Consider the following 55,916-nt stretch of genomic DNA (forward strand, 5'->3'; position numbering starts at 1 on the left):
ACCGAGAGGTCGAACTCGCCGCCGATCATCAGCAGCGCGGCTGCGCAGGCGATCAGGATCAGCTGGGCGCTGACCGTGGTCCAGTTGAGGATGCCGTCGGCGCCGAACATGCCGGTGCCGCCGGCGGTGAAGCCGAAGAAGATGAAGACCAGCACCACGCCGGCCAGGGCGCCGAACTCCGGATGCTGCAGGAACTTGCGCCAGCGCGCCTGGCTCTTCAGCCGCTCGTCGCGCGCCTTCTGCAGGATGCGCTCGGCCTGCGCCGCGTGGTCGGAGGTCGTCATCTCGGTCTCCTGAACTGGAGCGGGCGCCTGTTGCAGGCGCCCGCCCCTTCTCAGCCGTTGTTGTCAGAGGTTCAGCGGTATTCGCCGGCGTATTTCTCGACCAGGGCGATGTTGGACTTGGTCACGAAGCCCGGGCCGGTGTTGACGTTGTTGGCCGGGATGATGCCGAGCCGCACATACTTCACCAGGAAGGCGACGCTGAGATAGCCCTGCAGGTAGGGCTGCTGGTCGATCGCGGATTCGACCACGCCGTCCTTGATCGCCTTCGAGATGTCGCTGTCGAGGTCGAAGGTGATGAAGCTCTTGTACTTCGACGCCGACTTGGTGTCGTTGAGGAGCTTGATCACCGGATCGGCCGAGTTGGGCCCCAGGGTCAGGATGCCGTCGGTGTCCGGATGCGCGGTGAGATAGGCCTTCACCCGGTTATAGACGTCGGTCGGGTCCATGCCGGAATCGATCATCTGGTCGCCGAGCTTCACGCCGAGACCGTCGGCATAGCCCTGGCAGCGCTCCACCGAGGCGTTGTTGGTGATGTAGTGGTTGACGCAGAGGAACTTGGTGACGCCCGCCTTTTTTGCGCGCTCGCCCGCACCCTTGCCGGCGTCGTATTCCGGCTGGCCGATATGCATCAGCGCGCCGATCTCCTTCGATTCCGCCGCGGTGCCGGAATTGACGGTGATGACCGGAATGCCCTTGGCCATCGCCGCCTGCAGCGGGCCCTTGAGCACGCCGATATCGGCGATGGTGGCGATGATGCCGGCCGGCTTGGTCGCCGTCGCCTGCTCGATGATCCGCGCCATGTCGGCGAGGTCGCCGGTCGGCGGGTTGCGATACTCGACCTTCACGCCGAAATCCTTCTCGGCGTCTTTCAGCGCGTTCTTGATCACGTTCCACCAGGAATCGGAATCCGGCGCGTGGCTGACGAAGACGAAGCGCTCGCCGTCGGCCTGCGCGACCGCCGCGCCGCCGAGCATCGGGATCGCCAAGGCGGCGCCCAAAAACAGTCTGCGTACAATTCCAGTGTTCATTCTGTCCTCCCTCGTTGCCGCCGGCCTTTAGCCCCTTGAAACGGGTTCTCAGGGCCGGCGTTTGGCCGTCCTGGCCGATCTCTGCGCCGCCCCGGCCCCTGCCGGAGATGGCTCCCCGATCAAGGCCTTGGCGGCAAGGCCCTGCCCTGTCCGGCATGGCCTCATTTTACCTCAACAGAATACGAGTTTCAGAATAGGGCTGCAATCGGAATATTTATTCCATTCCCGCCCAAGGGGGTTGCGGGCGCGGGTTTCCGGGCGAAAGCCAGGACTCAGAAAGCTTGCGGCGGGACGGCAGGGCGGAAAAGAAAACGCCGCTGACCCGCGTATCAACGTGGGTCAGCGGCGTATTCCGGACGCCGGGTTGACGACGATCAGGCGTGGGCCGGGCAGCGCGCGAGGCGCAGTTCGGCCGCACGCAGGCTCTCGAGATCATCGGCCAGCAGGCTGGACGAGAGCCACATGATCGCGAACACCGCGGCGAGAAAAATCGGCTCCATGATTCGTCTCCAGTCGAAGCGGCCGACTTTGGGTCGGCTGATGCCGTCACTTTCCTTCATATGGGTTGCTGAAGATTTAAAATCAGCATGCGGCTCTGCGACCGATCGCCGCTTAACTTCACCTTAACCGTCATCGCCGGGCTCAGTCCGCGAATGCGGACATTCGTCCGCGGGGCCGGCGATCTTGCGCCGACGACGAGAGATGCGCGGATCAAGTCCGCGCATGACGTCTCAAATACAACGGAAAAGCCCCGGCCGAAGCGCTCGGCCGGGGCTGAAGGCAACGCCGCCGCTTACTTCGCGGCGTCGATCACGTCGTGAGTCCAGGCCCCTTCCGGCGCCTTGGTGATGACCGGATCGGAGCCGCCGGACATCAGGGTGTTCACCGTGCGCTCGTAAGCGGCTTCGTCGAGATAGCCGGTGCCCTTCGGGTTCTCGCCGACCAGCTTGGCGATTTCCTGCATCATGGTCTTCTGATGGCCTTCGGTCTGCGCGCCGGTCTCGTCGTTGTCGAGCACGATCTTCACCGCCTCGTCCTGGTGCGCGACCGCGTATTCCCAGCCCTTCATCGAGGCCTTCAGGAACTTCGCCAGCGCCGCGACCTTGGCCTTGTCCTTCAAGGTGGCGTCGAGGGTGTAGAGACCGTCCTCGAGGGTCGCCACGCCTTCGTCCTCATACTTGAAGGTGACCAGGTCGTCGGCCTTCAGCTGGCCGCTTTCGATGATCTGCCAATACTCGTTGTAGGTCATGGTCGAGATGCAGTCCGCCTGCTTCTGCAGGATCGGATCGACGTTGAAGCCCTGCTTCAGCACCTTGACCCCGCCGGCGCTGCCGTCGGTCTTGAGACCCAGCTTGTTCATCCAGTTCAGGAACGGATACTCGTTGCCGCCGAACCAGACGCCCAAGGTCTTATCCTTGAAATCGGCGGGCGACTTGATGCCGCTGTCTTTGCGGCAGGTCAGCATCAGGCCCGACTTCTGGAACACCTGGGCGATGTTGACCAGCGGCACGCCCTTTTCGCGCGTCGCCAGGGCCGAGGGCATCCAGTCCACCACCACGTCGGCGCCGCCGCCGGCGATCACCTGGCTGGGATTTACGTCCGGGCCGCCGGCCTTGATCGTGACGTTGAGGCCCTCGTCCTTGTAGAAGCCCTTTTCCTGGGCGACGTAGTAGCCGGCGAACTGCGCCTGGGTGACCCACTTTAACTGCAGGGTCAGGTCCTCGGCGTTCGCCGCGGTGGCGGCCATGCAGAGCGCGATCGCGGTGGCTGCTGCACCGAATGTCATGCTGAATTTCATTATGCCTCTCCTGTTTCTCAGTTTTGTGCCCGATAGGAAGGATGCCAGAAGGTGAACGCGCGCTCCAGGAGCGCGAGGATGCCGTAGAACGCCGATCCGGCTACCGCGGCGACGGCAATGGTGGCCCAGACGACATCGAGACCCATCCGGGCGTTCTCGATGTTGATGCGAAACCCCATGCCCGCGGTCGGCGAGCCGAAGAACTCGGCCACGATGGCGCCGATTAACGCCAGCGTCGAGTTGATCTTCAGGGCATTGAAGATGAAAGGCAGCGCCATCGGCAGGCGCAGCTTCAGCAAGGTCTCGCCGTAGCTGGCACCGTAGGAGCGCATCAGGTCGAGTGACATCCGGTCGGCGGATTGGAGCCCGGCCAGCGCGTTCACCAGCATCGGGAAGAAGATCATCAGCACGACCACCGCCGACTTCGACTCCCAGCCAAAGCCGAACCACATGACCATGATCGGCGCGATGCCGATGATCGGCACCGCGCTGGCGAAGTTGCCGAGCGGCAGCAGCCCGCGCTGCAGGAAGGGATAGCGGTCCGCGAGCAGTGCCGTGAGGAACCCGACCGCGTTGCCGATGACGAAGCCAGCGAGCACGGATTTCAGGAAGGTCTGCGCGAAATCGTCCCACAGCATCGCGGTGCCCTCGGCAATGGCCGTGGCGATCGCGGTCGGCGCCGGCAGCAGCACCTTCGGCACGGCGAAGCCGATCACCACCGCCTGCCACACGTAGACCAGCAGGAGGCCGAAGATCAGCGGGATCGCGATGTCGCGCCAGCGGTTGCGCTTCATCGCGGCGAGCTCGGCCATGACCGTCCACGCGAAAAGCAGAAGGCCGATCAGCGCCAGCCAGAAGCCGCTGGCGGAGAGCCCCATCTGGAACTCGGCGGTCGGCAGCATGATCAGCGCCGCGGCCCCGACGACCAGCGCGACTAGGCGCAAGCTGACCCAGGGCGCCACCGCCAGGCCACCCAGCCCGATCAGCATGGTGGTCAGGGATTGCGGAAAGGAGCTCCAGAAGATCACGTCGTCGTCATAGGTGCCGAGCGGCATCCAGAAGCTGAAGATGATGCAGAGCGACGCGATGAAGCGGAGCGGCAGATAGGTGGCGAAGCGGCTCTTCATGCCGGGATTCATCGCTGGGCCCCCATCCGCTTCAGGGTCAGACGCTCGATGCCGCCCATGGCATAGACCATGATGCTGCCGAGAATCGCCGCCATCAGCAAAGCCGACCAGATCTGCACGGTCTGGCCATAATAGGAGCCCGAGAGCAGCCGCGCGCCGAGGCCGCCCGAGGCACCGGTCGGCAGCTCGCCGACGATGGTGCCGACGAGGCTGATCGCAATCGCCACCTTCATGCTGGCGAACAGGAAGGGGATCGAGGCCGGCAGCCGCAGCTTCCAGAACACCTGCCACGGGCTGGCGCTGTAGGTTCGCATGAGATCCAGCTGCAGCGGGTCCGGCGAGCGCAACCCCTTCACCATGCCGATGGTGACCGGGAAGAAGCAGAGATACATGGCGATGATCGCCTTCGGCACCAGGCCGACCATACCGATCGAGCCCAGGATCACGATGATCATCGGCGCGATCGCCAGGATCGGCACGGTCTGCGAGGCGATGATCCAGGGCATCAGGCTGCGGTCGAGCGTCTTCACATGCACGATCCCGGCCGCGAGGAGCATGCCGAGGATTGCGCCGAAAGCGAAGCCGAGCATGGTCGCCGAAGCAGTGATCCAGGCGTGATAGACCAGCGATCGCTTGGAGGTCGGCGCGGTCTCGAAGGTGGTCTTCCAAAACTCGGCGATCACCTGGTGCGGCGAAGGCAGGACCGGCCGTTCCATCGACCAGGTTGCGCCGACGATCTCGCTGGTCGTGCCGGTCTGGTTGTTGTTGGCCATCATGGCCGTGACCTGCGGCCAGTTGAGCAGCACGGCCAGCAGGTACCAGACCACGATCAGCGCGGCGACGATGGTCACAACCGGCATGACGCGCCCGCGCGGGGAAACCAGCCCACCGAGGCCGCCGGGCATCGCGACGTCAGTCATGACACAGAGCCTTCACGCGGCCCCCTCACCCCAACCCCTCTCCCACGAGGGGAGAGGGGCTTTGAACCGAGCGATTGCCACAGCGTCCCCTCTCCCCTTGTGGGAGAGGGACAGGGTGAGGGGTGGCCCCGCAAAGACTCTCTCCCGCCTAATCATACGAATGCCCGGCCTTCAGGCCTTCGCGAACGCGGTGCGCCAGCGCAATGGCTTCCGGGGATTCGCGGGTCTCGATGCTGCGCTCGGGCGGCAGGGTGCTGTCGATTACGTCGATGATGCGGCCGGGCCTTGCGCTCATCACAACGATGCGGGTCGAGAGCAGGACCGCCTCGTCGATCGAATGGGTCACGAAAATCACGGTCTTCTGGGTCTTGCGCCAGATCGAGAGCAATTCCTCGTTCATCCGGTCCCGGGTGATCTCGTCCAGCGCGCCGAACGGCTCGTCCATCAGCAGGATGGCGGGATCGAAGCTCAAGGCCCGCGCGATCGAGACCCGCTGCTGCATGCCGCCGGAAAGCTGCCAGGGGAACTTCTTCTCAAAGCCCGCGAGCCCCACCAGGTCGAGATAGCGCCTGGCCTTCTCCTCGCGTTCTTCCTTCGACAGGCCGAAGATCTCATGCGGCAGGGTCACGTTGCCCAGTACGCTGCGCCAGGGATAGAGCGCCGGCGCCTGGAACACATAGCCATAGGCGCGCTTCCGCCGGGCTTCCTGCGGGGTCATGCCGTTGACCAGGGCGACGCCGCCGGTCGGCTGCTCGAGATCGGCGACGATCCGCATCAGGGTTGTCTTGCCGCAGCCGGAGGGGCCGATCAGCGACACGAACTCGCCGGAACGGACCTGCAGGTCGATGTCGCTCAGCGCCTGGACCGGCGCGTCCGCGGTCTGAAACGTCAGGCTGAGATTGCGGATGTCGATGACGACGTCGCCGGCCACGGAATTCCCCACTGGATCGCCGGCACTTGCAGCCAGCCGTGCGTCGCCGTCAGACGGCATTCGCGCGTTCCACTATGGCACGAAGCAGCACGTCGCAACCAGCGGCACAGTCGCCCTTGGTGGCGTTCTCGATCTCGTTATGGCTGATCCCGTCCTCGCAGGGGATGAAGACCATGGCGGTCGGCGCCACCCTGCTCAAATAACAGGCATCGTGCCCCGCCCCGCTGATGATCGGCATGGCATCGAAGCCGAGCTCCTCGGCCCCCTTCTTCACCGCGGCCACGCAGTTCGCATCGAACTTCACCGGCGGCGAATACCAGATCTCCTTGAAGTCCATGGTGAGGCCATGCTGCTGGCAGGCCTCCTCCGCGGCAGCCTTCACCTCGGCCGCCATCTTGGAGAGCACCGAGTCTTCCGGATGACGCAGATCAACCGTGAAGAAGACGCTGCCCGGGATGGTGTTCCGCGAGTTCGGGCTGTTGGTGATCATGCCCACGGTGGCGCAGGCGAAGGGCTGGTTCGCGTGGCCGATCTTGTTGACGGCGGTGATCACATGCGCGGCGCCAACGAGCGCGTCCTTGCGCACCTTCATCGGCGTTGGGCCGGCATGGGCCTCCTGGCCGGTCATGACGACTTCGAACCAGCGCTGACCCTGCGCGCCTTGCACGATACCGATGGTCTTCTTCTCGTTCTCCAAGATCGGGCCCTGCTCGATATGCGCCTCGAAGAAGGCATGGACCGGACGCTTGCCGACCTCCTCCGGGCCGGCATAGCCGATCCGCTGCAGCTCCTCGCCCATGGTCTTGCCGCTGGGATCGGCACGGCTGAGCCCGTATTCCAGGTCGAACACGCCGGCGAAGACGCCGGAGGCGACCATGGCCGGTGCGAAGCGCGAGCCTTCCTCGTTGGTCCAGACCGCGACCTCGACCGGGCGGTTGGTCTCATATTTGAGATCGTTCAGGGAGCGAATGACTTCCAGGCCCGAGAGCACGCCGTAGATGCCGTCGAACTTGCCGCCGGTGGGCTGGGAGTCGATATGGCTGCCGGTGATGACCGGGGCGAGGCTGTCGTCCTTGCCGGCCCGTCTTGCGAAGATGTTGCCCATCTTGTCGATCTTGATCGTGCAGCCGGCGTCCCGACACCATTGGATGAAGAGGTCGCGCGCCTGGCGGTCGAGGTCGGTCAGCGCCAGGCGACAGACCCCGCCCTTGGCCGTCGCGCCGATCTTGGCCATCTCCATCAGGCTGTCCCACAGCCGGTCGCCGTTCACCTTGAGATTGGTCGCCACCTGTCGCTCCTGCTTTGATTCTTCTTATTCCGCCGCTTTCTTAGCATGCGGATTGCGCGGGTCCTGAGTCCAATTGAGGTAAGGCTTCCCGGTATCGACCGAGACCATGCTGATCGTGTCCGGCACCGGGCAGACATGCTGGCAGAGATTGCAGCCCACGCATTCCTCGGTGATGACCTCGTAGCGGCGCTGGCCATCCACCCGGAGGGCCGCGATCGACTGGTGCGAGGTGTCCTCGCAGGCGATGTGGCAGAGGCCGCATTTGATGCAGCTGTCCTGGTTGATGACCGCGACCGACTTGTAGTTGATGTTGAGATACTGCCAGTCGGTCACGTTCGGCACGGCCTTGCCGCGGAAGTCGTCGATCGTCCGGTAGCCTTTGGAATCCATCCAGTTGGAGAGGCCGGTGATCATGTCATCGACGATGCGGAAGCCGTGATGCATGGCGGCGGTGCAGACCTGCACCGTGCCGGCGGAGAGCGCGATGAACTCCGCCGCGTCGCGCCAGTTGCCGATGCCGCCGATCGCCGAGATCGGGATGCCGAAGGTATCCGGATCGCGGGCGATATCGGCCGTCATATGCATGGCGATCGGTTTCACCGCCGGGCCGCAATAGCCGCCATGCGTCCCCTTCCCGTCCACCATCGGCATCGGCGCGAAATGGTCGAGATCGATGCCGCAGATCGAGTTGATGGTGTTGATCAGCGAGACCGCATCCGCCCCGCCCTTCTTCGCCGCCCGCGCAGGCTTGCGCACGTCGGTAACGTTGGGGGTCAGCTTGACGATGACCGGCATCCGCGTGTGCTGCTTGCACCAGCGGGCGACCATCTCGACGTATTCCGGCACCTGGCCGACCGCCGAGCCCATGCCGCGCTCCGACATCCCGTGCGGGCAGCCGAAATTGAGCTCGATCCCATCCGCCTCGGTTTCCTCGACGCGGGCGAGGATGTTCTTCCAGCTCATCTCCTCGCAGGGCACCATCAGCGAGACGATGAGGGCGCGGTCCGGCCAGTCCTTCTTCACCTGCTTGATCTCGCGCAGGTTCACGTCGAGCGGCCGGTCGGTGATCAGCTCGATGTTGTTGAAGCCGACGATCCGGTCGTCGTTGATGTGCAAGGCGCCGTAGCGCGAAGACACGTTCACCACCGGCGGATCTTCGCCCAGCGTCTTCCAGACGACACCGCCCCAGCCCGCCTTGAAGGCGCGGACCACGTTGTATTCCTTGTCCGTCGGCGGCGCCGAGGCCAGCCAGAACGGGTTCGGCGACTTGATGCCGACGAAGTTGGTGCTGAGATCAGCCATGTGGAGTCCTCCTTTGAGAGACCCGTCGCCCCCTCACCCCGCCCTCTCCCGCAAGGGGAGAGGGGGTTTCTTTTCGCTGCTGACCGAGACGGTCTCGATCCATTGCGCGCGGAGCGCGGAGAAGGTTCCCCTCTCCCCCTGCGGGAGAGGGCTGGGGTGAGGGGTCGAAGATTCTAACCACGCGCCGCTCCATTCCCCCGCAGCGCCCGATCAATGGCATGCGCCGCGAGCTTGCCGTCCTGCACGCTTTGCACCGTCAGGTCCGTGCCGCTGGCGACGCAATCGCCGCCGGCCCAGACTTTCGGCATGCTGGTCTTGAAATCCTGATCGACCACGATCTTGCCCTTGGCCGTCGTGAGACCCAGCGGCGGCGTGAGGGTCTGGCCGATCGCCTTGAACAGCTGGTCGCAGTCCAGGCGGAACTTCTCGCCGGTGCCGGACAGCTTCCCGTCCGAGCCCATCCGCGTGTATTCGAACTCGACGCCGGCGATGGCGCCATCCTTGCCGATCAGCAGGACCGGCCGGACCCAATGCTTGATCTTGACGCCGGAGACCTGGGCGAATTCCTGCTCGTGCTCGGTCGCGCTCATATTCTCCGCGCCCCGGCGATAGGCGATGGTGACGTCCTCGGCGCCGAGCTTCTTGGTCTGGATCGCGATGTCGATCGCGGTGTTGCCGCCGCCGATCACCACCACCTTGCGGCCCACGGGCAGCACCGCTTTGTCCTTGGCCTGGCGCAGCTCGGCGATATAGCCGACCGCGTCGAGCACGCCTTTCAAATCGCCCTCGCCCGGCAGGTCCAGCGCGTTGACACCGCCGAGGCCGATGCCGAGGAAGACCGCGTCATAGTCGCGGGCGAGATCGGCGAGTTGCACGTCCTGGCCCAGGCGCCGCCCCGCCTTCACGTCGATGCCGCCGATCGAGAGGATGAAATCGATCTCGCGCTGGGCGAAGTTGTCGACCGTCTTATAGGCGGCGATGCCGTATTCATTGAGCCCGCCGAGATGCGGCCGCGCTTCATAGACCGTCACGGCATGGCCCAACACGGCAAGCCGATGCGCGCAGGACATGCCGGCCGGCCCGCCGCCGACCACGGCGATCTTCTTGCCGGTGGATTCCGCGCGGGTGAACGGCTGGTGCCCCGCCTCGATCAGTTGATCGACCGCATAGCGCTGCAGCGCGCCGATATCGACCGGCCGGTCCTCCGAGGTGTTGCGCACGCAGGCGCGCTCGCACAAGATTTCCGTCGGGCAGACCCGCGCGCACATGCCACCGAAGATGTTCTCGGCCAGGATCTTCTCGGCCGCACCCTTGGTATTGCCGGTCGAGATCATGCGGATGAAGTTCGGGATGTCGATGCCGGTGGGGCAGGCCTCGACACAGGGCGCGTCGTGGCAGAAGAAACAGCGCGCGGAATCCACGATCGCGCGCTTCTTGTCCAGCATCGGCTTGATGTCGGCGAAATTGTCCTCGATCTCGGCGCGCGACAAAGGCACGGCCGAGCCACCCAATGGTGCAGGCGCCATTGGCAGTCTCCCTTCAAGCTCTTAGGCGCGACCGGTCGGTTCGGTGTTTGGCAGGTGAACCGTTACGGGCACGCAACTCCCTATTGCAGGGAAGCCTGCCAAAGTTTGACCGATCGATCAAGTTTTATTCGCGGGGGTGCGCGGAATGCGCTAGAATGGCGGCCAACAGCCAAGGCCGCGCGGCCTGCCAAGCGCCGGCCAGCATGGGAGGATGGATGGACTCGGCCCCTAAGCCCGCCGGCGACGGCGAAACCGCGGGAGCAGGCCCGCGCGAACAGGCCCGCGCGAGGATCGAGGCGAAGATCCTGGCCGCCGCCGAGGCGGTCTTCGCCGAGCGCGGCTTCAGCGGTGCCGCCATGTCGGAGATCGCGCGCCGCGCCGGCATCCCGAAGCCGAACCTGCACTATTACTGCAAGACCAAGGAGGAGCTCTATCGCCGGGTGATGGAGCGGATCCTCGACCTCTGGCTCGGCACCGCCGACGAGATCATGCCGGAATCCGATCCGGCGGAAGCCTTCGCCCATTACATCGCCGCGAAGATCGACCTCGCCCGGCGCCGGCCTTTGGCCTCGCGCGTCTTCGCCAACGAACTGATCCACGGCGCGCCGCAGCTCGGTGAATTCCTCGAAACCGAATTGAAGGACTGGGTCGCGCGCAAGGCCAAAGTGATCGACGGCTGGGTCAAGGCCGGCAAGATGCAGCCGGTCGATGCGCGGCATCTCTTCTTCATGCTCTGGGCCGCAACCCAGACCTATGCCGACTTCGCGGTGCAGATCGCCGCGGTGCTGGGCCGCAAGTCGCTGAAGCCCGCCGACTACGACGCGGCGGCGAAGCAGACGACGGAGATCGTGCTCAGGGGCTTGGGGCTGCGATAAGGCGGCGGCTCAGACCTCGTACACATGAAACGCCGTCAGCTTCCGCAGGCGCGCCCGCCGAATCTGAAGCATAAGCTGGTCTGAGAAAAACAGGTCGGTCGGGAAAGTCGGGCGCCAGAGATGGCGTCCTTCGACCGCGGACCGCTCCGCCATCTCATAGCTGGAATCTCCCCTTGCAATGAGCTCCTCACGGCTGGGAGCCATCCCTGCGGCCCGGAGTTCTGCGATTCTCGCGCTCTTCAGAAGTACATCCATGATCGTCAGGGCATTCACGATGAAGTATGGCTTGCCGACCGGTATCTCACCACGATCGTAGAGCGTGACCGGAATGAATTGATGAAGACCGGGCTCCAGTTCCTCGACGACTTGCCTAAACCCCTCGGAAGCGACGTGTTTCGAAGCGATCGTGAGAAAATCGGGAATCGCGCCTCGAACGTAGTCATCGTCATCGCGCCGTCGTGCAACCATCACAGGCACGGGATCGACCCGCGCGCCGTTGCGAATTGACGCCGAAATCGCTCGGTGTGCGTCCTGATCGGGAAAATAGAAGGCCGGGGAGTATCTCTCGTCCTGGCAGAATACGTTCTTGATCATCCATGCCATGTCGATTGCCGCGGGCTAAGAAAGTTGGAACGGAAGCTCAAGATTCTCGCCGTCATAGAAAGCCGAGACATGTTCCGTGCCCCATTCGATGCGCGTGGGCGATCGCTGCATCTGATAGAGCGCGACGTAGCCGGTCTCGCGGCCCGGCAAGATTTCATGGCTCTCCAGCAGGGTCTTGGGATCACGGGCAATCGCTTGCAGCTCGTCTTGACCTTCGCGGATGAAGTCCGGGATGTAGATGCCCCAGAGCCGGATTTCCAGGCTTTGCGGGATGTATCGGTTCCCGCGCCTGATCCAGGTGAAGTACTGGCCGGCCAATTCGCGGTCCGGCGCCTCGCCGAAGCCATTCATGCCGGGATAGCGGACCATGCCCAGTGCTACGCCGCCTTGCCAGATGGTGAGATCCAGCAACTCGATGAAGAAGACATCTTCCCGAAGAACACAATGCCGCTTCAGGCTAGTAGCGTTTTCACCCAAGGCGCGTTCAAAGCGGACCAGCTTCTCGCGTTCCTTTGGACCACCACCGTGATATTGGGTGCCCGGCGTTCCATGGTTCCGACACGATTGGAACGCGATCCCCATTACCGGCGTCGTGCCTTCGTGCTCGACATGCGGATGTTCCCGGGACAGAGACTCTCCCAGTCGAATATGTGTCACCTCGGGGATCGAGAAGACGTCGTCGATCGCCTCAATGTTATCGGTCAGCCATTTCGCGATTCCTGAGAGCGTAGCGTCAGGGCCAAAGCGGCGCCAAGGTTGTGCGCCGATGTCCTCGGTAATCCGGTCGGCTTCGGCAAGCCCACCCAACTGCAGCACAGGCAGGTTCGGGACGTTTTGGCTCATGCCATGCCGGATCGGCATTTCGATTTCGTCCGTCAGCCGCACGGTGTCCTCGGCATATCTCAACGAACCGATGCCGGCGCTGAACACAGAAAGGCAGAGTTTCGAAATGGCTTCTTCCAGGACCAGCGCGTCATGCGCGCAAGGCAAGACTTCGAGCTCCCAGCCGATGAAGGGTTCGAGGCCGCGCACAGTCACGCCGGTGAGTGGCTGCCCACCCGGATCGGAGTCCCCATGAAACCAGGAGAGCCTGAACCAAAGTGCAAGAGGAAGATCTTCGTCGGCCAACTCCTCGATCATACGCATCGAGAGCATCGCGCCGGATGGAGCGAAGTGCAGGCCGATGGCCGGCAGAAGCCGCGCCACCACGACGCTGATGATGCTGACGTATTTCGCGACCTTGCGGACCGCGGTGACGCCTTCGAAATCGGCGGAATGGGAGATCACCGCCACGGCTTTGTGATCGACGATCTCGCTAGCGGCACCGGGCCAAGCCGCGACCGAAGCGGCGGCGGCTCCGAACTCCTCCAGCGGCTTAGGCCCGGTGCTGAAGGAGACCGTCACCGTGACATCCAGCACCTGGATGCCGTAGGTCCGGATGTTTTCATAGAGGCCGAGGTTGAGGATCTTGCCCTTGAACTCGGGGACCAACTCCTCAATCTGCGCGACCAGTGGAGCTTTTAGGTCGATCTCCACCTTCTCCCGCAGGAACAGCGTCGCGCGGAAGCGCTTGCCTTTGGTGTTCGCAATCATGCTACTGACGGTTACGTTATCGACAGGCTACTAACGAGCCGCATCGCGGCTTAGGGTCGGGCGGATCCACTCGGCGACGAGGCCACCCGCCAGCAGAATCAGGCCGGCCCCACCGGCCATCAACAACCTTTTGTATTCGCCGTCCATGAGCAACCCGACCACCAGCATGAGCAAGGTGAACAGGGAAGCGTGCTTTGCCGGCTTGATGATTGAAGCCTTACCCAATCGCATTTTACACCGCAATTCGAGAACGAACCGCGGCAATCTTACTCCGATAGCCGCTCGATTTCCAGTTGTCCTGAGTAACGCACCAGTCGTCCCAGGAGCGGCAGACCGACTGACACTTCGAACGCATACTTGCCGTCCCGCTCGCTCTCCCACGCCGTCATCGACGGCGCCAGGAAGCGCGGCAGCGCGATCGGGCCGATCTGCGTCGAGATCAGGCGATAAACCAGCCTTCCACCCTCGCACATCGGTTGGAGATAGAGCGAGAACGGCCCCATCTGCTCGACCAGGAAATCCTCGTCGCGCTTGAACGTGCTTTCGAAGGCTCGGCCGTCGAAGCTCCGGGACCAGACGATCTGGTCGGGGAAGTGCCAGGCGGTGACGACAAGGTCGGCCTTGGGATTGGATTTCGGCAGACCCAGGATGGCGGCGATCAAGCCGCCCAGGCCCTTGCCCCGCTCCACCTTCGCGCTGCCGGACATCCTAATGGTGCCGTGATGGGCCTGCTGCACCAGCGCCGGCAGCTTCGCGAAGGCGCCGTCCATGCATTCGATCAGCGCATTCTCCGGAACACGTTCCGGGGCTGCGCCCGAAGCAAAGGCGACGCGCCGACGTTCTCCCCCGAACAAGACGGCCGCTCCCCCGAGCCGGCGCCGCCTCTACTGCGCGGCCTTTCGCGGCACCGCGCGCGGTTGGCGGGCGTCGTTGCGCTTCTTCACCGCGTCGAACACCGCCGGATAGCACGGCCGGTCCACATACTTGCCGGCGCCCTTCTCCACCTTGAGCTCGCCCTTCTCCCAGACCACCTTGCCGGCGGCGATGGTGACGGTGTTGATGCCGGTGACCGTCATGCCTTCGAAGATGTTGAAGTCGACCTTCTGGTGATGGGTCTTGGCCGAGATGGTGCGGCTGGCTTTCGGGTCCCAGACCACGAGATCGGCATCGGCGCCGACGCTGACCGAGCCCTTGCGCGGGTAGATGTTGAAGATCTGCGCCGCGTTGGCCGAGGTCACGCGCACGAACTCCATCGGCGTCAGGCGGCCGGTGCCGACGCCGTGATGCCAGAGCACCGACATCCGGTCCTCGACGCCGCCGGTGCCGTTCGGGATCTTGGTGAAGTTGTCGCGGCCCATCGCCTTTTGATCGGCGCAGAAGCAGCAGTGGTCGGTGGCCGTGGTCTGCAGGTTGCCGGACTGCAGCGCGCGCCACAGGATCTCCTGGTTCTCCTTCGGCCGGAACGGCGGGCTCATCACATGCGCCGCGGCGAAGTTCCAGTCCGGGTTGCGATAGACGGAATCGTCGATCAGCAGATGCCCGGCCAGCACCTCGCCATAGACCCGCTGGCCCTCGTTGCGGGCGCGGGTGATCGCCTCGACCGCCTCCTTGCAGGAATTGTGCACGATGTAGAGCGGGTTGCCGATCACCTGGGCGACGCGGATCGCGCGGTTGGCGGCCTCGCCCTCGACTTCGGGCGGGCGCGACATCGGATGGCCCTCGGGCCCGGTGATGCCCTTCTTCACCAGCTCGTTCTGCAGATGGAACACCAGCTCGCCGTTCTCGGCATGCACCGTCGGGATGGCGCCCAGCTCAAGGCAGCGCGAGAAGCTCTTCACCAGATTTTCGTCCGGCACCATGATGGCGTTCTTATAAGCCATGAAATGCTTGAACGAGTTGACGCCGTGTTCCTTGGCGAGCGTGCCCATGTCCTCATAGACCTGGTCGCTCCACCAGGTGACGGCGACATGGAAGGAATAGTCGGCGCAGGACTTCTCGGCCCAGCTCCGCCATTCCTTATAGGCCGACATCAGCGAGGTGTTCGGCGAGGGGATCACGAAATCGATGATCATGGTCGTGCCGCCGGCAAGGCCCGCCGCGGTTCCGGTGAAGAAATCCTCGCTGGCGACGGTGCCCATGAAGGGCAGCTGCATATGGGTATGGGGATCGATTCCGCCCGGCATCACGTATTGGCCGCCGGCATCGACCACCTGGGCTCCACTCGGCGCGGCGAGATTCTCGCCCACGGCCTTGATCTTGCCGTTCTCGCAGAGGACGTCGGCCCGGAACATCTGTTCGGCGGTGACGACGGTTCCACCTTTGATCAGCACGGACATGGCAGGCACTCCCTATTATTGGCAGCCGCGCGGCTGACTGAGGCGAAGCGCGGCGGTTTGAGGAAATCTTACCCCCTTTGCAGGCGGTTGTAAGTGGTCTCATGAATGGTTCGCCCCCGCCCTTCGCCGATCCCGCCCCCTCTCCTTTTTATGCAGAGGTGGCAAGGCCTTGTTCACTGGGCGGTTTCGTTGTTCACTACCCGCCGACACGGGGCGGCGAATAATGAATATGTCCAAGGTTTTCGGGAATCTCAGCCAGGAAGTCATCGTCTTCCTGCTGGCGGCGGCGCTGTTCGTCGTCGCCGGCCTCACGCTGAACGGCTTCCTGCAGCCCGGCAACCTGATCGCCATGGTGCGCAGCGTCTCGGTGCTCGGCATCCTTGCGGTCGGCATGGGCATCGTGATCATCGGCCGCGGCATCGACCTCTCCGCGGTCGCGGTGATGGCGATGTCGGTCGCCTGGTATCTGCAGATGCTGCAGAGCGGCGTCGCGCCCGGCATTGCGCTCGCCTGGGCGCTGGGCGGCGTGCTGGCGATCGGGCTCATCAACGGCTTCCTGGTCGCCTATGCCGACGTGCCGGCGATCTTCGTGACCCTGGCCAGCGGCTACTTCGTCTACGGCTTCGCCCGCTCGCAGCTGATCATGCAGGACGCGACCGCGGTTCCGGCCGAGAACTGGATCCTCGGCCTGCAGCAGATCCATCTCGCCGAGATTCCGGTCGAGGTCTTCTCCTTCGCCGCCGCGGTCTTCGTCGCCTTCCTGTTCCTGCGCTTCTCGAAATGGGGCCGCTACGTCTATCTCGAGGGCGACAACCCGATGGCGGCGCGCAACATGGGCGTGCCGGTGCGGCCGATGACGGTGCTGCGCTACGTGATCTCCGCCTTCACCGCCTTTGCCGCCGGCGTGCTCACCGCCTCGAGCCTGCAGAGCATCAATGTGCGGGTGGTCAACTCCAACCTGCTCTACGACGTGATCCTGGTGGTGGTGATCGGCGGCATCGGGCTGTCCGGCGGCCGCGGCGCCATGCGCAACGTCGTGGTCGGCGCGCTGCTGATCGGCATCATGCAGAACGCCATGACCATCCTCGACATCTCCAACATCTACCAGAACCTGATCAAGTCCCTGGTGCTGCTGGTCGCCATCGTGGTCGACGGGCTGCTGAACCCGCGCGACGAGCAGACCGCGCAGCAGGGCGATATCTGAGTGCATCAAGAACGCGAAACCACCACGACAGAGAGGAAGGACCTGACCATGAAGATGAAAGCCATGCTGGCCGCCGCGGCCATGACGGTGCTGGGCGCCGTCGGCGTCGCCCAAGCGCAGGAAGCGACCGACCCGGGCCCGGCCGCCTATGAGGCAGCGATGAAGGGCAAGCGCGTCGTGCTGATCCCGATGGCGATGGGCTTCGACCTCGCGCAGGGCTGGGCCGCGTATCTCAAGAAGGAGGTCGAGGGCTGGGGCGGCGTGTTCGAGACCCGCGACCCGAACTGGAGCACCGAGGCGGCGACTCAGGCGATCACCGAGGTGATCTCCTCGGATCCGAAACCCGACGTGCTGGTGATCCACTCGCCCGACCTCAACACCTTCTCGCGCCTCCTGAAGAAGGCGCAGAGCGAAGGCATCTACGTCATCCTGATCGACAACCCGATGAACTTCCCGGCCGACGCCTTCATCGGCAGCGACTGGGATCGCCTCGGCCAGCTCGAGGCCGAAGCGGCGGTCAAGGCCTGCGGCGACAACTCGTCGAAGAAGATCGGCCTGGTGCAGGGCGATGCCGCCAATGCCTCGTCGATCTTCCAGGCCAACGGCATCAAGAAGGTGCTGGCCAAGCATCCCGACTTCAAGATCGTGGCCGAGCCGTTCTCGAACTGGGACCCGACCACCTCGCGCACGGTGACCGCCACCATGCTGCAGCAGAACCCGGACATCTGCGCCATCATCGACTTCTGGGATGGCGACGCGACCGGGGCCTCGGCCGCGATCAAGGACGCCAAGCTCGACGGCAAGGTGCACCTGATCACCACCGGCGGCGGCGAAAGCCTCGCCTGCAAGTCGATCGAGGACGGCACCTTCACGGCGATCGTCATGACCGACCTCGCCGGCCAGTCGCGCGACATGAACGCGATCATCAAGTACCTGATCCAGAGCAAGCAGCCGGCGGGCACCTCGGCGACCTACATCTACACGCTGGAAAAGGCCTGGTTTAAAGAGGACCTGAAGCCCGGCACCTGCTGGGACGTGAAGTCCCTGCAGGCCGGCCAGTTCTGACCGGAGTGTCGCATTAGAGAGTCATTGTGACGCACCCCCACCCAACCCTGCCCCGAAGTCGGGGGAGGGCTGGGGTGGGGGTGCCACAAACTGAGAATCCCCAGGACCACCGAGCCTTCCGATGACCTTGCGTGAGCGGGCGCTGCGCCTGCGCTACAACTACATCCCCGATCATCTGATCGGCGAGATCCTCACCAAGCGCTGGACGGATAATGCGATTCCGTTCACCGCGCTGGTCATCACGGTCGCGGTCTTCGGCTCCGCCATCTCCGGCTTCTTTAAGCCCGCGTCACTCACCGATTCCACCCGCCAGCTCGGCGAATTCTCGATCGTCGTCACTGGCCTCGTCATCGTCATCCTCGGCGGCGGCATCGACCTCTCGGTCGGCTCGATCTTCGCGCTCTCGATGTTCGCCGCGGTCGGCAGCTTCTACATCCTGGAACAGCCGGTCTGGGTCGCCTTCGCCGCGGCGATGGGCGTCGGCTTGGCTTTCGGCTGCATCAACGGCTACCTGGTCGGCTATATGCGGCTCAGGGCCTTCCTCACCACGCTGGTGACCCTGATCATCGGCCGCGCGATCTTCGACATCCTGGTGATCGACTACGGCACCCAGATCCAGATGTCGATGGCGATGTCCGATCTCTGGGACTTCATCGGCGACGGCACCATCTTCGGCATGAAGGCCAACGGCCCCTCGATCGCCGTCGCCACCGCCGTCGTCATCGCCATCGTCGCGCATATCGTGATGACGCGCTCGCGGATCGGCTGGCACATGCTGGCGGTCGGAGGCTCGCGGCGCTCGGCCTACAATGCCGGGATACGCGTGAAGCGCACGGTCTTCATCACCTATGTCGTCTCCGGGCTCTGCTGCGGCCTCGCCGGCTTCCTGAGCGCGGCGCGGCTGCAGGGTGCCGGCCCCGGCAGCGGCTTCGGCCTGGAGATCATGGCCCTGACCGCCGCGGTGGTCGGCGGCAACAGCCTGGGCGGCGGGCGCGGCTCGATCGTCAAGGGCGTGATGGGGGCCATCATCGTGCTGGTGATGTCGAACGGTCTCATTCGTCTGGGCTTCGGCACCGGGACCAACCAGATGGTGCTGGGCCTGATGCTGGCGGCGGCGGTGGTGCTCGACATCCGCTGGCTGAAGAACCGGCACAAGGTGCTGGACGAGGTCTACGTCACGCCGATCCATTTCCGCATGGACGACGCGCACTCCGCCCTGCCCGGCTCGGACAGCCCCTATGCCCTCAACAACGAGATCTCGAAGACCGAGTATATCGGCCTCGGCGAGCTCGAGGGCCCGGAGGACGTGATCCTCGACCGCGACGACCATCTCTATTGCGGCACCAGGCACGGCGAGATCATCCGCTTCTTCGCCCCCGACTATAAGCGCTCCGAGGTCTTCGCCCATACCGGCGGCTTCCCCTTGGGCTTGGCGTTCGACCCCGCCGGCAATCTGCTCTCCTGCGTCGGCGCCATGGGCCTCTATTCGATCTCGCCCGACCGCCAGGTGACCCGGCTCTCGGCCGAGACCAGGCGCAGCTGGACTTCGGTCGTGGACGACGCGCGGCTGCGCGATCCCAACGACTGCGACGTGGCGCCGGACGGGCGGATCTTCTTCACCGATTCCACCACCCGCTACGACGCCCATGAATGGGCGCTGGATTCGATCGAGGCGCGGCCCACCGGCCGCCTGCTCTGCTACGACCCGCGCACGCAGAAGACCACGACGGTGCTGGAGAAGCTGCGCTACGCCAACGGCGTCTGCATGGCGCATGACGGCAAGTCGCTGTTCCTGGCAGAGAGCTGGGCCTGCTCGGTGCACCGCTACTGGTTCGACGGGCCGAAGGCCGGCACGCTCGAATGCGTGATCAAGGACATGCCGGGCTATCCCGACAACATCAACCGCGCCTCCGACGGCACCTATTGGATGGCGTGGCTCGGCATGCGCACGCCGACCTTCGACCTCGCCCTGCGCCATCCCGGCATGCGCAAGCGAATGACCCGCAACCTGCCGATGGACGACTGGCTCTTCCCCAACATCAACACCGGCGGCGTTGTGAAATTCGACGAGACCGGCAAGATCGTCGCGACCCTCGGGGACCTCACCGGCGTCTCGCACCCGATGGTCACCTCGATGCGGGAGCATAAGGGCTGGCTCTATATCGGCGGCATCCTCAACAATCGCGTGGGCCGCTACCAGATTCCCGGCGCCGATCCGAACTGGACCGCGCCCGTCGCCTATTGGGGGGAGAAGAAATGATCTTCGACCCCATCCTCGACATCTTCCGCGGCAAGGCCGTCACCATCCCGCCGATGGACGGCGCGCTGAAGCCCAACACCGCGCTGGACGATGCAGCCATCGCGCTCGAAATCGACGCGCCGGACAATCTCTGCAGCGATGGGGAGCGGTTGATCTTCTCGTCGCATGACCGGGTCTTCGCGCTCGAAGACGGCAAAGTCGAGGAGCTGCACGGCTTCGATGCCGCCGTCACCGCCCTTGCGGTCTCGCCGGCGGGCGATATCGCGATCGGTCTCGACAACGGCGAGCTCGGCCTGATGCCGCGCGAGGGGAACCCGCGCGACCTCCCCGCCACCGCCAACCTCGCCTGCCCCACGGCGCTCGCCTTCGACCAGTCCGGCGCGCTCTATGTCGCGCAGGGCTCGGCGCGGCACCGGCCGTCGGACTGGGCGGTCGATCTCATGAGCAAGAACGCCTTCGGCTCGGTCTGGCGCCTGGATCTCGATGGGGGCGGCAGCGCCAAGATGCCCACGGGGTGCGGCAGCGCCAAGATGATTGTGCAGGGCCTCGCCTTCCCCAACGGCCTGCTGGCCGACCGCGACAGCGTGATCGTCGCCGAGGCCTGGCAGCACCGCGTGGTCCGTCTCGCCCCCAGCGGCGCGCAGAAGCCGATCCTGGAAAAGCTGCCGGGCTATCCGGCGAAGCTGGCACCGGCAAGCGACGGGGGGGTCTGGCTGGCCCTGTTCGCGCCGCGCAACCGGCTGATCGAGTTCACCCTGATGGAAGACGCCTATCGCGAACAGATGATGCGCGAGGTGCCGCGGGAATACTGGATCGCCCCGGCGCTCGCCTCCGGCGGCAACTTCCTGGAGCCGCTGCAATGCGGCGGCGTCAAGACCATGGGCATCCACAAGCCCTGGTCGCCCTCGCGCTCCTACGGATTGGTGGTGAAACTCGACGCGCAGCTCCGCCCGGTCGCGAGCTTCCACAGCCGCGCCAACGGCCGGCGCCACGGCATCACCTCGGTGGCCGAGGTCAAGGGCCGGGTCTTCGCCGCGTCGAAGGGCGGCCACGCCATCCTGGAGATTTTGTGATGCGCGAAACCACCCCCGATACCGCGGCGGCCGACGCGCCCCTCGTCGAGATGAAGAAGATCAGCAAGCTCTATCGCGGCGTGCCGGCGGTGAAGGAGGTCGACTTCGACCTCAAGAAGGGCGAGATCCACGCGCTCCTGGGCGAGAACGGCGCCGGCAAGTCGACTCTCACCAAGGTGATGGCCGGCGTGGTCACCGCTTCAAGCGGAACCATGACCTGGCACGGCAGGGAGGTCTCCTTCCAGACCCCGTTCGAGGCGCTGGAGGCCGGCATCGCCATGGTGTTCCAGGAAACCAGCCTGGTGCCCTCGATGACCGTCGCGCAGAACCTCTATCTCGGCAGCGAGAAGCTGCTGAACCGGCTGCGGGGCATCTACATCTCGGCCCAGCAATTCCTGCAGTCGCTGAACTTCCCGGTCGATCCGACCGCCATCGTCTCGACGCTCGGCGCCGCCAAGAAGCAGATGGTGGAGATCGCCCGCGCCGTCCACCACAATGCCGAGGTCATCATCTTCGACGAGCCGACCGCCTCGCTGACACCGGAAGAGAAGCGGCATTTCTTCTCCCTGATGCACCGCTTGAAGCGGCGCGGCGTCTCCATCGTCTTCATCAGCCATGCGCTGGAAGAAGCGCTGGCCCATGCCGATCGCATCACGATTCTGCGCGATGGCGAGCTGGTGGTGACCGACGCGGCCAAGGCCTTCGACCGCGAGAAGATCGTGCGCGCCATGGTCGGCCGCACCTTGTCCGGCGAGATCTACAACAAAAAACGGACCGCCGAGGAGATCCGCAAGCCCGGCAACCGCGTGCTCTCGGTGCAGGACATCTCGATGGGCGCGCAGGTCCGCAACAACTCCTTCTCGATCTACGAGGGCCAGATCACCGGCGTCTTCGGCCTGATCGGCTCCGGCCGCACCGAGACTTTCAAGGTGGTCTCCGGCATCTACAAACGCGACTTCTTCGCCGGCGGCACCATCGAGCTCGACGGCCGGCCCGTGCGCTACTACGTGCCGCGCGAGGCGGTCAAGGACGGCATCGTCTACGTGACCGAGGACCGCAAGGCCGAGGGCTTCTTCGAGACCATGTCGATCGCCGAGAACCTCTATTCCGGCCTGCTGGCCGCGAATCTCGAGCAGCGGAAATACATCAGTTTGCGCGAGATGCACGCGCTCTCGAAGGAATGGAGCGGCCGGCTCAACGTCAAGGCGATCAACGACAACGCGCGGGTGGTCGAGCTCTCCGGCGGCAACCAGCAGAAGGTGGTGATCGGCAAGGGTCTGATCCAGAAGCCCAGGATCGTGATCTTCGACGAGCCCACCCGCGGCGTCGATGTCGGCGCCATCGCCGAGATCCACCAATTGATCAACCGCCTGGCCGACGAGGGCCTGGCGGTGATCGTGATCTCATCCTACCTGCCGGAGATCATGAATCTCTCCGACCGCATCCTGGTCTGCCGCCAGGGCCGCATCGTCGAGGAATTCGCCCCCGACGATGCGACCGAGGAAAAGATCATGTACGCCGCGGTGCATTGAAGCGCTGGACCTCCATAGTCTTGCCCGGGCTTGACCCGGGCATCTGGTTCCATTCGGCGCGAGATTGCCGGACCAAGCCCGGCAACGACGATGAAACTGCACTCGCACTCCTCCGGCATTGCTCCGGAGTACATTGAATACTCCCAACAATTCCCAGCCTTCACCAGGATTTTACAGATTTCATATTCGTCTTATAGTGGTAGAGTTCTAGTAAGCATCGAGAAGGACAGGGGAAGCAAATGCCCGTCAAACCATCATGCACAATTTTTTGGGATGAGAACTTCGACGGCCACATCGCGGGCTTCATCGATAGCATTCCGGATTTGCGGGGAGTGCCAGGAAAATGGCCTGGTTCCAACTTCAACGACGAAGCTTCGTCGATTATTGTCAGTGCTGGAACGTGGCGTTTCTATGAGCACGTACAATATCAGGGCCTCGTTACCGAGCTGGGGCCAGGTCGTTATGCAAACATGATCATAGCAAAATTCATGGACAACGCCGTCTCCTCGATCCTTAAGGTCTCTGATGAACCGCAACCTGATCCGGCTCTCGCCCAAGAAATCGCGAGTATCCTTGGCCGACGCGGACTGTGACGAGGGCGGCCACGCAGGCGCAGCAAGACTCTAACGCCCGGGTGTCCGACGCCGGGCACGGCTAACCCCGCCGGAGCAGATGTCCTCGGCGAGCGCCAACAGGGCGTCCGCGTCGGATTCCGGGTTATGCACGAAGCCGAGGACTTTCGGCCTGCCCGCGGGAACCTTCGCCACGCGGCGGATCTGCACGCGGTTCTCTTCGATCGTGCTGCGGATCTCGCCGCCGGGGAGACCGCCGCGCACCAAGTCCGCGATGGCCGCCGCCGTCTTCGCCCGGCGCCTTATCGGCGCCGTGACGGTGAAGAGGATCGCCTGGCCGTCGGGTATGACCGCACCGAGGTCCGCCTTCACACCCTCGAGCAGCCGCTGGACGGATTTATCAAATCTCAGGCGAATTTTCGCCGCAGCGGCGCGCTCATGGATCTCGTGTTCGACCGCCGAAGGGTCCAGCGCTGGCACGCGAGCACTCATCATCCTCTTCCTCCGACAGAGAATCCCGCAGAGCACCAATGGTGGGTAACGTGAATTCTATCGACGCGACGCAGAAGACAGGAACGGCCTCCATGAATGCACCCCATCGCCCGGCTTGCTGCTTGTCTTGGAACGAATAATGAACTATAGTTCTTCGCGCAGTGGCTGTGAACAGCGGCTGCACTTCTGCCCCGCGACGCAACGGTATTTTCCGGCATTGCGGGGCCCGCGTTTTCCTTCGGCCAATCGAAAGCGAGCGGTACCCCGCCGGCGTGGTTGCGCGCCGACGCAGTGCGAACTCGCGAAGGATGAGGTCTGGGCCATTCCAACGCAGACCGGACACAGACAGAGTGAACGCCGCCCGCGCCAATCCGGACAGGACCCGGACGGAATCGTCACTCCCGGCGCCAGCGCAGACGGGACACAGACAGAGTGAACGCCGCCCGCGCCAACCCGGACAGGACCCGGACGGAATCGCCACTCCTGGCGCCAACCCAGACGGGACGCAGACAGAGTCACAACCGCCCGCGCCAACCCGGACAGGACCCGGACGGAACTGAGCAGGAGTCGAGCCCGGAATGAGACAATCGCCTTCGCCATCAAGGCCTTGGCCCTCTTGTCACCCTCGAGGGCGTCCGTGTCCGCTAGGCGCGTTCGAGGATCCGGGTCACGCAGTTGAGGGAGCCCAGCTGGTCGGCGAGCGGCAGGAAATCGCCGCCGCGGATCACCTCGAAGCCGAGGCCCTCCCAGATCGCGGCATTGGCATCATCGCAGGCCTTCAGCGCCGCCCAGGCGCCAAAGCCGTATTCCGGGAGGAACACGCGGCAGCCGACATGATCCTCGATACACTCGACCCAGCAATTGTTGGCCGAGGCGTAGAACCATTCGCGCAGCCTCGCGTCGGGATCGTCGAAATAGATGAAGGGCAGCGGATTGCGCAGTACCTCGTAGCCGCGCAGCCGCAGGCCGTAGTCGATCTGGTCGAAGGCCTTGATCGGGAACCCCTCCGGCAGCGGCAGGCCGATCAGCGTGCTGGCCCAGACCGGATCACCGAGCAGGATGCGCGGCATGCCCTCCGGCGTCGTGCCGGCCAGGGTCATGAACATGTCGAGATGAAAGACCGGCTGGCGCGATCCGTCGGAAGCGATGCTGCGGTCGATATCCTCGCGCCAGCTCAGGTCGCCGGGGGTCATCTCGAACCGCGTGGGCCCGCGACGCTGCAGCGGCTGGCAGGCGATGACCTCGATGGCGCGCCGGGTATCGATCCGATTCTCGCCGAAATCGGCGCCGACGAAGCAGGTCTTGCCGTCGACCAGGACGTTGCCGCCGGGCTGCGGCAGGTCCAGGCCGGCGCGGCCGGCGCCGCCCAGGGCCTGCGCGGCGGCGGCCCCGGTGTAGTCGTCGCCATCGGCGCATTCCATCACCTGCACGCCGGCGTCGTTGTGGAACACCGCCACGCGATCCTGCGCCCAGGGCCAGAGCGCCGCGCCAGCCGGCGCCTCGATGATCTCGGTCTTGGCGCCGAGGCCGAGACTCTCCGCCAGCGCGCGGAAGCCCTCGGCCTCGCCGTCATGCACCGCGAGCGAGATGCGGTCGAAGCCTCCGGAAAGATTGAGCAGCCGCTGCAGCATGCCTTCGTCGAAGCCCGGCATGCGCCGCGTCGCCACCAGGAAGACATGCCGGATGCGTCCATGCGACGTCGACAGCAGCGCGCGTTCGCCGTCACCGGAACAGGGTGTCGGCGCGGGCTTTGCCGATGGCAGGCGCCGCGCGGAGCCGGTCGCTTCGGGACGTCGCGTGAAATGGCGCAGCTTCAGGGTCATCGTCACTCGCTCTTCACCGCGTGGAGCAAATGCATCCACTGCGTCGTCTCCTGGAAATCCCAGGCATGAGCCGGGCTCGGCTCGCGATCGGGCTGGGCCTGCAGCCAGTCCAGCACCTCCAGCGCGTCGATCCGCTTCTGGTCGATCGCGTTGCTCTGCAGCCATTCGCCGGCGGTCTGCGCCTCCTCGGGATCGAGGTCGGCGCTGCGGCGGACCATCTCGGCATAGGTCCGTTCCGAATAGTGGATCTGCCGGGCCGCCGCGGCGAGGCTCTGCACCGCCGCCGGACTCACCGCGCGCTGGCGGTCGAGCAGCGACAAGGTCGGCTCGACATTGACCATGGGTTCGGTGAGCGGGAGATAGTTGAGCTCTTCCGGGGCATGCAGTTGCGCCACCTCGGCGTCGTCGACGATCTCGCCGGCCGCGTAGCGCCGGTAGATCGTTCCAATGCCGGTCATGCCGAAGGCCGCGCATTCGGCGGCGCGCAGCGCGCCCATGCTGGCGCCGCCCGCCACCGGCAGCCCGAGCGAGAGCGCGTAGAGCACTTCCTTGTGCCAGGGCGCCGCACTCTGGTCGAACAGCCCGTCCACCAGGGCGATCGCTGTTACCCCGCTCCGCGCGGCGCGCGCGATATCGCCACAGCGGGCGGGTCCCGCCCAGATGATGTCGTCCTGGCGCCTGCGAAGGAATGCAAGATCCCGATGCAGGCTGGGGCCCACAAAGATGATCTTCAATGCAGCCTGCCGATCAAGGTGGCCAGCGCCCGCACGCCGAGCTTGGAGCGCGGCCCGCTGAGCTCGGTCTGCAGGCCGGGCACGATCATCCGCACCACCGTGATGCCGAAATCGTTCTTCAGCGGCACGGCGATCACCTGCTCGATGCCGCGCTTCTGCAACAGCGCCACCAGCGCGCGGATGCCGCCGGAGAGATCCGGCGCCGGCCGCGCCGGCATCGGCGTCACGGCCGGATCGATGAAGGCGAGCAACTCGACGATCGCCTTGCGCTCGGCGCCCTCCGCCTCCTGGTACATCTCCGGGAAGAGATCGTCGCGCGAGCCGGTGATGCGGGTGATGCGCGACTGCGCCGCCTCGGCGATGGCCTTTACGATCGCCTGGCCCCGGCTGGCATGACAGGCGGCGCCCGCGGAATGCGCATAGCGCGGCACCTGCGGCGCATGGGCCATAGCGCTGTCGGTCACGATCGCGGTGATCGCCGTCAGGCCGATGTCGCTGGTCATGTCGAGCAGGGTGAGATCGAAGCCGGCCGCGCGGATCCGCTGCTCGAACTGCAGCGCGTCCAATCCGTCATTGGCGCCGATGCGGGTCACGCGCCTGCTGAGCTCCGCGGTCGACATCAGCTCCAGCAGCGCCGAGGCATCGCGCTCGATCAGCTCGCAAAGTCCGTGGAAGATCGCGGACCGATAGTCGAAGCCGGAGGCGAGGCCGTCGGTCGAGACCTGGAAGGCGCCGTGGAAGCCCGGCGGGTCCGGCCGATAATCGGCGCCGACCAGCGACCAGGGCACGTTCACCACGCAATCGGCGGTCAGGTCGTAGCCCTGCACCCAGGCCAAAGCCTGGTTGCGGTTGAGCCGGTCGAGCCGGCAGCGGGTCGAGATGTCGAGCGCCATGACCGGCGCTTTCGCCTGCGTCATCTCGGCGAGGCTCGCCCATTTGAGCGAGTCCGGCAGCCGTTCCGCGGTCGCGAGTTCCAGCGCCTCCATCACGGCGGAGATGAAGGCTTCGTCCTTCTGCACGCCCTTGCCTTGGGCGACCGAGAGCGAGCGCGAGTTCGGCCGCACCGCCAGCGCCACCGGAATGCCGATGCGGTCGAGACCGGTTACCTCGGCGACGCGGGTGATCCCGGCAGCCGCGAAATGCGGGCGGACGCGCTGGATCAGCTCCTTGAGATCGGCAAAGCGGTCGCCACCGGTGGGACGATGGGCGTCCCACCGGTGGGCGTCGCAGGCGCTCTCGATCAACCGACCGAGAGGCGCTCTGGTCTCTCCTCGCGAAGGTGTTCGTTCAGTCGTCAATACTTCCCTCTATCCACGAAGTCCTGAATGAGCGGCGCCAGCGGATCCTTGTTCAAGAACAGCTGCTCGACCGGATGCGAGCGCTTGATCATGACCAGCTTGCCGAGCTGGCTGGTCGAGAACGACAGGAAGACGTTGCGCGAGACTGCGGTGTCCTTCTTCGCGTTGTCGATGGCGCTTTGCGCCAGCGCGTCTCTGCTCTTCTCGTCGGTCGACGCGGTGCCGATCGCGTCGCCCTGGAACATGCTGATGATGCTCAGCCAGGCGCTCTTTGGCACCGGAACCGCGGTCCCCTGGGCCTTGCTGATGAACCAGAGGTCGTTGTCGTCGTCGAGATTCCCCACCAGGAAGTAGTCGGACATCCTCGTATCCCCTTTCGCTTGAGTGGCACGCGTCTTCCCCGAATCGGGAAGAACGGTAGCGAAAGGGGCGTGACTGGTGCGTGACCGGTTGTAAAGGCGGAATTATCGAGTTTTTTCAGCCCAGTCCGGCGCGCTTCAACCCGTCGATGAAATGCTCGGTGTCTTCGGAATTGCGGTTCGGCACGATCGACCGAACCCGCTCCGCCTGGAAGTCGGGATAGACGCTTTTGACCACCTTGCTGTAGTGCCGGGCGAGTTCGAGCTCGCCCAGTTGCGCGGTGCAGGCCGCGAGCAGGCGCGCGGTGGCCGGGCTGTCCTCCACCGGCCGCAAGGCCTGGAGCGCCGCACGGTAGTCGCCGAGCTGGTAGTAGATACTGCCCAGGGTCCAGGCGTATTCGTCGGGCGGAATCGGGTTGAGCTCGATCGCCCGGTTGAACAGGTTCAACCCCTGCTTGGGATCGCCGGAATGGGCGAGCGAATCCGCATAGCCTTCCAGGATGTCGGCGTCATGGGGATTGAGCGCGACCGCCTGGGAGAAATCCTGCAGCGATTCATCATGTCGCCGGAGATAGAGATTGGCGTAGCCGCGCTCGCGCAACGCCCGGCCGTCATGCGGATCGAGCGCCGCCGCCTTCGAGGCGAGATCGACCGATTCCTTCAAGAGGTCGTTCTCGACCATGCCGCGCACCACCCATTCATAGGTCATGGTGCGCGCGAGTCCGACCACCGCCGCCGGATAGTTCGGCACCTGGGTCAACGCTTCCTTGAACAAGCGCCGGGCACGGCGGATCGATTGCAGGTCGCTGCCGTGCAGCAGGCGGCGGCCTTCCAGCAGGTTGCGATAGGCGGTGTATTCGCCGGCCGGGATCGGGGTCCTGACCTCGGCCTCGTCGATCGCGTTGACCATCGAGCGCAGGATCAGGCCGGTCACGCGCTCGAAGGTGCCGCCCAAGGTCGCGAAGGTGAAGTCGGTCTCGGTCGCCCAGAGCACTTCCGAATTGCTAACATCGGTCAGCCGCACGCCGAACCGGTGACCATGGGTCGCCGGCATCAGCGAGGTGGCGACGGCGTAGTCGACATCGAGCACCGCCAGCGCGTCCGAGAGGCCGCGGGTCCCGAACGCGACCGAGGCGCCGGAATGCGCGGCGATCACCGCGAAGCGGCGGAAGCGGCTCAAGCCGATCGTCAGGTCTTCGACGAAGCCCAGCGACATGGTTCGCGTCATGTCATCGGAGACCACGCTGATCGGTGGCAGGATCAGCACGACCGGAATCTGCCGGTCGGATTTCTTGGCCGCGAAGGGCGCCTCGCGCTCGCGCAGCGCCGGCTGGATCACCACTTCCTCCAGCGCATCGGCATCGCGATGGCGAAGGGCGGCCGCGAGCTCCATCGTCTGGGCGCTGGGCAGGACGCCGAGCTCGGTCGCCATCGTGCGCTTGCAGCGCCCGAAGATCCTCAGCGCGAAGCCCCTGTCCCCCTTCGCGGCGCAGATCCGCATCATCGCGCGATAGGCGGCCTCTTCCGTGCGGTCGACGTCCAGCACCTTGAGGGCGAGGCGCCAGGCCGCGTCGGCGCTTTCGGGATCGGTCGCTTCGTCGAGCGCGGCGCGTGCCGCATCGACGAAGCGGTCGCGCATTTCCTCGCGGTTGGCCTCCATCCAGTCATCGACCGCGGCTTCGTCGAAGCCGAAGCCGTCGAGCAGCCGCCCGGTCCAGAGCGCCAGCAGGGCCTCGCAGCGCTGCGCGGCGGGCAGCTTGTCGATGCCGCCGCGCTGCAGCGCCATGAAGGCGCCGTAGTCGACGGTGACGGCCGCTTCGTTGATGCTGACCATGTCGCCGCGGATGTCGAGCAGAGTCAGGTCGAACTTCTGGCCGAACTTCAAGATGCGGGCGATCAGCTGCCGGAGATTGGCGTTGGCCTTCTCGCGGTCGAAATCACCCCACAGGATCGAGCGGATCTGGCTGCGGCTCGCGGACTTGTTCTCGGAGACTGCCAGGATCGCCAGCAGGACGAAGGCCTTGTCCGGCAGCGACTGCACCTCGCCACCCACCACGAAGCGCGGCGGCCCGAACAGCCGCACCTCTACCTTGGTCGATTCGATCTTCGAATCCGCGGATCCGGGCGGAATTTCAGTCCCCATCACTCTCGAATGATCGGGGGGCGATGCCTTGTCAATACCGAGGGGATCCCGCGCCGCAACGGTATACAGCGCCGGGCGTTGCGGCCGGTCGGCCGCAGCCGCCGTCTCCGAAGCCACCGCTGCCTTCATACAGCTTTGCTTCTTAGACTTGTTTCCTAGTTGCCTATAATCCGTTGATTCCAGTCAATAACGTGTTAATCGCCAGCCATTTCACGCCCCAGTCACGGGCGCCTTGCTCTGCTGGTCAGGCGGGAGAAAACGACGCGGGGTCGTTGCCCGCACCGGGCGAGCGAGGAGGGGCGGACGTTATGCAGATGTTCAGGACGGTGACGGGCGAGACGACCGAGAAGGCCGAATCACGGTTGAGCCCGATTGGGATTTCGGTGCGCCACGTGGCGGAGACGCAGGGGTTCCGGCGCGCGCTGCAGGCGCTGAGCGCCGCCTATGCCAGGGCCGGCAACGCACTGAGCGATCGGCTGCAGCACGCCAATTCCGATCTCGGCGAGGTCGCGACCCTGGGTGCCAGCTATGGCTGGATCGCCGACCGTCGGCGCCTGGTGCAGACCTATCTCGAGGCCGAGCCGGCGGTGATGGCCTATGCCTGCGCCGATTTCGGCGAGCCGGATCAGATCCGCTCCCTTGCCGAGGCGGCGGCGGATCTGGCGGGCGAGAGCCAGTCGCTGTTCTCGGCTCTGGGCCTGTTGACCTATATCGACCATGAGCTCGGCTGGGCCGCCGTCGGCGGCGCCCCGGCGGGCAACGCCTGACGAAACTGCACGACGGTTCGCGCGAAGAACCGCATATCTCGAGACCACTCGCCCGGCGCCGCCCCCACCCGCGGTCGCCGGGCATTGTTCTTTTGCGAAGGGAGTGAAAGGCAATGCAGCGCGCTCTTGGCACCGCCCAGCCCCCGACCGAGCCCGCCGACAAAGACGAAGTGCGCTGGATCGAGCGCCTGCAACAGCGCCCCCTGCCGGCGCCGATCGCCCCGGATAGCCCGGACGGCGAATTGTGGATCAGGCGCCTTCAGCAGCGGGCCGGCAATCGCACGCTCTAAAGGCGCCTCTGGTCACCTTGGCCCTTTGTCGCCCGCCGGCTTCTTTCCCGGCTGTTCCCGGCCGCCAACCAAGCTTGCGTCTCGCGCAGGATCTCATCCGAAAGTTTGAGGTCGTCGCTCGAACGCGCCAGCACCATCGCCCCCACCATGGCCGCCCATTGGCCGATTGCATGGCGGCGACGCTCGGCAGCGGTCTCGCCCGCGGCCTGACGGCTCATGCGCTCGATCGTCTCGCTCAAACCGGCGGTCATCGCGCGCCGCACCGCGGGGGCCTGCCGGATCGTCTCGGCGGCCAGGCCGGCGGTCGAGCAGCCGCCGGCAAGATCGTCGCGATGCCGCGGCGATAGATAGCGCTTGGTGAAGCCGGCGAGATCGGTCGTGCTCTCCCCCGGTGGCTTCAAGGCCTGGGTAAGGGTGGCGGCGATGAGGTCGTCCTTGGATTTGAAATGTCCGTAGAAGCCGCCATGGGTCAGGCCGGCGGCCTGCATCACCTCGGCCACGGTGACCGCCTCGAACCCCTTGGCCCGGAACAGTTTTCCAGCTGATTCCAGGATCTTCCGGCGGTGCTCCGCCATCTGCTCGCGTGTGACCCGCATCGCATTCTCCACTGCAGCCCAGGTTGCTCGCTTGACAGTTTACATGATCACGATCATCTTCCACCATATATGATAACTATCATGAATACCCAACCCGCCACGCAGGAGAGCTCGATGTCCAGACCCTCAGCCGATAAGCCCACCGTTCTCATCACCGGCGCTTCGACCGGGATCGGCGCCGCCTATGCCGATCGTTTCGCCAAGCGCGGTCATGACCTCGTCCTGGTGGCGCGCGACCGCGGCAAGCTGGAGGCCTTGGCCGAGCGATTGCGCAAGGCGACGGGCGTTGCGGTCGATATCCTGCAGGCCGATCTCACCGACACGGCGCAGCTCGGCAAAGTCGAGGATCTGCTCCGCGCCGACAGCCGGATCGGCATCCTGGTGAACAATGCGGGCGCCAGCCTCGCCGGCACCTTCATCGAGCAAAGCACCGCTGCGACCGCCCAGTTGATCGGCCTCAATACGATCGCCGTCACGCGCCTCGCCGGCGCCGCGGCACCGCGTTTCGTCGCGGAAGGCAAAGGTGCCATCATCAACATCGGCTCGGTGGTCGGCCTCGCCCCGGAGCTCGGCTCCTCGGTCTACGGCGCGACCAAGGCCTTCGTGATCTTCCTGAGCCAAGGCCTGCAGCTGGAGCTCGGGCCGAAGGGTGTCTATGTGCAGGCGGTGCTGCCGGCGGCAACCCGCACCGACATCTGGGCCAAGTCCGGCAAGGACGTGGACGCGATTCCCGGCATGATGGAGGTTGATGAGATGGTGGACGCGGCCCTGGTCGGCTTCGACCGCAAGGAGCCCGTCACCATCCCGCCCCTGCCGGACGCCGCGCAGTGGCAGGCCTTCGACGATGCGCGCAAGGCGATGCTGCCGGGTTTCCGCCAGGAGCACGCGGCGAAACGGTATCAGACAGCGGCTTGAACGGCGGCGCCGGGTGCGACGGGTCCACCGTCGCACCCTCCTCGCTCACTGCAGCACCACCGCTTTGCGGCGCTCGACCAGCTCGGCGTACTGCTGTTCGAGCGCGGTGTAGCGGGTCTCCATTTCGGTGATCTCGCGCTCCAGCACGCCGGCACGCGCGTCATCCAGCGCCATCTGCACGCCCTGCGCCATGCTCTCGGTCGAGGCGGCATATTGCCGGAACTGGGTCGCGCCCTCCTTCAGGCCGGCAATCCGGCGTTTGAGGTCCGCGGCGGCGTCGTCGATGTCGTTCAGCTCCTTCTGCGCTTGAACCCGGTTCATGCGCTTGTTGGCGTAATCCGCCTCGAGCTGATCGAGCTGCCCAGTGAGACTCGCGACCGAGCTCTTCAGCCGGTCGCCGGTGCCGCGCAGGCTGGCATTCTCGATCTCGGCGGCCTGGGTCTGGCATTCATAGCGTGCAAGCTGTACCGCATAATTCTGCTTCTGCTCCGCGGTCGCCGCACCGTCGGCCGAGCCGAGGCCGAGACCCACCGCCGCACCCGCCGCCGCGCCATAGGCGGCACCATCGGCCCGCCCGCCGGAGAGTACCGCGCCCGCCGCGGCACCGAGCACCGCCAGCAGCACGGTGCCGACCGCGGCGCCCAACGCGACCGTCTCCCAGTAATTGGTCGGCACGTCGTTTTCCGAGATCGCCATGCAGGCGGAGACGCCCGACTTGCTGATCAACGGCTTGAAGTTGCCCGAGACCACGGCCGCGGTCGTGTCCGAGACATTGTCGTTGGCGCTGCTGCTCGCGCGCGGCGTGCTGCTGGACCCCGCAGGTGCCATGCCGATCACCCCGCCATCGCTGGTGCATCCGGCCTCGAAGGCGCTGAGGCACGCAACCGCCAACATCAGGCTGCGTGCCGAAAACTTCGCGCGCATTGTTCCCCCTTGCCTGCCCTTCAACGGATCCCTGCAAATCCGCCGGCAGAACCACTCTTCCGCGAGTTATTGAAGTATGCCCCGCTCCGCCGAGTCAAGCCGGGGTCGGCCTAACTTAACCATACCGCACAGCAATCATGCCGATTGCTGCGCAAACCATCCCAGACCCCGTACCACCAGCTGCGAGCCGTCGCGGATGGCGAACAGCGCATCAATCCCGCGCGCTCGCGCGAACTCGGGACCCGCCTGCTCGCCCATGACCATCAGCGCGGTCGCCCAGGCGTCCGCTTCCATGCAATTGCGCGCGAGCACGGTCACCGACGCGACGCGATTGCGCAACGGCGCGCCGGTCCGGGGATCGATCGTGTGCGAGAGCTTTGCGCCGGCGACCTCGACCCAGTGGCGGTAGTCGCCGGAGGTTGCGATCGCCTGGTCCGCGAGTTCCAGCACACCCATGATGTCGCGTGTCGCGTAGTCGGGACGCTCGATCGCCACGTTCCATGCCGACCCATCCGGCTTGCGGCCGCGCGCGCGCAACTCGCCGTCGATGCCGACCAGGTAGGCGGTGATGCCAAACCGCTCCAGGCAGCGGGCGAGTTCGTCCACACCGAAGCCCTTGGCGATGCCGCACAAATCGAGGCTCACCGGCGCGCGCTTGCGGAGACACAAGCCGGATTCATCGAACTCGAGGGCGCTGAGCGCCGCGCTGCGCGCCTGCACTGAGCCGAGGTCGGCGACCGGTCGTTGGCTCGGCCCTTCCGGGCCAAAGCCCCAGGCATTCACCGCGTCGCCGACCGCGATGTCGAAGGCGCCGTCGGACTCGCGGCCGATGCGCAGGGCTTCGCCGATGACGATCGCCAGTTCCGCCGGCAGCTTGATCCATTCCCCGACCGGCGCTGCGTTGATACGCGACAGATCGGAGTCCGCTTTCCAGTTCGACATCTGGCGATCCACCGCCTCGACCGCCGACGACAGCGCCGCTCTGACCAAGTCCTGGTGCGCGCCCTCGGCGAAGAACCGGGCCGACCAGCGGGTTCCCATCGTCTCGCCGCTGAGCGCGTGATCGGCGGGCGGATGCGGTTGCAGCGCTTCAGTAGACATCTTCGGCATAGCGTCCCTGTGCCTTCAGAGCGCGCGTGTCCAGGCCGAGCGGCGCCAGCACCTCCTCGAGCACCAGCCCCAGACCTTGCGCCATCTGCCGTCCGCCGCAGACGATGATCTGCGCGCCGCGAGCCACCAGGGCCCGGATCTCCTCGGCGTCGGCCGCGACCCGGTCCTGCACATAGGCGCGGTCCATCGCCCGCGAGAAGGCGGTCGTGAGCCGGGTCAAGCGCCTGTCCTCGCGCCAGATATTCAGATCCGACTGATAGAGATAATCGGAGCCCGGATCGCGCGCGCCGAAGTAGAGATGCATCGGGCGCCGACGATGGTTGGCCCTGATCAGCCCGGCCAGCGGGCCGATGCCGGTTCCGGCGCCGATCAGGATGACCGGCGCTTTGCCCGCCGCCGGCCGGAAGGCGGGATTGACGCGGATGAAGCCATCGACCGTATCGCCCGGCACAAGGTCGTGCAGCAGGCCGGAGCAGAGCCCGCCGGGGTGCTTGCGAACGCAGATTTCCAGGATCCCGTCGCGTGACGAAGAGGCGATCGAGTAGAAGCGCGGCAGCGTGCTGCCGGGCGGCACGACGCCCAGGAGATCGCCCGCCTCGAACCGGGGCAGCCGGCCGCCGGCAGCCTTGAGCCGCAGAACCGCGGTCGGCGCCTGCACCTCCGCGCCATAGTCGTTTCGCTCGATCAGCTCCAGCGACAAAGTACGGGGCCGTGAGACTGTGTGCGCGAGCTTCAAGGGCGTGCCGATGCATCTCCCGATCTCGGCGCCCCAGCGCGCGAAGGATTGCACGCACTGGCGGTCGATGGTCTGCAGTGCATGGAGCCGGGGCCAGCCCTGCGCCGCGAGCGCCGCCTCGACATCCATCGCGAACTGGCAGAACTGCGGGAACTGACGGTCGCCGAATCCCAGCACCGCCACCGGAAGATTCTGTGGGGCATCGAGGCTCTTCAGCCGCGCGAGGAACTGGCGGGCCGAGGCGGGCGCCGCACCATCGCCGTAGGTTGCGGTGAGAATCAGCATGCGCCTCGCGCTGCGATAGCCCGCCTGCAGCCGGTTCATCGGCGCGGTATGGACCCGGTGCCCGGCCGCGGTCAGCGCGGCATGCAGCGTGGCCGCGAAGCCCCAGGTGCTGTTGCCTTCGCTGCCGACCAGGATGATCGTATCCGCCACGGCCGGCTGGGCGTTGCCGCGGATCCGCGGCGTTGCCTGCCGCCGCCGCAGCCAGACCAGGATCCCGGTGCCGGTCATCGCCGGGACCGTCAGCGCCGCTGCCCCAAGCACGAGTCCCAGCCACCACATCCCCTCGCCGGTATGCAGCCGGTAGACCGCTTCATAGACCCGTCGTGCAAGATTGTGCGGCAGGTAGCTCAGCATCTCTCCGGTCGCCGCATCGACATAGCCCGCGCCCTCGGCCGTCGTCAGCGCGTAGGCATCGGTCGGATCGGTCGGATCGGGGAAGGTCAGCTCCCGGAGGTCCGTGAGGTCGATCGTCTTGAGCGCCGCGAGATCGGCCACGGGGCTGGGCTTGCCGCCGTTCACCGCGGATGGGAAGGCGGCTTCATCGCTCATCCCGTCGGGGACGATCCCGAGCGTGACCAGCGACATATAGCTGCCGGTGAGCGCGGTGAGGAGCAAGGCCAGGACGGCGAAGCGGCCGGCTTCGGCATGAAAGCGCTGCGTGCCGGAACCCCGGATGCGCCCAACCACGCGTCGCCAGCCGCCCAGGCGCTGCGCCAGCATGATGCCGCCGGAAACGCCGAGCACCAGCATGGCCATTGCGCCCAGCCCGGCGACGAGCCGGCCGTTGTCGCCCAGCAGCAAGGACCGATGCAGATCCGTCACCCAGCGGGTGAACTTGGATGGCGCATAGGGACCGAGCGCGGTGCCGCTCCATGGATCGACGACATCGGCTTTGGGCGCTCCGGCGCCGGAATAATAGACGATGACCTGGCCCGAGGCCTTGCGGACGATCCGCTCCGCTTCCGGATAGTGCGCGGCGACGCGGCCGGCCAGGGCCGCAACGCTGATCTCGCCGGTCGCCGGCACCGACGCACTGGCCCGCTCGAGCGCAGGGTTGATCGACAGGATCGCCCCGGTCAAAGCGAGCAGCGACACCAGGATGGCGGCGATCAAGCCCGGCAGGGAGTGAATCTGGCGCAGCATGCTCGCCCTCCGTCGCGCGCTCACATGGAATAGCTGAAGGTCTCGACATAGCCGCGCCCGGCAGCGGGCTGGCCGGCCGCCTTCGAATCCAGCGGCACGACGATCTCGCTCGGGCTATCCCCCATGTCCTCCACGGCGGCGTCGATCCGGATCTGGTAGCCGGCGTCGATCAACGCATCAGCAAGATCGAGCTTCACGGTCAGCGTCTTGCCGCTGCCGACGCTGGCGCCGGTGATGCCGTCGATCTGCGCGAGATCGCCCTGGGTGGCGCGCTTCCAGTCGCTGAGATGGCGGTAGTATTTCGACTTGCCGCCGGCCATCCAGAGCGTGCCCTGGTACTGGCCATTTCCGTCGGTCACGTAGAGCGCGACATAGGCGCCGGCCCCGCCATAGGGCTTCAACTTGGTAGTGAAGGTGATCTCGCGGGCTTCGGCCAGCGACGGAAGGCCAAGCGCGGCGGCGAGCGTGAGCGCAGTCACGAGCTTCTTCATTTGTCTTCTCCTGTCACAGAAAGTCGAAATGCGTCGGACGATGCAGCGGAACTCACTGCACCACGACCGACGGCCGGCCATTGCCGTTGATCAGCGGATTCTTCGGCGCGGGGCCGGTTGCCGGCGCGCCGCTCTGGGGCGTCGGGAGACGGTTGGAGGCGCCGCCATCATCCTCTCCGTCGTCCTCGTCATCGCCGTCTTCGTCGTCGCCGTCGTCATCGCTTTCGGACTCCGCCAGCTTCAAGCTGCCTTGAGGTAGCGGTGAGCCGTTCGGTTCGAGCAGCGTCTCGTCCGAAGTCTGCGGCTGAAAATCCGATGCCAGCGTTTCAAGACGCGCATCGGCATGCGCCGCACCGACGCCGATCGTGGTCACGGTCAGCGCGGCAATCAGGATAGGGAGCTTCATGGTGCCAGGGCCTCCAGTCGGGTTTGGATGCCCGTAACATGGCTGCCCGACCTGAAGACCCACTGAAGCGAAACAAGATTCTTGTTCAGCTTGGCTTCAGGTTGTCGATGCGATGGAGGACGCGCTCGGGGGCTCGGTGCCCGCCGGGATGCGAGTTGGCGACCCCAAGGGGATTTGAACCCCTGTTCACGCCGTGAGAGGGCGTTGTCCTAGGCCACTAGACGATGGGGTCGTCCTGGCGCGTTGCGGCCGCCTTGATAGAGGAAGCTGCGGCCGGGATCAAGCCCTGTCTATGGCCCGCTAACCCGAAGAAATCACCGGGAAAACCGGTCCGCGTCCGTCTCAGGCCGCCGCCGCGGCCAACTTCGTCGCCGCCGCCACGAAGGCCTCGACATGGGCGGGGTCGGTGTTGAAGGCGAGAACCAGCCGGACCGTGCCCGGCACGCCGTCGGTCCAGTCGTAGAAATTGAAGCCGGCGGCGCGCAGGCCCGCAATCACCTGCGGCGGCAGCACGGCGAAGACCTCGTTGCCCTCGACCGGATGCACCAGCGAGACCTGCGGCAGCCGCTGCAGCCCCTGGGCGAGGCGCGCGGCCATCGCATTGGCATGGCGCGCCAGCTCCAGCCAGCGATCGCCCTTGAGATAGGCTTCGAGCTGCGCCGAGACGAAGCGCATCTTCGAGAGCAGCTGCCCGCCCCGCTTGCGCCGGACCGCGAACATCTCGGCGAGCGCGGCATCGAAGAACACCACCACCTCGGCGCCGAGCGCGCCGTTCTTGGTGGCGCCGAAGGAGAGCACGTCGACGCCGGCCTTCCAGGTCACCTCGGCCGGTGCGACACCGAGATACGCGACCGCGTTGGCGAAGCGCGCGCCGTCCATATGCACCCGCATCTTGCGGCCGCGCGCGATCTCGGTGAGCGCCGCGATCTCCGCCGGACGATAGCAGGTGCCGGCCTCGGTCGCCTGGGTGAGGCTGAGTGCCGCCGGCTGCACCCGGTGCGGATCGCCGGTCAGCGTATTCTCGAGCACATGCCGCAGGCCGTCCGGCGTCAGCTTGCCGCCGGCGCCCTGGATCGGCACCAGCTTGGCGCCGCCGCTGAAGAGCTCCGGCGCGCCGCATTCGTCGAGCTGGATATGCGCTTCTTCATGGCAGAGGATCGCGCCATAGGCCGGCGTCAGCGCCGAAAGCGCGAGCGCGTTGCAGGCGGTGCCGGTGGCGACGGCGAAGGCCTTCACCGGCTTCTCGAAGATCGCGGAGAGGCGCTGCTCGACGCGCTCGGAATAGGGATCGGCGCCATAGGACGTGACCGTGCCCTGGTTGGCGTCGATCACCGACTGGAGGATGTCCGGCGCCGCGCCGGCCACGTTGTCGCTGCGAAAATCCATCGCCTCTCACCTCGAAATCTATAGTCTCGCGGCCATGAGTCGACCGCTCCCCGAAAGCACCCGGATTGAGATCGCCATCGCCGAAGCGCAGGCCGGCGAACGGCTGGACCGCGCCCTGGCCGCGGCCCGGCCCGAACTCTCGCGGAGCCGGATCAAGGCCTTGATCGAACAGGGACATCTCCATTTGGGCGGCGGGACGATAAAGGACCCGGCCCTGAGGGTCAAACCGGGCCAGGTTTTCACGCTCGAGATCCCGCCCGCCGCCCCGGCCGCGCCGCAGGGCCAGGCCATCGATCTCAAGATCGTCTACGAGGACGAGGACCTCATCGTCATCGACAAGCCCGCCGGCATGGTGGTGCACCCGGCGCCGGGCAATCCCGACAACACCCTGGTCAACGCGCTGATCGCCCATTGCGGCGAGAGCTTGAGCGGCATCGGCGGCGAGAAGCGCCCGGGCATCGTGCACCGCATCGACAAGGATACCAGCGGCCTGATCGTCGCCGCGAAGAACGATGCCGCGCATAAGGCGCTCTCCGCCGATTTCGCCGCGCATCATATCGAGCGCGCCTATCTCTGCCTGGTCTGGGGCGTGCCCGCGCCTTCCGCCGGCACGGTCGAAGGCAATATCGGCCGGCACCCGGTCGACCGGAAACGCATGGCGGTGGTGAGCCGCGGCGGCAAACCGGCGATCACGCATTACCGGGTGTTGAAGCGCTTCGGCCTCGGCGCTGCGCTGGTGGAATGCCGGCTCGAGACCGGCCGCACCCACCAGATCCGGGTGCATATGGCGAAGATCGGGCATCCGCTGATCGGCGATCCCACCTACGGCAAGCCGACCGCGGCCCGGCGTGGCCGATTGTCACCGGCGGCCCGCAAGGCCGCGGAGGCCTTCCCGCGGCAGGCCTTGCACGCCACCCTGCTCGGCTTCGATCACCCGAGAACCGGAACGCACCTCCGCTGGGAGTCCGAATCGCCGGAGGATCTGCGCCGGCTGGAACAGTCCCTCGCTGGCGCCGTTGAGTAACTAAATCTGCTTTATGGACGAATAGCTTAGCGAAGCGGGCCGGCAATTCGGACCCACCCCTTGAATTGCCGGCCCGTTAACCTATTTTAACCCAGTGGTTGACTGATCCACTCAAGTATACCCCGCGTATACCTCTGGATGATGGTCCACCGCACGGAAACGGACCTATCCTCGTATAAATCGGATAGGACGTGCCGAGCTAGTACGGGGATTTGGAAGACATGGCGACCACAGCATTGCGTACCTTACCAGCACTGAGCAGCGACAGCGGCCTCTCGCGGTATCTCTCGGAGATCCGCAAGTTCCCCATGCTGGAGCCCGACGAGGAGTTCATGCTCGCCAAGCGCTTCCGCGAGCATGAGGACGCCGAGGCGGCGCATCGCATGGTGACGAGCCACCTCAGGCTCGTGGCGAAGATCGCCATGGGCTATCGCGGCTACGGCCTGCCCATTTCCGAGATCATCTCGGAGGGCAATGTCGGCCTGATGCAGGCGGTGAAGCGCTTCGATCCCGACCGCGGTTTCCGCCTGGCCACCTACGCCATGTGGTGGATTCGCGCGTCGATTCAAGAATACATCCTGCATTCCTGGAGCCTGGTGAAGATCGGCACCACCGCGGCGCAGAAGAAGCTGTTCTTCAATCTGCGCAAGGTGAAGGGCCAGCTCAAAGCCATCGAGGAAGGCGACCTGCCGCCGGAGACGGTGAAGGAGATCGCGACCCGCCTGGACGTGCCGGAGAACGACGTCATCGACATGAACCGGCGCCTCTCCAGCCACGACCACTCGCTGAACGCGCCGCTCCGGATCGACGGCGACGGCGAATGGCAGGACTGGCTGGTCGATGAGACCGAGAGCCAGGAGACCCGCCTCGCCGACGACCAGGAGTTCGGCCGCCGCTCGAAGCTCTTGGAGCGCGCGATGGGCGTCCTCAATCCGCGCGAGCGCCGCATCCTGGTCGAGCGGCGCCTGAAGGAAGAGCCGGCGACGCTGGACGACCTCTCGAAGGAGTTCAACATCTCCCGCGAGCGCGTCCGCCAGATCGAGGTGCGGGCTTTCGAGAAGATCCAGCGCTCGATCCGCAACTCCGCGATCGAGGAGCGGCTGACGACGGAGTAAATCTCCGACGCGGACGGGCCTTGCGAACACAGACGGGCCTGCCGGCGGATCATCGAGAAACCTGAAATCTATCAGGCTCTTCCGGCGACAATCCGGGAGGGCCTTTCTCGTTGTTGTCTGCGTCCGGTCTGCGTTGCAGTGCGGCGCGTGGCGGTGGGCGACTCTTTGTCTTTGTCCGGGTCCTGTCCGGGTTGCGGGCGCGCCACTCCGCTGATTCAGCAGCGTTTTGCCAAAGCGGACCACCCGGCGCGGGTGCCAGGCTGGTCTTTCAGCGTGAGCGCTGCCGTGGACAGGGTTCCGTCCGGGTCCTGTCCGGGTTGCGGGCGCGCCACTCCGCTGATTCAGCAGCGTTTTGCCAAAGCGGACGACCCGGCGCGGGTGCCAGGCTGGTCTTTCAGCGTGAGCGCTGCCGTGGACAGGGTTCCGTCCGGGTCCTGTCCGGGTTAGAGACAAACCATCGTCTGCGTCCGGTCTGTGTTGGACGCCGCACGGTCTTGGACCCCGGCAATCCGTCTTCGCCCGGTCTGTGCAAATTGTCTGCGTCCTGTCTGCGACGCAGTGCAGCAACAATCCGGTGCGCCGCCTTGTCTGCGTTCGATCTGCGTGCGTCCGGTAAAGGTTGTCCGCGCGGTCGGACGATGAACCATAAAGCTCCTCCGGAAGCGCTTCTCCCGGCAGGGCTTTCGCGACTAGCCAACAATGTCAAACAACGCGTGGATCATACCACAAGTAACGATCGTTGTCCGCCGTGAGCCGGCGATGGGCGACGTAAGGAATTCTGTGTCAGCGATCAATGGGCGCATTGAGTGAACTGTCACCGCAATCCTAGCAACTAGACCACGGCATACTCTTGGCTGCCGGCCTCGGACTTGAACGCGACGACCCTGATCGCGTTGCCCTGGTCGTCCTGACCGACGGTCTTGATGCAGCTGACGGTGACGCGCAGCCTCAGTTCGAACCTTCCCAGGCCGGTCACGCTCGCCATCTCCGCGGTGGCGTCGCTCAAGACCGGGTCGCCCTCCAGGACCTTGATGCTCCACTGGTAGTGGACCTGCATCTCGCAACCGTCGCCGTCACAGGCCGGCGCCTTCTCGTAGTTCGGCTTGAAGATGCCCTTCGGGCCGCTCTCTACCCGGTCCAGCACGATGGGGCTATCGGCAAGTTTCAGGGTGCAGGTGCAGCCGGCATCCTGCCGGCGCCTGCGCTTGCGCGTCGGCTCGGCCTTGCGCTGAGGGCGCTGCGGCTTCTTGCGGATCTGCTTCACTTTGCGGGCCATTGCACTTCTCCTCCTTCCCGGATCGAGACGGCAATTGGAGTCAGATGGCGCAGACGCACTCCGCGCGAACCAATCCGATGAACGCGCAGACATAGCCGACGCCGTCAGGACAATCGGGCATGTCGGCGGGCGAGCAGGTCAGCTCGCTCGGATCGATGGGCGTGATCAGGGTGCAATGGCCTCCGTCACCGCAGTCGCCGACGCAAGGACTGTTCGCGGCCTTGCGAAGGGCGCGCGCCTTCTGGAGCAGCTTGCGGTAAACCTTGCGCCTCGCCTCCTCCTCGGTGCAGCCCCGCGCGATGATGACTTCGGTTTCGGTGCCGACGATCTGATTTTGCGGGCAGCCGGCTGCCTTGATTTCCGCTCCACCCTTGCCGAGCGGCTTGGTGACATAGGCGATAACGTCGCCGGAGCCGGATTTCACTCGACGGGTACTCTTGCGTGCCATTCAAGCCTCCCCCGTTGCGATGTGGGTTGCCTTCGGTGCGCTTGGTAATTCCCATGTGAATTCGTTGCCCAACCGAAAGTCTGCGCCCTGCCGGTTGCACTTGCAAGAGCGGCCGTTCTCCGCACCGCTTGAGCGGTGCAGGCAGCCCCCGGCTCAGTCGGCGGGTCCTACAGCGATGCGCGGGTCACGCCCGCACAGGACGGTCAAGTAGTGCCGCTCACGGCTCCTGCCGGGCCGCCGCCGCCGGCAGCGTATACTTCGAGCCCCAAGGCGTGGATCCCGCGGCCTAGCCGCGGGATGACGGTTGAGTGTGCGGGTCCCAATGTCCCGCTTACGGCTCGCGCATCGTCGCCGGCATGGTGAGCCCGCCGCGCACGGGATCGCCCCAGTGCTCGACCAGTTCTTCCTGGCTCTTGCGGACGCGGGAGAGGCGGAGATTGCTCTTGGTGGTGGCGATCGAGCGGGTGACGATCGGCATCAGCGAATAGAGCGCCCAGCCCATGCCGGCGCCGACCAGCGCGGCCAGCCAGCCGATCATGTCGCTCAGGGTCGGCATGATCGCCGAGAAGCCCTGCCCCGCCGACCAGAGATCGTGGATGAACCAGAGCGCGCCGGCGAAGTTCAGGCTGCCGACGGTGATGGTGAGCTGACGGCCCGGCGCCGGATCGACGATCCGCGCGACCAGGGTCGGCACCATCGCGGCGGCGAGGACCAGGGTCGTCGGCAGCAGCACGATGGCCGGCAGCACCGCCAGGCAGATATAGAGCCAGGGGCCGCGCTTCTTCGGCGCCGCCGGGGCCGCGGCGGCCTTCGGGTTCGGCTTGGCGCCGGGCTTGGCGGCGGCGTTGGATGCGGCCATCGGCATCTCACAGCACCATGGCGATGGTGAAGGCCGCCAGTGCGCCGCTGGCGATGAAGGCCGAGGTGATCGCCGAGCTGACGCGGGCCGAGGCCTGGACCTTCAGGGGATCGGTGAGGCCGCCGGCTTCCAGCCACTGCGCCTCCTTCTCCAGCTCGGCATAGGCCTGCTGCGCCTGCTCGAAGCCCTGGATGTCGCTCTGGCGGAGCGCGCCGTCCTCGTCGAGCAGCTCGGCCATCTGCACGAAATCGGAATGCGCGGCGAATTGCTCCAGCTTGTTGCGCACGTCGCTGCGCGCCTGGATGCGGTGGAAGCTGTCTACCACCGGCTTCATCAGCTCGAGCAGGGTTTCGGCGAGCCGCGGCAGGTCGTGGCTCGGATGCTGGCGCTGCACCGCGGCGAGCAGGCGCAGGACGCCCATGCGATAGCCGGTCTGGTCGGCGGGATTGCCGAACAAGGTGAGCTCGCGCTCGACCGGCCGCGCGATCTTCGCGGCGATGAAGGCGGCGATGTGCCGGTCCATCGGCAGCGTGCCGGCCTCGGCGCCGGGCAGCGCCGCGTCGATCGCCGGCAGCAGGTCCTTGAGGCTGGTGACGTAGTAGTCGCCGATCAATTCGCTGCGGCAGGGCATGGCCGGGTCGAGGTCGTAGAGCACGCGCTCCACGCTGTAGCCCGGCCCCGGCCGCTCGACCACCTTCTCGATGCCGTCGAGGGTGCGGCGGAGCGCGGTCAGTTCCGAAGTGAGCTTGGGCTGATGATCGAGCCAGCCTTGCGGCAGGCGGCCGCGCAGCATCTCCACGAACTCGGTGCGCAGGGGCGGCTGGTCGATCACTGCGGCCAGCATGTTGCCCATGGCGGTGGCGCTGACGCGGATGCTCTTGTAGCAGATCGGCAGGTTCGGCCCCATGAACTGGATCAGCCGCGACACCATCCGGTGCTTGGCGCCGGTCGAAGGGCCGTAGCTCATCGAGAGGCCCTTGATGAGGTGCAGCGGCTCCGCGACCTTCTCGTCGTTGAAGCCGCGCTTCAGCCAGCTCTCCAGCGTGCCGTTATCGACATTGACCAGCGCTTCGTCCCAATGCATCGCCATGGCGTTGGCCGCGGCCGGCCTGCTCATATGCTCGCCGCCGCCGAGACGGATCGGCCGCGTCGCGCGTTGCGGCAGGCTGGGCAGCACCGGATTGAAGTACTGGCCCAGCATCCACATCTCGAGATTCTTCAAGGTCCAGCGGTCGGAGACCTTGTCGCTCAAGAGCCCGCGCAGCATCTCGGCCATGGTCGGCGAGACCTTCTCGCCGCCGGCCAGCGCGGAGAAGGTGCCGAAGTTGATCTTGGCCGCGGTCACCTGCTCGTCGCTCAGCGCGTGCAGCGGGTTGCCCATGTGCAGGAACAGCACCAGCACGCCCAGGGCATAGAGATCGTCGGCCTGGCTGCCTTCGGCACGGCCCATGCGATGGGCGAGGCCGTTCTCGACCGTCTCGTAGACCGTCGGCTGGTCGCAGCCCGGCGGCGTGGCGAAGCATTCGCCGAACACGATCTCGCCGCTGTTGCCGAGGGCGTAGAAGATGTTGCTGGGCCGGATCGCGCGGTGCGCGACGCCGAGATTGCCCAGCTCCTTCAGCACCGCCATCGCCGGCTTGATGATGTTGCGGGCGATCAGCTGCTCGGTCAGGGTCGGCAGCGGCAGGCCCGGGTCTTTCAGCATCCGCTCGCCGGTCGGCTGCGGATAGACCAGCACCGGACGCCGGCCCCAAACGGTCCCGCCGCCTTGAGCCGGCACCGGCCAGTCGACCACGCCGGAGGCCTCGGGCCAGAGCATCGGGATCTGCGAGCGCCGCTCCGGCAGGTGCAGGCCGCGGCAGGGCACGGTGCCAGGGCAGATCAGGGCGAAGAGCTTGCGGCCGGATTGGCTATGGTCCTCGACCGCATAGGCCAGCGCCGAGCCCTGGTCGAATTGGGACAAGCGGGTGCCCGGCTTGATCTCAAACCGGTCCCGCAGCATCACCAAATCGCTGTCTTCCGCCATTCCGCCCGCGCCCATGAAAACCAGCGGACATCTTGACCGGTGATGGTTAACAGGGGGTAACTACTGGCCCCGTTTTGCCCCGAAACGGCCATGCTATGGTCGATCCCGTGAAGCCCTCGCCGTCCCTCGATTCTCCCTTCGATTTCATCGTCGTCGGCGCCGGCTCGGCGGGATGCACGCTGGCCAACCGGCTGACCGCCTCCGGGCGGCATAGAGTCCTGCTGCTGGAGGCCGGCGGCAAGGACGACTGGATCTGGTTCCATGTGCCGGTCGGCTATCTTTACGCCATGGGCAATCCGCGCGCCGACTGGTGCTTCAAGACCGAGCCGGAGGCAGGGCTCAACGGCCGCGCGCTCAACTATCCCCGCGGCAAGGTGATCGGCGGCTGCTCTGCGATCAACGGCATGATCTACATGCGCGGCCAGGCGGCGGATTACGACCACTGGCGCCAGCTCGGCAATCCCGGCTGGGGCTGGGACGACGTGCTGCCCTATTTCATCAAGAGCGAGCATCGCGAAGGCTCGCCGGCCGATCCGAAACATGGGCGCGGCGGCGAGTGGCGGGTCGAGCGCCAGCGCCTGAGCTGGAAGATCCTCGACGTCTTCCGCGACGCCGCCGGCGAGCAGGGCATTCCGCCGGTCGATGACTTCAACAGCGGCGACAACGAAGGCGTCGGCTATTTCGAGGTGAACCAGCGCAAGGGTGTGCGCTGGTCGGCCGCGCGCGGATTCCTGAAGCCGGCTCTGAAACGCCCCAACCTCACGCTCTGGACTCACGCGCAGGTGCTGCGCCTGCTGGTCGAGGGCGCGCGGGTGTTCGGCGCGGAGATCCGCTACCAGGGACAGGTGCATAAGGTGCGGGCCGGGCGCGAGGTCATCCTCTCGGCCGGCGCGGTCAACTCGCCGCATCTGCTGCAGGTCTCCGGCATCGGCGACCCGGCGTTGTTGCAGCGCCATGGAGTCGAGGTCGTGCATGCCCTGCCCGGCGTCGGCGAGAACCTGCAGGATCACCTGCAGCTGCGGCTGATCTTCGGCGTCACCGGATTGCCGACACTGAACGACACGGCCAACAAGCTGCTGGGCAAGCTCGGCATGGGGCTGCAATACGCCGCCTTCCGCCGCGGGCCGATGACCATGGCGCCCTCGCAGCTCGGCGCCTTCGCGAAATCGTCGCCCGAGCACGCGACCGCCAATGTCGAATATCACGTGCAGCCGCTGAGCCTCGACAAGTTCGGCGAGCCGCTGCATCCCTACCCCGCCTTCACCGCCTCGGTCTGCAATCTCCGCCCACAGAGCCGCGGCCATGTCCGGCTGAAGAGCGCCGATCCCCTGGAGCCGCCGGCGATCCAGCCGCGCTATCTCAGCGCCGAGGCGGACCGGCGCGTCGCGGTCGAGGCGATCAAGCTCACCCGCCGCATCGTGCTGGAGAGCCGCGCCTTCGCCCCCTATCGCCCGAAGGAGCTGATGCCGGGGCCGAGTTACGCGACCGATGACGAGCTGGTGCATGCCGCCGGGCAGATCGGCACCACGATCTTCCACCCGGTCAGCACCTGCAAGATGGGCGACGATCCGATGGCGGTGGTCGATGCGCGGTTGAAGCTGCGCGGGCTGGCGGGATTGCGGGTGGCGGATGCCTCGATCATGCCGACGATCACCTCCGGCAACACCAATTCGCCGACCATCATGATCGCCGAGAAGGCGGCGGCGATGATTTTGGAGGATGCCGGATAGGCGCCTTAACCGATCGTCAGTTGCCAGACTGTGCGGCCATCTCTCGCAAGGTGTTCAGGCCCGGCATCTCGGGATCGATGGCGGCGATCTTCTCGATCATCGCGCCGCCTTCGGTGATATCGCCATTCTTTAATGCGCGCCTGGCCTCCTGGAGCATCGGCAGCGCCAGCAGCCCTCGCTTCGCACGTGCATTCTCCGGATCGATGGCGAGCGCGTCCTGGTAGTAGCGAACCGGCTCGCCATCGCCGTCGATCATCGCGCGGGCCAGATTCCAGTCGCCCATGCCCGCGATATGGTCAGCGACCGTGCGCAGCATCTGCTTCGCCTGCAGATTCTCCGGGTCCAAGGCAAGCACGTCCTCCAGCTTATCTTGTGCGCTGCCGGTATACTGCAGATTTCCGGCATCGATGTCCCGTTGCGCGGACGCAATCAGCAAGGCAGGAAGTTCCTTGCGGGCCCGGACGACCTCGGGATCATCCGGGTCCAGTTCGGCCGCGGCACGGAGCATCTCAAGCTTTTCGGAGTCCCAATGGTTGGCAACCGCCGCGCGCGCTCTCTGAACCAAAAGAGCCGGAATGCGGGCCAGTTCCGCCTTGGCTCCTGCATTGTCCGGATCGTTCTCCAGTGCCTGCTGATAGAGCCAGACGGCTATGCGCGGCCCGCCGTAATAATCCGGGCGAACCCGATAGGTCTCCGCCGCACGCACCAGGGAATCGGCCGTATCGACCAATCCCTGCGTGGCTTCGGCATCTTCCGGATTGAGCACCAGAGCGTGGCGGAAGAAAGCCGTGGCATGTCGTTCGAAGCTTCCCGCGCCTGCGCCCTTTACTCCGCCGTGGATTGGCTGCCAAATCTGGTCGGCGAATTGCTGTGCGGCATCGAGAAGTGCTTGCTCTTCTTTCGTGCGAGCGCCCGGTATGACGATTGAACCCTTGAACGCGACAAGCGCTGCCCTGCCATCATCGAGTGGCACCGACCACTGACTGTGGACCCTGCCGGCCGCCAACGCCGCACGCGCCGCCGCATCCCAGAGCTTGGCCCGTTCAACGCGTTGCTCGACCGTCAGGACTTGAGGCTCAGACTCCTCGGCCACGGCGTGATCGAGACCGCCAACGAACAGGCCCGTGATCGCCAGACAACAGAGGATCGTCAGTGATTTCAATCTCATCAGCGCATTCTAGCGCAAGTTGTCACCTGGGAAAATGCCGCTTCGAGCGTCGGATCGCCGGGAATTGCATATGCCAGCCTAGAGCAGGCTGAAGAGGCCGCGCGGATCGTGCGCCAGGGCGACGGATACGATGAAGGCGAAGACGCCGAGGGCCGCCAGCCAATAGCCGAGGCGCGCGGCCTTGCTGCGTTCCTTGCGGAAGGCGAGGACGCCGAGCGCGATATAGACGGCGAGCAGCGGCACCTTGGCCGTCAGCCATGCGTCGACGAAAGGATACTGGCCGATGGTGAGGGTCAGCAGGATCGCCGCTGCCAGCAGCACGGTGTCGATCGCCTGGCTGAAATACCGGACCGGCCGCGCCATCGCCCAGCGCTGGCCGAGGATGAGCAGGAGCCCGCGGATCGCGAACAGGCTGCCGCTCGCCGCGACGGCGGCGATGTGCACCAGCTTGATCCAGGGATAGAGCTCCGTCACGTCCTCTCGCGGTCGATACCCCGACGACGCCGGGATGATGGTCAGCGGTAGAAGAGATAGACCTGCAGGATCGGCATGATGATCATGAACAGGAATGCGCCGGCGATCAGGAGCCGCTTGCTGCGCGACGAAAGCTGCGGCAGCGGAACGCGGCCGTACCGCTTCAGCGACCAGAGGACGGCGATCAGCAGGACAATCGCCGCTGCCGCAGCATAGAAGAAGAGCGAGTGCGTAGGGTCTTCCAGGATCCCGCGCCTTCAGTCCGCGAAGGGATCGGTCACCAAAATCGTGTCGTCGCGTTCCGGGCTGGTGGAGAGCAAAGCCACCGGCACCTCGATCAGTTCCTCGACGCGGCGGATGTATTTGATCGCCTGGGCCGGGAGCTGGGCCCAGGAGCGGGCGCCCTTGGTGGATTCCTTCCAGCCTTCGATGCTCTCGTAGACCGGCTTCGCCTTGGCCTGGAGCTGGGTCGCCGCCGGCAGATGGTCGAAGGCTTCGCCGTCGATCGTGTAGCCGGTGCAGATTTTCAATTCCTCGAAGCCGTCGAGGATGTCGAGCTTGGTGAGCGCGATGCCGTCGATGCCGGAAACCTTGGCCGACTGGCGCACCAGCGCGGCGTCGAACCAGCCGCAGCGGCGGCGGCGGCCGGTGACGGTGCCGAACTCGCGGCCGCGCTCACCGATGGTCTCGCCGATCTTGTCGAAGAGCTCGCTCGGGAAGGGACCGGAGCCGACGCGGGTCGTGTAGGCCTTGGTGATGCCGAGCACATAGCCGACCGCGCGCGGGCCGATGCCGGCACCCGCGGCGATCTGGCCGGCCACGGTGTTGGATGAGGTCACGTAAGGCGAGGTGCCGTGGTCGATGTCCAGCATTACGCCCTGGGCGCCTTCGAACAGGATCCGGTCGCCGCGGCGGCGGCGGTCGTTCAATTCCTTCCAGACCACGCGGATGAAGGGCGTGATCTTCGGCGCGACTTCCCGGAGCTGGTTGATGAGCTCCCGGCCGTCCACTTCCGGCGCGCCCATGCCCTTCAGAAGCGCGTTGTGGTGGAGCAGAAGCGCCTCGACCTTGGGCGGCAGGCTGTCGAGGTCCTGCAGATCGCAGGCGCGGATTGCGCGGCGGCCGACCTTGTCCTCATAGGCGGGGCCGATGCCGCGGCCGGTGGTGCCGATCTTGGCGGCGCCGCGCGCTTCCTCGCGCAGGATGTCGAGCCTGGCATGCAGCGGCAGGATGAGGGCGGCATTCTCCGCGAGGGCGAGATTGTCCGGTGTCACGGTGACGCCCTGGCCGCGCAGGGTCTCGATCTCCTTCAAGAGCGCCCAGGGATCGACCACGACGCCGTTGCCGATGACCGAGAGCTTGGAGCGCACGATGCCGGAAGGAAGGAGTGACAGCTTGTAGGTCTGGTTGCCGATCACCAGGGTATGGCCGGCATTATGGCCACCCTGGAAGCGCACGACCACGTCGGCGCGCTCCGAGAGCCAGTCCACGATCTTGCCCTTGCCCTCGTCGCCCCATTGGGAGCCGATCACTGCAACGTTTGCCACGTCTCTAAACTCCTACTTGAGCATCCGTCATGCCCGGACTTCATACGGGCATCTTTCTCCGTCTTCTACAGATTGCCGGGTCAAGCCCGGCAATGACGATGTTGGTTGGTTCGACCACTATTCGAGTTCGATGGGCTGGCCATTGCGCCAGAGCCGCGTGCACCCCTGGCGCCGCGCTTCCGCCGCATCATCCTGCACCGCTTCCAGGCCCTGGATCGTCACCCAGCCTTCGCCGCGCAGCTTCTGCGCTTCGGCTGCCGGTGTTCCGCTCGGCAGGAAGACGCGGTTCGGCGCTGCCGGCGCCGGCAATGCCCGCTGCAGGGTGTCGAGATAGAGGGTGAAGCCGGTCGCGGCTTCGCCGGCCTGGTTCACGTAGCGGCCGCCGCGCCCGAAATCGCCGCGCACCGCCGGCGCCAGCAGCGAGAAGGTGACGCCGGTGTGATACTCGAAGCCGCGGTGATCGGTGGGATCAACGGTGAGCGTCAGGTCAGGCCGCGCGGCCCGGATCAACGCCACCACTTCGCGCAGCCGCTCGCGCTGGGTCGCCGCCGACCCTTGCAGCGGCAGCGCCTGCAGCGCTTCGATCGCAGTGTCCGCCGGACCGACCGCATGGATCAGCGCCTCGAGCAAGGGCGTGAGGTCGCCGGCCAATTGGCGGACCGCGGTCATGTCCTTGCGGTCGAGTGCGGCGATCAGGTTTCTCGCATCGCCGATGCCGGCATCCCAAAGGAGCGCCGGCGCAAGCTTCGGCACATTGAGATCGACGACCAGTTGCTTGACGCCGACCGCGTTCAGTGCGTCGGCGCCGAGCAGGATCACCTCGGCATCGGCGGCGGCGGCGGTGGTGCCGATCAGCTCGACGCCGGCCTGGCCGATCTGGCGCTCGGGGCGCATCTGCTCGCCCTTCACCCGCAGCACCTGGCCGGCATAGGAGAGGCGAATCGGCCGCGGCGCGTTGGTGAGCCGGCTGGCGGCGATTCGGCCGACCTGGGGGGTGATGTCGGCCCTGAGGCCCATCATCCGCTGCGAGACCGGGTCCATCAGGCGGAAGGTGTCCGCCGCCATGGCCTCGCCGGGGCCGGAGAGCAGGCTGTCCTCGAACTCGATCAGCGGCGGCTTGACGCGCTCGTAGCCCCAGGCCGCAAAGGCCGCCATCAGCCGTTCGACGATCGCCGCCTCGAAGCCGGCTTCCGGCGGCAGGCCGTCGGAAAGGCCTGCAGGCAAAAGGAATCTTTCGCCGGGTGAGGACATCGGGCGCCCGATCTCTGGGGTCAGGGGTTGGTGTTAACGCCCAATATATGGGCCGGTGGAACTCGGCTGGGTGGTAGCCGATTTCCCGCCCCCCGGCAAGCCGGGCCATCCCCAGTCATCCCCAGGGCGAAGCCCAACCTTCCCCGATTTGACATATTTCCGTTCGATCACTGTCATCAAAGTGCAACCGATCCTGCCTAGCTTCCAGCCCATCGCGTGGGTCGCTTTCTGGCAACGTCGTGGCAAACGGCGGTCGTTGATGGGGACCGGCGCGCAGATTTCTGCGTTCCGTAACGGAGGAGAGGCTCCTATGAAACTGGATTTGACCCGCTTTATCGCCGCGGCTGCTTTGTTCAGCTCCGCTGCGCTCAGCGTCCCGGCGGTCGCCACCGCGGCCGACATCTCGGGCGCCGGCGCGACCTTCCCCTACCCGATCTACGCCAAGTGGGCCGATGCCTACCACAAGGAGACCGGCGTGGGCCTGAACTACCAGTCGATCGGTTCCGGCGGCGGCATCAAGCAGATCAAGGCCGACACCGTGACCTTCGGCGCCAGCGACATGCCGCTGAAGCCGGAAGACCTCGAGAAGGCCGGCCTGACCCAGTTCCCGACCGTGATGGGCGGCGTCGTGCCGGTGGTCAACCTCGAAGGCATCAAGCCGGGCGACCTGGTGCTCGACGGTGCGACCCTGGCCGACATCTTCCAGGGCAAGATCACGACCTGGAACGACCCGAAGATCCAGTCGCACAACCCGTCGCTGAAGCTGCCGGACCAGGCGATTGCCGTCGTGCACCGTTCCGACGGATCGGGCACCACCTTCATCTTCTCGACCTATCTCGCGCAGGTCGGCAGCGACTGGAAGGACAAGGTCGGCGCGAACTCGGCGCTCGAATGGCCGGTCGGCATCGGCGCCAAGGGCAACGAAGGGGTTGCCGGCAACGTCGCGCAGACCGCCGGCTCGATCGGCTACGTCGAGTATGCCTATGCCAAGCAGAACAACATGACCTTCGCCAAGCTGGTCAACAAGGATGGCAAGGCGGTCGCCCCGTCGGCGGCGGCTTTCCAGGCGGCGGCCGGTGCGGCCGACTGGGCCAATGCCAAGGGCTTCTACATGATCCTCACCAACGAGCCCGGCGCTGAGAGCTGGCCGATCTCGGGTGCGACCTTCATCCTGGTCCACAAGGAGCCGAAGGACCCGGCCGCGGTGGCCGAAGCCCTGAAATTCTTCGACTGGGCCTACAAGAACGGCGACGCCATGGCGGACGAACTCGCCTACGTGCCGCTGCCGGACAGCCTGGTCGAGCTCATCAAGAAGAGCTGGGCCGAGAACATCACCTCCGGCGGCAAGCCGGTCTACGCGGGGATGTAAGTCCACCGCCCGTAGGAAGACAAATGCGGGGAGTCGGCCAGCCGGCTCCCCGTTTCGTTCGCTACCCGCTTCACCGCCAACCTGCTATGGATCAAGCCTCGAGATGACCGAGATGTCCCTGAGCGGAACCTTGACTGCGACCGGCGAAACCAGACCCAGAACCAGCCCCGGTCCGATGGGCGACCGCGTGCTCCACGCCCTGACCTTCGGCTCGGCATGCCTGGTGCTGCTGGTTCTCGGCGGCGTGTTCATCTCGCTGATCCACGGCTCGATCCCCGCCTTGCAGACTTTCGGCTTCGAGTTCCTGGTCAGCCAGAGCTGGAACCCCGCAACCGACAAGTTCGGCGCCGCGGCGCCGATCTACGGCACCCTGCTGACCTCGGCGATCGCGCTGCTGATCGCGGTGCCGGTCGGCCTCGGCATCTCGGTCTTCCTGACCGAACTCTGCCCCGCCTGGCTGGCGCGGCCGATCGCGATCGCGATCGAGCTCCTGGCCGGCATTCCCTCGATCATCTATGGCATCTGGGGCCTGTTCGTGCTGGCGCCGTTCCTGCAGAAATACTTTCAGCCGGAAGTCATCGACTTCTTCCATGGCGTGCCGGTTCTGGGCGGCCTGTTCGCCGGCCCGCCCTACGGCATCGGCGTCTTCACCGCGGCGATCATCCTCGCGATCATGATCCTGCCTTTCATCTCCTCGGTGACCCGCGACGTGTTCGAGACCGTCCCCTCGGTCCTGAAGGAAGCCGCCTACGGCCTCGGCTGCACCAAGTGGGAAGTCGTCCGCCGCGTCGTCATCCCGCATACCCGGGCCGGCGTGATCGGCGCCGTGATGCTGGCGCTCGGCCGCGCGCTCGGCGAGACCATGGCGGTCACCTTCGTGATCGGCAACGCGCATAAGATCGCCGCCTCGATGTTCGCGCCCGGCACCACGATCTCGGCCACCATCGCCAACGAGTTCACCGAGGCGACCGGCGACATCTACACCTCGTCGCTGATCGCCCTCGGCCTCATTCTCTTTGTCGTCACCTTCATCGTGCTCGCCGCCGCGCGCTGGATGCTCTACCGCATGGAAAAGCAGGGGAAATAAGCCATGGCGCAATCCGCTCTCCCCGCCCGCCGCCGCGCCCGCAGCAAGCTGATGATGAGCCTCTCGGTCGGCTCCGCCGTGCTGGGCCTCGCCATGCTGTCGATCATCCTCGGCACCCTGCTCTATAACGGCGTCAGCGGCTTGAACCTCGCCGTCTTCACCGAGATGACGCCGGCCCCGGGCGAGCAAGGCGGCTTGTTGAACGCGATCTTCGGCAGCGTGGTGATGACAGTGATCGGCGTCGCCGTCGGCACGCCGATCAGCATCCTGGCCGGCACCTATCTGGCCGAGTATGGCCGCTATGGCCGGCTTGCCCATATCGTCCGCTTCATCAACGACATCCTGCTTTCGGCGCCTTCCATCGTCGTCGGCCTGTTCGTTTATGAAATCCTGGTGACAACCATGGGACACTTCTCCGCCATCGCCGGCGCCGTTGCCCTGGCGATCCTGGTGATCCCGATCGTGGTTCGCACCACCGAGGACATGCTGCGCCTGGTGCCCGACACCCTGCGCGAGGCCGCAGCCTCGGTCGGCACGCCGCGCTGGAAGATGATTCTCTCGATCGCCTACCGGGCGGCGCGGACCGGCATCACCACCGGCGTGCTGCTGGCGGTCGCCCGCATCTCCGGCGAGACCGCGCCGCTGCTGTTCACCAACCTGAGCAATCAGTTCTGGAGCACCAATCTCAACCAGCCGCTGGCCAATCTCCCGGTGGTGATCTTCCAGTTCGCGCTCAGCCCCTATGAGGACTGGCAGCAGCTCGCCTGGACCGGCGCCCTGCTGATCACCCTCTCGGTGCTGACGCTCAGCATTTTTGCCCGCATGCTCACTGCAAAGAAGGCGCAGCGATGAACGCCGAATTTCTCCCCGAGACCGTCCGCAACGCGGCCGGCAAGGAAAAGATCTCGATCCGCAACCTCAACTTCTACTATGACCAGACCAAGGCGCTGAAGAACATCAACCTGCCGCTCTACGACCGGGCGGTGACGGCGTTCATCGGTCCCTCGGGCTGCGGCAAGTCCACCCTGCTCAGGATCATCAACCGGATCTACGAGCTCTATCCGAAGCAGCGCGCCGAGGGCGAGGTGCTGATGGATGGCGAGAACATCCTGACCAGCAAGGAATCTGCGGACAGCCTGCGCTCGCGGGTCGGCATGGTGTTCCAGAAGCCGACGCCGTTCCCGATGTCGATCTACGAGAACATCGCCTTCGGCATCCGGCTCTACGAGAAGCTCTCGAAGGCCGAGATGGACGAGCGGGTCGAATCGGCTCTGCGCCGCGCGGCGCTCTGGGACGAGGTCAAGGACAAGCTCCACACCAGCGGCCA

53 protein-coding genes and 1 tRNA gene (2 of these 54 only partly in view) are annotated in these 55,916 nt (G+C 65.7%); 17 read left to right on the forward strand and 37 right to left on the reverse strand.

Annotation, left to right across the window (positions count from 1 at the left end; genetic code table 11):
• The 10 genes from ACYQ4T_RS09295 to ACYQ4T_RS09340 all read right to left on the reverse strand — a co-directional run.
• Positions 1-284, reverse strand: partial view of an ABC transporter permease gene (locus ACYQ4T_RS09295; RefSeq protein ID WP_459852922.1) — the 5' portion only. The gene continues 850 nt to the left of window position 1, outside the view; 284 of the gene's 1,134 nt are visible here — the first part of the coding sequence; its start codon is at positions 282-284; the stop codon falls past the left edge of the window.
• Positions 285-355: 71 nt separating this feature from the next.
• Positions 356-1,312, reverse strand: coding sequence for a sugar ABC transporter substrate-binding protein (locus tag ACYQ4T_RS09300; protein ID WP_459852925.1), 957 nt, complete (start codon positions 1,310-1,312; stop codon positions 356-358).
• Positions 1,313-1,686: 374 nt separating this feature from the next.
• Entirely contained in the window at positions 1,687-1,812 is a 126-nt protein-coding gene (locus ACYQ4T_RS09305; protein WP_459852928.1) for a hypothetical protein, read from the reverse strand.
• A gap of 293 nt (positions 1,813-2,105) precedes the next feature.
• Positions 2,106-3,110, reverse strand: coding sequence for an ABC transporter substrate-binding protein (locus ACYQ4T_RS09310; protein WP_459852930.1), 1,005 nt, complete (start codon positions 3,108-3,110; stop codon positions 2,106-2,108).
• A 17-nt stretch (positions 3,111-3,127) separates the two neighbouring features.
• On the reverse strand, positions 3,128-4,237 hold the full coding sequence (locus ACYQ4T_RS09315) for an ABC transporter permease (RefSeq protein WP_459852932.1): 1,110 nt from the start codon (positions 4,235-4,237) through the stop codon (positions 3,128-3,130).
• 8 nt (positions 4,238-4,245) lie between these two features.
• Positions 4,246-5,157 carry an ABC transporter permease gene (locus ACYQ4T_RS09320; protein ID WP_459852935.1) on the reverse strand — a complete coding sequence of 304 codons (912 nt, stop codon included), beginning with the start codon at positions 5,155-5,157 and terminating at the stop codon, positions 4,246-4,248.
• A 148-nt stretch (positions 5,158-5,305) separates the two neighbouring features.
• Positions 5,306-6,088 (reverse strand): ABC transporter ATP-binding protein, encoded by a 783-nt coding sequence (locus ACYQ4T_RS09325; RefSeq protein ID WP_459852937.1) that lies wholly within the window; start codon positions 6,086-6,088, stop codon positions 5,306-5,308.
• A gap of 49 nt (positions 6,089-6,137) precedes the next feature.
• Positions 6,138-7,328 carry a M20 family metallo-hydrolase gene (locus ACYQ4T_RS09330; RefSeq protein ID WP_459855164.1) on the reverse strand — a complete coding sequence of 397 codons (1,191 nt, stop codon included), beginning with the start codon at positions 7,326-7,328 and terminating at the stop codon, positions 6,138-6,140.
• A 72-nt stretch (positions 7,329-7,400) separates the two neighbouring features.
• On the reverse strand, positions 7,401-8,678 hold the full coding sequence (gene preA, locus ACYQ4T_RS09335; protein WP_459852939.1) for an NAD-dependent dihydropyrimidine dehydrogenase subunit PreA: 1,278 nt from the start codon (positions 8,676-8,678) through the stop codon (positions 7,401-7,403).
• A 173-nt stretch (positions 8,679-8,851) separates the two neighbouring features.
• The gene (locus ACYQ4T_RS09340; protein WP_459852941.1) at positions 8,852-10,204 is read right to left on the reverse strand and encodes an NAD(P)-dependent oxidoreductase; all 1,353 of its coding nucleotides are present in this window, start codon (positions 10,202-10,204) and stop codon (positions 8,852-8,854) included.
• A gap of 215 nt (positions 10,205-10,419) precedes the next feature.
• On the opposite strand from ACYQ4T_RS09340, the gene ACYQ4T_RS09345 reads away from it, so the two are divergent.
• On the forward strand, positions 10,420-11,079 hold the full coding sequence (locus ACYQ4T_RS09345; protein ID WP_459852943.1) for a TetR family transcriptional regulator C-terminal domain-containing protein: 660 nt from the start codon (positions 10,420-10,422) through the stop codon (positions 11,077-11,079).
• 9 nt (positions 11,080-11,088) lie between these two features.
• Here ACYQ4T_RS09345 and ACYQ4T_RS09350 read toward each other — a convergent pair whose 3' ends face one another.
• From ACYQ4T_RS09350 to hydA, 5 genes are read right to left on the reverse strand one after another with little or no spacing between them, the layout of a single operon-like run.
• Positions 11,089-11,682, reverse strand: coding sequence for an imm11 family protein (locus ACYQ4T_RS09350; RefSeq protein WP_459852945.1), 594 nt, complete (start codon positions 11,680-11,682; stop codon positions 11,089-11,091).
• A 15-nt stretch (positions 11,683-11,697) separates the two neighbouring features.
• Positions 11,698-13,275, reverse strand: coding sequence for a hypothetical protein (locus tag ACYQ4T_RS09355; RefSeq protein ID WP_459852947.1), 1,578 nt, complete (start codon positions 13,273-13,275; stop codon positions 11,698-11,700).
• Between the two features lie 30 nt (positions 13,276-13,305).
• Positions 13,306-13,539 carry a hypothetical protein gene (locus ACYQ4T_RS09360; protein ID WP_459852949.1) on the reverse strand — a complete coding sequence of 78 codons (234 nt, stop codon included), beginning with the start codon at positions 13,537-13,539 and terminating at the stop codon, positions 13,306-13,308.
• A 2-nt stretch (positions 13,540-13,541) separates the two neighbouring features.
• Complete coding sequence (locus ACYQ4T_RS09365; RefSeq protein ID WP_459852951.1) at positions 13,542-14,129, reverse strand: DUF4166 domain-containing protein; 588 nt, start codon at positions 14,127-14,129, stop codon at positions 13,542-13,544.
• A 30-nt stretch (positions 14,130-14,159) separates the two neighbouring features.
• Positions 14,160-15,611: a dihydropyrimidinase gene (hydA, locus tag ACYQ4T_RS09370; protein WP_459852954.1), complete on the reverse strand. Its 1,452-nt coding sequence runs from the start codon at positions 15,609-15,611 to the stop codon at positions 14,160-14,162.
• 229 nt (positions 15,612-15,840) lie between these two features.
• Here hydA and ACYQ4T_RS09375 point away from each other — a divergent pair, with 229 nt between their 5' ends.
• The 6 genes from ACYQ4T_RS09375 to ACYQ4T_RS09400 all read left to right on the forward strand — a co-directional run bounded on the left by ACYQ4T_RS09375 (position 15,841) and on the right by ACYQ4T_RS09400 (position 23,338).
• Positions 15,841-16,815, forward strand: coding sequence for an ABC transporter permease (locus ACYQ4T_RS09375; protein ID WP_459852957.1), 975 nt, complete (start codon positions 15,841-15,843; stop codon positions 16,813-16,815).
• A gap of 48 nt (positions 16,816-16,863) precedes the next feature.
• Entirely contained in the window at positions 16,864-17,880 is a 1,017-nt protein-coding gene (locus ACYQ4T_RS09380) for a sugar ABC transporter substrate-binding protein (protein WP_459852959.1), read from the forward strand.
• A gap of 121 nt (positions 17,881-18,001) precedes the next feature.
• Entirely contained in the window at positions 18,002-20,140 is a 2,139-nt protein-coding gene (locus tag ACYQ4T_RS09385) for an ABC transporter permease (protein ID WP_459852962.1), read from the forward strand.
• Entirely contained in the window at positions 20,137-21,213 is a 1,077-nt protein-coding gene (locus ACYQ4T_RS09390) for an NHL repeat-containing protein (protein WP_459852964.1), read from the forward strand. Before ACYQ4T_RS09385 ends, ACYQ4T_RS09390 begins: the two co-directional genes overlap by 4 nt.
• On the forward strand, positions 21,213-22,745 hold the full coding sequence (locus tag ACYQ4T_RS09395) for a sugar ABC transporter ATP-binding protein (RefSeq protein WP_459852967.1): 1,533 nt from the start codon (positions 21,213-21,215) through the stop codon (positions 22,743-22,745). The genes ACYQ4T_RS09390 and ACYQ4T_RS09395 overlap by 1 nt, the downstream gene beginning before the upstream one ends.
• Positions 22,746-22,984: 239 nt before the next feature.
• Positions 22,985-23,338, forward strand: a complete 354-nt coding sequence (locus ACYQ4T_RS09400) for a beta/gamma crystallin-related protein (RefSeq protein ID WP_459852970.1) — start codon at positions 22,985-22,987, stop codon at positions 23,336-23,338.
• Positions 23,339-23,368: 30 nt separating this feature from the next.
• Here ACYQ4T_RS09400 and ACYQ4T_RS09405 read toward each other — a convergent pair whose 3' ends face one another.
• The 6 genes from ACYQ4T_RS09405 to ACYQ4T_RS09430 form a co-directional block, all read right to left on the reverse strand.
• Positions 23,369-23,812 carry a hypothetical protein gene (locus tag ACYQ4T_RS09405; protein WP_459852972.1) on the reverse strand — a complete coding sequence of 148 codons (444 nt, stop codon included), beginning with the start codon at positions 23,810-23,812 and terminating at the stop codon, positions 23,369-23,371.
• Positions 23,813-24,453: 641 nt separating this feature from the next.
• The gene (locus ACYQ4T_RS09410; protein WP_459852975.1) at positions 24,454-25,632 is read right to left on the reverse strand and encodes a hypothetical protein; all 1,179 of its coding nucleotides are present in this window, start codon (positions 25,630-25,632) and stop codon (positions 24,454-24,456) included.
• A gap of 2 nt (positions 25,633-25,634) precedes the next feature.
• Complete coding sequence (locus tag ACYQ4T_RS09415; protein ID WP_459852977.1) at positions 25,635-26,366, reverse strand: TfuA-like protein; 732 nt, start codon at positions 26,364-26,366, stop codon at positions 25,635-25,637.
• Positions 26,363-27,610, reverse strand: coding sequence for a YcaO-like family protein (locus ACYQ4T_RS09420; protein WP_459852979.1), 1,248 nt, complete (start codon positions 27,608-27,610; stop codon positions 26,363-26,365). The genes ACYQ4T_RS09415 and ACYQ4T_RS09420 overlap by 4 nt, the downstream gene beginning before the upstream one ends.
• Positions 27,611-27,660: 50 nt before the next feature.
• The gene (locus tag ACYQ4T_RS09425) at positions 27,661-28,026 is read right to left on the reverse strand and encodes a hypothetical protein (RefSeq protein ID WP_459852981.1); all 366 of its coding nucleotides are present in this window, start codon (positions 28,024-28,026) and stop codon (positions 27,661-27,663) included.
• Between the two features lie 115 nt (positions 28,027-28,141).
• Complete coding sequence (locus ACYQ4T_RS09430) at positions 28,142-30,166, reverse strand: BTAD domain-containing putative transcriptional regulator (RefSeq protein WP_459852984.1); 2,025 nt, start codon at positions 30,164-30,166, stop codon at positions 28,142-28,144.
• A 308-nt stretch (positions 30,167-30,474) separates the two neighbouring features.
• On the opposite strand from ACYQ4T_RS09430, the gene ACYQ4T_RS09435 reads away from it, so the two are divergent.
• The gene (locus tag ACYQ4T_RS09435; protein ID WP_459852987.1) at positions 30,475-30,933 is read left to right on the forward strand and encodes a hypothetical protein; all 459 of its coding nucleotides are present in this window, start codon (positions 30,475-30,477) and stop codon (positions 30,931-30,933) included.
• Between the two features lie 113 nt (positions 30,934-31,046).
• Positions 31,047-31,223 (forward strand): hypothetical protein, encoded by a 177-nt coding sequence (locus ACYQ4T_RS09440; RefSeq protein ID WP_459852989.1) that lies wholly within the window; start codon positions 31,047-31,049, stop codon positions 31,221-31,223.
• Here the strand turns inward: ACYQ4T_RS09440 and ACYQ4T_RS09445 are convergent.
• A complete protein-coding gene (locus ACYQ4T_RS09445; protein ID WP_459852991.1) occupies positions 31,220-31,819 on the reverse strand; it encodes a TetR/AcrR family transcriptional regulator in 600 nt (199 codons plus the stop codon). The two genes, ACYQ4T_RS09440 and ACYQ4T_RS09445, sit on opposite strands and share 4 nt — an antisense overlap.
• 114 nt (positions 31,820-31,933) lie before the next feature.
• On the opposite strand from ACYQ4T_RS09445, the gene ACYQ4T_RS09450 reads away from it, so the two are divergent.
• Positions 31,934-32,734 carry an SDR family NAD(P)-dependent oxidoreductase gene (locus tag ACYQ4T_RS09450; protein WP_459852993.1) on the forward strand — a complete coding sequence of 267 codons (801 nt, stop codon included), beginning with the start codon at positions 31,934-31,936 and terminating at the stop codon, positions 32,732-32,734.
• A gap of 45 nt (positions 32,735-32,779) precedes the next feature.
• Here ACYQ4T_RS09450 and ACYQ4T_RS09455 read toward each other — a convergent pair whose 3' ends face one another.
• From ACYQ4T_RS09455 to ACYQ4T_RS09485, 7 genes are all read right to left on the reverse strand, one after another.
• On the reverse strand, positions 32,780-33,658 hold the full coding sequence (locus tag ACYQ4T_RS09455) for a zinc ribbon domain-containing protein (protein ID WP_459852996.1): 879 nt from the start codon (positions 33,656-33,658) through the stop codon (positions 32,780-32,782).
• A gap of 135 nt (positions 33,659-33,793) precedes the next feature.
• Positions 33,794-34,768 (reverse strand): FAD:protein FMN transferase, encoded by a 975-nt coding sequence (locus ACYQ4T_RS09460; protein WP_459852998.1) that lies wholly within the window; start codon positions 34,766-34,768, stop codon positions 33,794-33,796.
• Positions 34,749-36,932, reverse strand: coding sequence for a PepSY domain-containing protein (locus tag ACYQ4T_RS09465; RefSeq protein ID WP_459853000.1), 2,184 nt, complete (start codon positions 36,930-36,932; stop codon positions 34,749-34,751). The genes ACYQ4T_RS09460 and ACYQ4T_RS09465 overlap by 20 nt, the downstream gene beginning before the upstream one ends.
• A 20-nt stretch (positions 36,933-36,952) precedes the next feature.
• On the reverse strand, positions 36,953-37,423 hold the full coding sequence (locus tag ACYQ4T_RS09470) for a DUF2271 domain-containing protein (protein ID WP_459853003.1): 471 nt from the start codon (positions 37,421-37,423) through the stop codon (positions 36,953-36,955).
• Positions 37,424-37,475: 52 nt separating this feature from the next.
• Positions 37,476-37,829, reverse strand: coding sequence for a hypothetical protein (locus tag ACYQ4T_RS09475; protein ID WP_459853005.1), 354 nt, complete (start codon positions 37,827-37,829; stop codon positions 37,476-37,478).
• A 156-nt stretch (positions 37,830-37,985) separates the two neighbouring features.
• Positions 37,986-38,061: transfer RNA gene (locus tag ACYQ4T_RS09480), tRNA-Glu, on the reverse strand.
• Between the two features lie 110 nt (positions 38,062-38,171).
• Positions 38,172-39,215, reverse strand: coding sequence for a threonine aldolase family protein (locus ACYQ4T_RS09485; protein WP_459853007.1), 1,044 nt, complete (start codon positions 39,213-39,215; stop codon positions 38,172-38,174).
• A 34-nt stretch (positions 39,216-39,249) separates the two neighbouring features.
• On the opposite strand from ACYQ4T_RS09485, the gene ACYQ4T_RS09490 reads away from it, so the two are divergent.
• Both ACYQ4T_RS09490 and rpoH read left to right on the forward strand, forming a co-directional pair.
• Complete coding sequence (locus tag ACYQ4T_RS09490) at positions 39,250-40,239, forward strand: RluA family pseudouridine synthase (RefSeq protein WP_459853009.1); 990 nt, start codon at positions 39,250-39,252, stop codon at positions 40,237-40,239.
• 221 nt (positions 40,240-40,460) lie between these two features.
• Positions 40,461-41,354, forward strand: a complete 894-nt coding sequence (gene rpoH / locus ACYQ4T_RS09495) for an RNA polymerase sigma factor RpoH (protein WP_459853011.1) — start codon at positions 40,461-40,463, stop codon at positions 41,352-41,354.
• Between the two features lie 832 nt (positions 41,355-42,186).
• On the opposite strand, the gene ACYQ4T_RS09500 is transcribed toward rpoH, so the two are convergent.
• The 4 genes from ACYQ4T_RS09500 to ACYQ4T_RS09515 form a co-directional block, all read right to left on the reverse strand.
• Positions 42,187-42,630: a hypothetical protein gene (locus ACYQ4T_RS09500; protein ID WP_459853013.1), complete on the reverse strand. Its 444-nt coding sequence runs from the start codon at positions 42,628-42,630 to the stop codon at positions 42,187-42,189.
• A gap of 40 nt (positions 42,631-42,670) precedes the next feature.
• The gene (locus tag ACYQ4T_RS09505; RefSeq protein WP_459853016.1) at positions 42,671-43,078 is read right to left on the reverse strand and encodes a hypothetical protein; all 408 of its coding nucleotides are present in this window, start codon (positions 43,076-43,078) and stop codon (positions 42,671-42,673) included.
• Positions 43,079-43,409: 331 nt separating this feature from the next.
• A complete protein-coding gene (locus tag ACYQ4T_RS09510) occupies positions 43,410-43,937 on the reverse strand; it encodes a hypothetical protein (RefSeq protein WP_459853018.1) in 528 nt (175 codons plus the stop codon).
• Positions 43,938-43,944: 7 nt separating this feature from the next.
• Positions 43,945-45,963: a protein kinase family protein gene (locus ACYQ4T_RS09515; RefSeq protein WP_459853020.1), complete on the reverse strand. Its 2,019-nt coding sequence runs from the start codon at positions 45,961-45,963 to the stop codon at positions 43,945-43,947.
• 95 nt (positions 45,964-46,058) lie between these two features.
• Here ACYQ4T_RS09515 and ACYQ4T_RS09520 point away from each other — a divergent pair, with 95 nt between their 5' ends.
• Positions 46,059-47,693 (forward strand): GMC family oxidoreductase, encoded by a 1,635-nt coding sequence (locus ACYQ4T_RS09520; protein ID WP_459853023.1) that lies wholly within the window; start codon positions 46,059-46,061, stop codon positions 47,691-47,693.
• Between the two features lie 16 nt (positions 47,694-47,709).
• Here ACYQ4T_RS09520 and ACYQ4T_RS09525 read toward each other — a convergent pair whose 3' ends face one another.
• The 4 genes from ACYQ4T_RS09525 to ACYQ4T_RS09540 all read right to left on the reverse strand — a co-directional run bounded on the left by ACYQ4T_RS09525 (position 47,710) and on the right by ACYQ4T_RS09540 (position 52,106).
• Positions 47,710-48,861 (reverse strand): tetratricopeptide repeat protein, encoded by a 1,152-nt coding sequence (locus tag ACYQ4T_RS09525; protein WP_459853025.1) that lies wholly within the window; start codon positions 48,859-48,861, stop codon positions 47,710-47,712.
• A 78-nt stretch (positions 48,862-48,939) separates the two neighbouring features.
• On the reverse strand, positions 48,940-49,335 hold the full coding sequence (locus tag ACYQ4T_RS09530; RefSeq protein WP_459853028.1) for a SirB2 family protein: 396 nt from the start codon (positions 49,333-49,335) through the stop codon (positions 48,940-48,942).
• 257 nt (positions 49,336-49,592) lie between these two features.
• A complete protein-coding gene (locus ACYQ4T_RS09535; RefSeq protein WP_459853030.1) occupies positions 49,593-50,882 on the reverse strand; it encodes an adenylosuccinate synthase in 1,290 nt (429 codons plus the stop codon).
• Between the two features lie 117 nt (positions 50,883-50,999).
• Positions 51,000-52,106, reverse strand: coding sequence for an ATP phosphoribosyltransferase regulatory subunit (locus tag ACYQ4T_RS09540; RefSeq protein WP_459853033.1), 1,107 nt, complete (start codon positions 52,104-52,106; stop codon positions 51,000-51,002).
• 337 nt (positions 52,107-52,443) lie between these two features.
• Here ACYQ4T_RS09540 and pstS point away from each other — a divergent pair, with 337 nt between their 5' ends.
• The 4 genes from pstS to pstB all read left to right on the forward strand — a co-directional run.
• A complete protein-coding gene (gene pstS, locus ACYQ4T_RS09545) occupies positions 52,444-53,502 on the forward strand; it encodes a phosphate ABC transporter substrate-binding protein PstS (RefSeq protein WP_459853035.1) in 1,059 nt (352 codons plus the stop codon).
• A 103-nt stretch (positions 53,503-53,605) separates the two neighbouring features.
• Positions 53,606-54,589: a phosphate ABC transporter permease subunit PstC gene (gene pstC, locus ACYQ4T_RS09550; RefSeq protein WP_459853037.1), complete on the forward strand. Its 984-nt coding sequence runs from the start codon at positions 53,606-53,608 to the stop codon at positions 54,587-54,589.
• Positions 54,590-54,592: 3 nt separating this feature from the next.
• Positions 54,593-55,441 (forward strand): phosphate ABC transporter permease PstA, encoded by an 849-nt coding sequence (pstA, locus tag ACYQ4T_RS09555; protein WP_459853039.1) that lies wholly within the window; start codon positions 54,593-54,595, stop codon positions 55,439-55,441.
• On the forward strand, positions 55,438-55,916 hold the 5' portion of the coding sequence (pstB, locus tag ACYQ4T_RS09560) for a phosphate ABC transporter ATP-binding protein PstB (RefSeq protein ID WP_395020525.1). Its footprint extends 319 nt past the window's final position; 479 of the gene's 798 nt are visible here — the first part of the coding sequence; the start codon lies at positions 55,438-55,440; its stop codon lies off the right edge, out of view. The genes pstA and pstB overlap by 4 nt, the downstream gene beginning before the upstream one ends.

Source organism: Dongia sp. agr-C8 (assembly GCF_054658695.1).

Bases quoted from the DNA above. Each gene is read 5' to 3' on its own strand.
- ACYQ4T_RS09450 (WP_459852993.1), top strand. From the start codon at position 31,934: ATGTCCAGACCCTCAGCCGATAAGCCCACCGTTCTCATCACCGGCGCT.
- ACYQ4T_RS09395 (WP_459852967.1), top strand. From the start codon at position 21,213: ATGCGCGAAACCACCCCCGATACCGCGGCGGCCGACGCGCCCCTCGTC.
- rpoH (WP_459853011.1), top strand. From the start codon at position 40,461: ATGGCGACCACAGCATTGCGTACCTTACCAGCACTGAGCAGCGACAGC.
- ACYQ4T_RS09410 (WP_459852975.1), bottom strand. From the start codon at position 25,632: ATGACCCTGAAGCTGCGCCATTTCACGCGACGTCCCGAAGCGACCGGC.
- ACYQ4T_RS09475 (WP_459853005.1), bottom strand. From the start codon at position 37,829: ATGAAGCTCCCTATCCTGATTGCCGCGCTGACCGTGACCACGATCGGC.
- pstS (WP_459853035.1), top strand. From the start codon at position 52,444: ATGAAACTGGATTTGACCCGCTTTATCGCCGCGGCTGCTTTGTTCAGC.
- ACYQ4T_RS09445 (WP_459852991.1), bottom strand. From the start codon at position 31,819: ATGCGGGTCACACGCGAGCAGATGGCGGAGCACCGCCGGAAGATCCTG.
- ACYQ4T_RS09350 (WP_459852945.1), bottom strand. From the start codon at position 11,682: ATGGCATGGATGATCAAGAACGTATTCTGCCAGGACGAGAGATACTCC.
- ACYQ4T_RS09440 (WP_459852989.1), top strand. From the start codon at position 31,047: ATGCAGCGCGCTCTTGGCACCGCCCAGCCCCCGACCGAGCCCGCCGAC.
- ACYQ4T_RS09345 (WP_459852943.1), top strand. From the start codon at position 10,420: ATGGACTCGGCCCCTAAGCCCGCCGGCGACGGCGAAACCGCGGGAGCA.
- ACYQ4T_RS09305 (WP_459852928.1), bottom strand. From the start codon at position 1,812: ATGGAGCCGATTTTTCTCGCCGCGGTGTTCGCGATCATGTGGCTCTCG.
- ACYQ4T_RS09430 (WP_459852984.1), bottom strand. From the start codon at position 30,166: ATGGGGACTGAAATTCCGCCCGGATCCGCGGATTCGAAGATCGAATCG.
- ACYQ4T_RS09500 (WP_459853013.1), bottom strand. From the start codon at position 42,630: ATGGCCCGCAAAGTGAAGCAGATCCGCAAGAAGCCGCAGCGCCCTCAG.
- ACYQ4T_RS09310 (WP_459852930.1), bottom strand. From the start codon at position 3,110: ATGAAATTCAGCATGACATTCGGTGCAGCAGCCACCGCGATCGCGCTC.
- hydA (WP_459852954.1), bottom strand. From the start codon at position 15,611: ATGTCCGTGCTGATCAAAGGTGGAACCGTCGTCACCGCCGAACAGATG.
- ACYQ4T_RS09510 (WP_459853018.1), bottom strand. From the start codon at position 43,937: ATGGCCGCATCCAACGCCGCCGCCAAGCCCGGCGCCAAGCCGAACCCG.
- pstC (WP_459853037.1), top strand. From the start codon at position 53,606: ATGACCGAGATGTCCCTGAGCGGAACCTTGACTGCGACCGGCGAAACC.
- ACYQ4T_RS09515 (WP_459853020.1), bottom strand. From the start codon at position 45,963: ATGGCGGAAGACAGCGATTTGGTGATGCTGCGGGACCGGTTTGAGATC.
- ACYQ4T_RS09380 (WP_459852959.1), top strand. From the start codon at position 16,864: ATGAAGATGAAAGCCATGCTGGCCGCCGCGGCCATGACGGTGCTGGGC.
- ACYQ4T_RS09355 (WP_459852947.1), bottom strand. From the start codon at position 13,275: ATGATTGCGAACACCAAAGGCAAGCGCTTCCGCGCGACGCTGTTCCTG.
- ACYQ4T_RS09525 (WP_459853025.1), bottom strand. From the start codon at position 48,861: ATGAGATTGAAATCACTGACGATCCTCTGTTGTCTGGCGATCACGGGC.
- ACYQ4T_RS09490 (WP_459853009.1), top strand. From the start codon at position 39,250: ATGAGTCGACCGCTCCCCGAAAGCACCCGGATTGAGATCGCCATCGCC.
- pstA (WP_459853039.1), top strand. From the start codon at position 54,593: ATGGCGCAATCCGCTCTCCCCGCCCGCCGCCGCGCCCGCAGCAAGCTG.
- ACYQ4T_RS09520 (WP_459853023.1), top strand. From the start codon at position 46,059: ATGGTCGATCCCGTGAAGCCCTCGCCGTCCCTCGATTCTCCCTTCGAT.
- ACYQ4T_RS09385 (WP_459852962.1), top strand. From the start codon at position 18,002: ATGACCTTGCGTGAGCGGGCGCTGCGCCTGCGCTACAACTACATCCCC.
- ACYQ4T_RS09425 (WP_459852981.1), bottom strand. From the start codon at position 28,026: ATGTCCGACTACTTCCTGGTGGGGAATCTCGACGACGACAACGACCTC.
- ACYQ4T_RS09315 (WP_459852932.1), bottom strand. From the start codon at position 4,237: ATGAAGAGCCGCTTCGCCACCTATCTGCCGCTCCGCTTCATCGCGTCG.
- ACYQ4T_RS09465 (WP_459853000.1), bottom strand. From the start codon at position 36,932: ATGCTGCGCCAGATTCACTCCCTGCCGGGCTTGATCGCCGCCATCCTG.
- ACYQ4T_RS09300 (WP_459852925.1), bottom strand. From the start codon at position 1,312: ATGAACACTGGAATTGTACGCAGACTGTTTTTGGGCGCCGCCTTGGCG.
- ACYQ4T_RS09435 (WP_459852987.1), top strand. From the start codon at position 30,475: ATGCAGATGTTCAGGACGGTGACGGGCGAGACGACCGAGAAGGCCGAA.
- ACYQ4T_RS09390 (WP_459852964.1), top strand. From the start codon at position 20,137: ATGATCTTCGACCCCATCCTCGACATCTTCCGCGGCAAGGCCGTCACC.
- ACYQ4T_RS09340 (WP_459852941.1), bottom strand. From the start codon at position 10,204: ATGGCGCCTGCACCATTGGGTGGCTCGGCCGTGCCTTTGTCGCGCGCC.
- ACYQ4T_RS09485 (WP_459853007.1), bottom strand. From the start codon at position 39,215: ATGGATTTTCGCAGCGACAACGTGGCCGGCGCGGCGCCGGACATCCTC.
- ACYQ4T_RS09330 (WP_459855164.1), bottom strand. From the start codon at position 7,328: ATGGAGATGGCCAAGATCGGCGCGACGGCCAAGGGCGGGGTCTGTCGC.
- ACYQ4T_RS09505 (WP_459853016.1), bottom strand. From the start codon at position 43,078: ATGGCACGCAAGAGTACCCGTCGAGTGAAATCCGGCTCCGGCGACGTT.
- ACYQ4T_RS09320 (WP_459852935.1), bottom strand. From the start codon at position 5,157: ATGACTGACGTCGCGATGCCCGGCGGCCTCGGTGGGCTGGTTTCCCCG.
- ACYQ4T_RS09470 (WP_459853003.1), bottom strand. From the start codon at position 37,423: ATGAAGAAGCTCGTGACTGCGCTCACGCTCGCCGCCGCGCTTGGCCTT.
- preA (WP_459852939.1), bottom strand. From the start codon at position 8,678: ATGGCTGATCTCAGCACCAACTTCGTCGGCATCAAGTCGCCGAACCCG.
- ACYQ4T_RS09405 (WP_459852972.1), bottom strand. From the start codon at position 23,812: ATGATGAGTGCTCGCGTGCCAGCGCTGGACCCTTCGGCGGTCGAACAC.
- ACYQ4T_RS09455 (WP_459852996.1), bottom strand. From the start codon at position 33,658: ATGCGCGCGAAGTTTTCGGCACGCAGCCTGATGTTGGCGGTTGCGTGC.
- ACYQ4T_RS09400 (WP_459852970.1), top strand. From the start codon at position 22,985: ATGCCCGTCAAACCATCATGCACAATTTTTTGGGATGAGAACTTCGAC.
- ACYQ4T_RS09460 (WP_459852998.1), bottom strand. From the start codon at position 34,768: ATGCCGAAGATGTCTACTGAAGCGCTGCAACCGCATCCGCCCGCCGAT.
- ACYQ4T_RS09375 (WP_459852957.1), top strand. From the start codon at position 15,841: ATGTCCAAGGTTTTCGGGAATCTCAGCCAGGAAGTCATCGTCTTCCTG.